The organism is Noviherbaspirillum saxi (assembly GCF_003591035.1).
Taxonomy (GTDB): domain Bacteria; phylum Pseudomonadota; class Gammaproteobacteria; order Burkholderiales; family Burkholderiaceae_D; genus Noviherbaspirillum; species Noviherbaspirillum saxi.
Window position 1 is genome coordinate 2,515,828 of sequence record NZ_QYUO01000001.1, and the last position, 56,651, is coordinate 2,572,478.

Here is a 56,651-nt window from a genome sequence, read left to right on the forward strand (position 1 = left end):
TCTTTCGAATAACGTCCACGACGCGCGCCGAGGAACAATACCGCTGGCAAGGCTGCCCACCCGCCGACTGCGTGCACCACCACCGAGCCGGCAAAATCATGGAACTCCGCCGAGAAGACTTCCTTCAGCCAGGGCTGGATACCTAATCGCTGGTTCCATGCAATACCCTCGAAAAGCGGATAGATCAGCCCGACAAGTAGCGCGGTAGCCACCAGTTGCGGATGAAATTTTGCGCGTTCCGCGATACCGCCCGAAATAATCGCGGGAATGGCAGCCGCGAAAGTCAACAGGAAAAAGAACTTCACCAGTTCGAATCCGTTTTTGGCGGACAGGGTTGTGGCGTCAGCAAAAAAATGCACGCCGTAGGCAATGCCATAGCCGACAAAAAAATACGCTATTGTTGAAACGGCAAAATCGACTAAGATTTTGACCAAGGCATTGATCTGGTTTTTCTTGCGAACCGTGCCCAGTTCAAGAAAGGCAAAACCCGCGTGCATCGCGAGAATCATGATGGCGCCAAGTAAAATGAAAAGGGCATCAGCGCCATGTTTAAACGCATCCATGTAAAAATCTCCCTGTTTATGTGCATTGTTTGAAAATGGTGCTTCCCATAAGCAATAAATATTCCATTTTGGTGCAATTTTGTAACACATTGATTTTTCTACGGAAATTTTTATTGACACGGGATTCATTGCTATTCCGCACTGTTAGCGTGCAAAAAATGACCTACTTTGGGGATTCGTGAATGATTCCATGGCTTGAGGCCGACACTCCCTTTCCGGACGTCAGCTATGCATTGACTGAAGAAGATGGCGCGGCCGGCTTGCTGGCAGCCGGCGCTGATCTGTCGTCCGACCGCCTGCTTGATGCATACCGGCACGGCATATTCCCGTGGTTTTCGGAAGGACAGCCTATCCTGTGGTGGAGCACCGATCCGCGGATGGTGTTGTTTACTGAACGCTTCTCGGTCTCGTACAGTCTGAAAAAATCGCTGAGGAAGGTGCACAGCAGCCAAACTACCGATGGGCGCTGGCAAATACGCTTTGACAGTGCATTCGAGGAAGTCATGCGTGCCTGCGCCGCTCCCAGACGCGATGGCGCCGGCACATGGATTTCCGATGACATCGTGCGCGGCTATTGCGAATTGCATCACCGCGGGCATGCGCATTCATCCGAGGTATGGCTGGATGGCCAACTCGTCGGCGGCGCGTATGGCGTTTGCATCGGCAAGATGTTTTATGGCGAATCAATGTTTGCCCGTGCCACCGATGCATCCAAGATTGCACTGGCCTATCTGGTGCACTTTCTGAAGGCGAACGGGGTAATCATGATCGATTGTCAACAGGAGACCTCGCATCTTGCTTCGCTTGGCGCCGGCCCGATTCCGCGCAGAGATTTCCTCGCGCATCTGGCAAGCGCCACGCGTCAAGCGCCTATCGTCGTCTGGGAGCCGCTTGCTCTATTTTGAAGACTGAGCAAAAAATTGTTATCCCGCCTCGGCATCCGGTGTAAATTAGAAAGGCGCTGAACACCATCCTTCTGTCACCATCGCAGTCGGACTTTACGTATATGACGCACTTAAAAGACCTGCCTTTCGCCACCTTGCAGTTTTATGCGACAGCTCCTTACCCGTGCAGTTATCTTGAAGGCCGACAGGCGCGGTCTCAGGTCGCGACACCATCCCATCTGATCAACGCCGACGTCTATGCCGAGCTGGTGAAGAATGGATTCCGGCGCAGCGGAATCTTTACCTACCGACCCTATTGCGATGGATGCCAGGCCTGCATACCCGTACGAGTAAAGGCGATCGAGTTTGTCACCACCCGCAGCCAGCGTCGTGCCTGGACCAAGCATGCCAACCTTGAGACCTGGGTGACGACACTGGCGTACGTGCCGGAGCACTATGACCTCTACCTGCGCTACCAGGCGGCACGGCACGCCGGCGGAGGAATGGATCAGGATAGCCGGGACCAGTATGCGCAGTTTCTTTTGCAGAGCAAGGTCAATACCCGGCTGGTGGAGTTTCGGGAAGCGGATGGAACGCTGCGCATGGTCAGCATCATCGACGTACTCAATGACGGCCTATCTTCGGTCTATACCTTTTACGATCCGGATGTGATTGGTGCTTCCTATGGCACCTACAACGTCATGTGGCAGATCGAGCAGGCGCGCCGGCTTGAGATTCCCTATGTCTATCTGGGCTATTGGATTCGCGACAGCCAGAAAATGGCGTACAAGGTCAACTTTCGCCCGCTCGAAGCGCTGCGAAACGGCAAATGGCAAGATTGGCATGCGGATGTCTGATCTGCAGGCGGCAAGGTTAAAATAGCGCCTTTTGCAAGGCCAGTCCGGCTGCGCGCCCTCTTTCTCTGCCATGTCCGACAAACTCCTCTATTCGCTCGCTCGTCCTTTCCTTTTCTCGCTCGATCCCGAAGCCGCACATAACCTGACCTTGCCATGGCTGAGGCGTGCAGCGGCGCTCGGGCTGACCCGTGTCATGCCGCGTCCGGAAAAGGATGCGCGTACCGTCATGGGGATCAGTTTTCCGAACCCGGTCGGACTGGCCGCGGGGCTGGACAAGGATGGTGCCTATATCGACGGGCTGGCCGCGCTCGGATTCGGCTCCATCGAGATCGGCACCGTGACGCCGCGCGCGCAGCCGGGCAATCCGCTGCCGCGCATGTTCCGCCTGCCGCAGGCGCATGCCATCATCAACCGCATGGGTTTCAACAACGGCGGGGTCGATGCCTTTGTCGCCAACGTGCAGGCATCGCGGTTCTATCAAAACCGGGAAGGCGTACTTGGACTCAATATCGGCAAGAATGCCGATACGCCCATCGAGCGCGCGGCCGATGATTATCTGTATTGCCTTCAAAAGGTTTACCCTTACGCCAGCTACGTAACAGTCAACATATCCTCTCCCAATACGAAGAACCTGCGCCAGTTGCAAGGGGCATCCGAACTCGACCTGCTGTTGTCGGGGCTCAAGGAAGCGCAACAGCGCCTTGCCGATCAGCACAAGCGCTATGTCCCGATTGCGTTGAAGATTGCACCAGATATCGATGGCGAACAGGTCCGCACGATTGCTTCGGCCCTGATACGGCACCGCATGGATGGCGTGATCGCTACCAACACCACCATTACCCGCGATGCGGTCCAGGGCCTGCGGCATGCCGAGGAAACCGGCGGATTGTCGGGCGCGCCTGTATTCCACCCATCCAACCAGGTCGTGCGGGCCTTGAAGGCGGAGCTCGGAGATGCCATACCGATCATCGGTGTCGGCGGCATTCTGTCCGGTCAGGATGCGCAGGCAAAGGTCGATGCGGGCGCAAGCCTGGTCCAGTTGTACACCGGCCTGATCTATCGTGGTCCCTCCCTGATCAGGGAGTGCGCGGCAGCGTTGCGCAAATCGCGTTAAAGTCTTTGTGCTTCGTCGCAGCAGCGAAGCCGCGCGCCTCGATAGAGCACCGACAGGAGACCTATGGAAAAAATCAAACTGGGCGGCAGCGACCTTGACGTATCGAAGGTCTGTCTCGGCACCATGACGTTCGGCGAGCAGAATTCCGAAGCCGAGGCACATAGCCAACTCGACTATGCGCAGGAACGAGGAATCAACTTTATCGACACGGCGGAAATGTATCCCGTCATGCCAAGAGCCGAAACGCAAGGGCGCACCGAAAGCTACATCGGCACTTGGCTGAAGAAATCGGGCAAGCGCAGCGAGGTGATTCTTGCAACCAAGGCAGCCGGCCCGTCGCGGGGAATCAGTTGGATACGCAATGGCGGCAGCGACTTCGATGCGGCGAACCTGAAGCTCGCCGTCGACCGCAGCTTGCAAAGACTGCAGACAGATTACATCGACCTTTATCAGCTGCACTGGCCGAGCCGTAATGCACCCATCTTCGGATCCATTTCTTTCGATCCGGAAAAAGAACGCCCGCATGTCGCCATTGAAGATACTCTGGCGGCACTAGGCGATCTGGTAAAGTCCGGCAAGATCCGTCAGATTGGCGTATCGAACGAAACACCATGGGGAGTGAGCGAATTCATCAAGCAGTCGGAGCAGCGCGGCCTACCCCGGATCGCCTCGATTCAAAATGCCTACAACCTGGTCAATCGCAGTTTCGAGACCGGTCTGGATGAAGTCTGCTATCGCGAGAATATTGGCTTGCTCGCATATAGTCCGCTGGCGTTTGGCCAGCTGACAGCAAAATACCTGGATGATCCCAAGGCACAGGGACGGCTGACAAAATTTCCGCCTAACTGGAGCCCGCGCTATCTGCGTCCAAGTGTGTTTGAAGCGAGCAGGCAATATGCCGAACTTGCCCGCACCCATGGCATGACCCCGGCGACGCTTGCCCTCGCCTGGTGTTATAGCCGTTGGTTGGTTGCCTCGACGATTGTCGGCGCAACTACGCTGGCGCAACTACAGGAAAACATCGACGCGCTTTCGGTACGGCTGCCGGATGAAATTATTAGCGCTATCAACGCAATTCATGCCCGGATAACCAATCCCGCGCAATAAAAAACCCGAACCACGCGAGTGATTCGGGTTTTTGAACAAAGCGGCTTGCAAGGTGCTTATTCGACTTCCAGCGTTTCTTCCGGAGCGGGCGGCGGCGATGCATCACCTTCGGTGAAATCAAGCTTGATCTGGTCGTTTTCATCCATATCGACCGTGACACGCCCACCAGTCACCAGCTTGCCGAACAACAGTTCGTCTGCCAACGCCTTGCGGATCATGTCCTGAATCAGGCGCGACATCGGGCGCGCACCCATGAGTGGATCGAAACCTTTCTTTGCGAGGAATTTGCGCAAGCTCTCGGTAAAGACAGCTTCCACCTTTTTCTCGTGCAACTGCTCTTCCAGTTGCATCAGGAACTTGTCGACCACGCGCAGGATGATTTCTTCGTCCAGCGCCTTGAAGCTGATGATGGCATCCAGGCGATTGCGGAATTCCGGCGTGAACATACGCTTGATATCCGCCATTTCATCGCCGGCTTCTTTCTTGTCGGTAAAGCCGATCGAGCGCTTCTGCAGGCTTTCGGCACCGGCGTTCGTGGTCATGATGATGATCACGTTCCGGAAGTCTGCCTTGCGTCCGTTATTGTCGGTCAGCGTGCCATGGTCCATCACCTGCAGCAGGATATTGAAGATATCCGGATGCGCCTTTTCAATCTCGTCAAGCAGAAGTACGGCATGCGGCTTCTTCGTGATTGCCTCGGTCAGCAGACCGCCCTGGTCGAAACCGACATAGCCTGGAGGCGCGCCGATCAGACGACTGACGGCATGGCGTTCCATGTACTCGGACATGTCGAAGCGGATCAGTTCGATACCCATGATAAAGGCGAGTTGCTTTGCCACTTCGGTCTTGCCGACGCCAGTCGGTCCCGAGAACAGGAAGGCGCCGATAGGCTTGTCGGTCTTGCCAAGACCTGCGCGTGCCATCTTGATCGCCGATCCGAGAGCTTCGATCGCCGGATCCTGGCCAAACACCACATTCCTCAGGTCGCGGTCGATAGTCTGCAGCTTGGTGCGGTCATCCTGGTTGACGGACTGCGGTGGAATGCGGGCAATCTTCGAGATGATGTCTTCGATTTCAGGCTTGCCGATGGTTTTCTTTTGCTTCGACTTTGGCAGGATGCGCTGTGCCGCACCGGCTTCATCGATCACGTCGATCGCCTTGTCAGGCAGGTGACGGTCATTGATGAAACGCGCAGCCAGTTCTGCTGCCGACGTCAGCGCGGACGCCGAATACTTGACGCCATGATGCTCCTCAAATCGCGACTTGAGGCCACGCAGAATCTGTACTGTCTGCTCGACGGTCGGCTCGTTGACATCGATTTTCTGGAAACGCCTCGACAAGGCGTGATCCTTCTCGAAAACGCCGCGGAACTCGGTGTAGGTGGTTGCGCCTATGCATTTGAGCTGACCGCTCGAGAGCGCAGGCTTGAGCAGGTTCGATGCGTCGAGTGTACCGCCTGAAGCAGAGCCCGCGCCGATGATCGTGTGGATCTCGTCGATAAACAGGATCCCGTTCGGATTCTCGCGCAGCTGCTTCAGCACGGCCTTGAGACGCTGCTCAAAGTCGCCCCGATACTTGGTACCGGCAAGCAGCGCGCCCATGTCGAGCGAATAGACGACTGCGCTTTGCAGCACTTCCGGCACGTCACCCTGCGTCACGCGCCATGCCAGGCCTTCGGCGATGGCCGTCTTGCCCACGCCAGCTTCGCCCACCAGCAGCGGGTTATTCTTGCGGCGGCGGCACAGGGTCTGGATCACGCGCTCGACTTCGGATTCGCGCCCGATCAGCGGATCGATCTTGCCTTCGGCAGCCAACTTGTTCAAGTTCTGGGTGAACTGATCAAGCGGGCTTTCCTTCTGCTGACCTTCGGCTTGAGCATCCTCGGTTCCCTCGGGCGCCTTTTGCGACTCCGCCTGCTGGTCCTTACGGACACCGTGCGAGATGAAGTTCACGACGTCGAGGCGGGTGACGCCCTGCTGGTGCAGATAGTACACAGCGTGGGAATCTTTTTCGCCGAAGATGGCGACCAGCACATTGGCGCCGGTCACTTCCTTCTTGCCGTTGGAAGCCGACTGGACATGCATGATCGCGCGCTGGATCACGCGCTGGAAACCGAGTGTAGGCTGAGTATCAACCTCGCTGGCCCCGGGAACGGTCGGCGTGTTGTCGCTGATGAAATTCGTCAGCGTCTTGCGCAGATCCTCTATATTGACTGCGCAAGCGCGCAGTACTTCCGCCGCCGACGGATTGTCGAGCAGCGCGAGCAGCAAGTGCTCTACCGTAATAAACTCGTGACGAGCCTGGCGCGCCTCGACAAAAGCCATATGCAAACTTACTTCAAGTTCCTGCGCAATCATGCTTCCTCCATCACGCATTGCAGGGGATGTCCTGCTTTTCGGGCGTGGGTTAAAACTAATTCTACTTTAGTGGACGCTATGTCTTTTGGATAGACGCCACACATACCTTTTCCGTCACGATGAACCTTGAGCATGATCTGCGTTGCGGTTTCACGGTCCTTGTTAAAGTACTCCTGAATAATCGCAACCACAAATTCCATCGGCGTATAGTCATCGTTCAATAGGAGGACTTGATACATCGGTGGAGGCTTAAGCTTCTGCTCTTGCCTAGCAAGTACTGTACCGTTGTCATGCTGAGTTGCCATGCGTTTATTCTAAAACGTTTGACCTGGCGCATAGCGCACAAGTAAGGGAATTCATTTTTCATCTTGATCTTACGCCCTTTCTGCGTAATTCGCAGATGATGCCCGATCACGCAATTTCAAGAATTCTATACTGCATCATGCTTGCAAAAAGTCAAAATCGCTTGTGCAACTGCCTTGACTTTTATATTTTTTGCAGGAACAATGGTATTTATTGACAAAGAGAGCATTATGGTATTGTCAATAGAAGTGAGCAGGTTATAAGAGGGGGCAGCGTGTCGCGAGGCTTCTTGCTTTTACGGCTCGTGTGATTAGTTATTATTTGAAAGACGCTTTTATGGCAACAGGTACCGTCAAGTGGTTCAACGATTCCAAAGGCTTCGGATTCATCACTCCGGATGACGGCGGTGAAGATTTGTTCGCCCACTTTTCCGCAATTCAGATGAACGGCTTCAAGACTCTCAAAGAAGGTCAAAAGGTTTCGTTCGAAGTGACGCAAGGCCCGAAAGGCAAGCAAGCTTCTAATATCCAGGCCCCCTAATCACGTCGATTAGCAAGACCACAGAAAGCCCCGCCAAGCGGGGTTTTTTTTTGCCTGCGCTTGGTAGGGCATGTGTCAACAAGGTGGAGGCGGTCATTACCACCAGCATTGCCTTTTTGTCAAAGAAACACATAAACATTCCCCTCACTCCCCTGTCGGTAATTCCTCGTAGCCGGCTAGAACCGAAATAGCTGTAAAGTAATGTGCCATGAAGCTTCGTCAGAAAATCTTATTGCTCGCGATCGCCCCGCTGATCGTCGCCTTGCTCGCTATAGCTGTCGCCGTACGTCATCAGGCCACCTTGCTCGCTCAACAACAACGGACATCTGTCGAGTCGGCTTATCTCGCCAGCAAGGAGGCGGAACTTAGCCACTATGTCGCGCTTGCTTCGCGCTCCATTGCCCATCTATACGATTCTGGACGAGACGACGAAGCGACGCGCAATGAAGCCATTCGCATCCTGGCAAAGCTGGACTATGGCGACGATGGATATTTTTTCCTCTACGAATTGAGCGGAAAAAGCCTGATGCATCCGCGCCAGCCTGATTTAGTTGGCAAAAACCTCTGGGAGCTGCGTGATGCTGGCGGTAATCCGACGATTCAGCGGCTCATCGCAAAAGCCAAGGATGGAGGCGGACTGGTACGCTACTTATGGGAAAAACCGTCGAGCCGCAAGGTCGCACCCAAACTGGGTTATGTAGTCATGCTCCCGCGATGGGGCTGGATGCTGGGCACCGGCATTTATCTGGACGATGTCGACAATGCCTTGGCAAAGATAGACACTCAGATCCTGGGAAATATTCGAAGCACCATGATGTGGATTGCGGGAATCGCCATTGCCAGCGCGTTGATCGTCGCACTGTGCGGACTCGCATTGAATATCAGTGAATACCGGGTGGCGGATGCCAAGCTGCGCGTTCTGGCGCAACGGGTGGTTCGTTCACAGGAAGAAGAGCGCGCCCGCTTATCACGAGACCTGCATGACGGCATCAGTCAGTGGCTCGTATCGATCAAGCTGCAGGTCGAATCAGGTATTGCGAAGCTTGCCGCCAATGCAACGCGGCCGGAAATCGCAAAAGTGTCGTTCGACCGAGCTGCCGGACAGCTCAATGATGTATTGGGTGAAGTCCGACGCATTTCCCATGACCTGCGGCCAGCCCTTCTCGACGACTTGGGACTTGCCGCGGCGCTTGACCATCTGACCCGCGAGTTCAATGAACATACATCGATTGCGACCGGTTTTCATTGCGACGGCACGACGGACGGCTTGCCGGATGTGAGCAATACCGTCATGTTCCGGATTGCCCAGGAAACGCTTACCAACATCAAGCGCCATGCCGATGCCACATCCGTCCAGGTGCAGTTGCTGGGATCGAAATCCGACGTCAAGCTTGTCATTGCCGACAATGGCATAGGATTCGATGTGGCCGGGATTTCACAGCATCCGAAGCGCGGCATTGGCTTGCGCAACATGCATGAGCGCGTAAGTGCCGTGGGCGGCAAGCTTGAACTGACATCCTCCAGCGAGGGAACCCAGGTTGTTGCAGTATTACCGCGAGTTTAAATTTTTATGCTGACCTTACCTTTTGTGCATATCCTTCTGGTGGATGACCACCCGCTTGTACGTGACGGACTGCGCGCGCGGCTCGAGACGATTCCTCATTTCAGCGTGGTTGCCGAAGCGGGCAATGCGGAAGAAGCGCTGGAAATTGCCGCACGCGAAGCCATCGACCTTGTGCTGATGGACATCAATTTGTCCGGAATGAATGGCATCGAGTTGACTGGCCGCTTCAACACTCTTTACCCGGAAATCGCGGTCCTGATGCTGAGCATGCACGATAAAGCCGAGTATGTGATGCAGGCCGTACAGGCCGGCGCGCGTGGCTACGTCCTCAAGGATGCCCCTGCGATGGACATCATTACCGCCATCGATACTGTGATGTCCGGAGGTATCTACTACAGTGCCGGCTTGGCAAAGCAGTTATCGCGTCCCATGCCGCCGGCCTTGCTGCTGACTGCGCGTGAACGTGAAGTATTGCAGTGCATTGCCACCGGAAAGTCGAACAAGCATATCGCGCGCGATATGAACCTCAGCGTGCGTACCGTCGAGACACATCGGCTCAACATAAAACGCAAACTCGGCATCGAAGGCCAAGCCGACTTGATCCGTTTTGCACTGGAACAGACTCAGATCAAGTAAGAAGCTTTTGCGAGTGGCCGACGACACAAGGACCCTGAAATAGAAAAAGGCCGGATTGAATCCGGCCTTTTTTATATGCAAGCGTTACCTGCGAACTTACATGTTGGTGATCATTACTTCGCCAAAGCCGGAGCACGAAACCTGAGTCGCGCCTTCCATCAAACGTGCGAAGTCGTATGTCACTTTCTTCGACGTGATCGACTTTTCCATCGAAGTGATGATCAGGTCGGCCGCTTCGGTCCAGCCCATGTGGCGCAGCATCATTTCTGCCGACAGAATCAGCGAACCAGGATTGACGTAATCCTTGCCGGCATACTTCGGTGCAGTGCCGTGGGTCGCTTCGAACATTGCAACCGAATCCGACATGTTGGCGCCCGGAGCGATACCGATACCGCCGACCTGTGCTGCCAGTGCGTCGGAAATGTAGTCGCCGTTCAGGTTCAGTGTAGCAATTACGCTGTATTCGTTCGGGCGCAACAGGATCTGCTGCAGGAATGCGTCGGCGATCGAATCCTTGACCGTGATTTCCTTCCCGGTCTTCGGATTCTTGAATTTGCACCATGGGCCGCCGTCGATCAGCTCGGCGCCGAACTCTTTTTGTGCCAGCGCATAGCCCCAGTCACGGAAGCCACCTTCGGTGTACTTCATGATGTTGCCTTTGTGAACCAGCGTCACGGATGGCTTGTCGTTGTCGATTGCGTACTGAATTGCCTTGCGTACCAGGCGCTCGGTGCCTTCGCGCGATACCGGCTTGACGCCGATGCCGGATGTATTCGGGAAACGGATCTTCTTAACGCCCATTTCCTTGATCAGGAAGTCGATCAGCTTCTTGGCGCCGTCAGAACCTTCTGCCCATTCAATGCCTGCATAGATGTCTTCCGAGTTTTCGCGGAAGATCACCATGTCGGTCTTCTCAGGCTCGCGTACCGGGGAAGGAACGCCCTTGAAGTAGCGTACCGGACGCAGGCAGACATACAGGTCGAGTTCCTGGCGCAGTGCAACGTTGAGCGAACGGATGCCGCCGCCGACCGGTGTCGTCAGAGGGCCCTTGATCGAAACGACGTAATCCTTGAGCACCTGCAGCGATTCTTCCGGCAACCAGACATCCGGACCGTATACCTTGGTGGATTTTTCACCGGCGTAGATTTCCATCCAGCTGATCTTGCGCTTGCCGCCGTATGCCTTGGCAACGGCTGCATCAACCACCTTGATCATGACCGGGCTGATATCCACTCCGGTACCGTCGCCCTCAAGATACGGGATGATCGGATTGTCAGGCACATTCAAGGAAAAGTCGGCATTGACGGTGATTTTTTTGCCGTCGGCAGGCACTTTGATATGTTGATACATCGTAGGCTCCGGGGGTTAGGAGGAAAGAAAGAGACCGTCTCTTACTTTAAATTTTTGTTTTAAAGCACAGGTTCTGTCTTATATAAGACATAAGACCACGTTTCGTATTATGCACTACTATTTTACTGGATGCCATTATTTTCGCTCCCGCGAAGCTTTGCCAAAGGCGATCGGCTTGCCATTTTGACCATCCATGGCCCGCTCCGCACGTGGCGAGTTCCAACAGGCAGTGACATTGCGCTTACCAGATTAGTGCTAAAAAGCGCGACATTCAAAGCGTAAAATACGGCCTCTCTCTTTCTCTTTTATCCCCCGGATTTCAGACTGCATGCCGCTTATCCTGTTTAACAAGCCGTTCCAGGTCATGTGCCAGTTCTCACCCCACGAGAGCAGGAAGACACTTGCCGATTACCTTGATATTCCCGGCATTTATCCGGCCGGTCGTCTTGATGCGGACAGCGAGGGCCTTCTGCTTCTTACCGACGATGGGAAATTGCAGCATCGAATCAGTCATCCGCTCAGCAAACAACCGAAGACCTACATTGTTCAGGTCGATGGGATTCCCGACGATCATGCGATTGCGCGGTTGAAGGGTCCGCTTGATCTTGGCGATTTCGTGACACAGCCATGCGAAGTCAGGCATATCGAAGCGCCCGCCTGGCTATGGGAACGCGATCCGCCGATCCGGCAGCGTGCGAGCTTGCCGACCAGTTGGCTGGCCTTGACGATTGCGGAAGGGAAAAACCGGCAGGTCCGGCGCATGACTGCTGCGGTAGGTTTGCCTACGCTGAGGCTGATCCGAATTGCCATCGGTCCGTTTGCGTTGAGCAGCCATCCGCTCTGGCCTGGCGAATGGCGCGAGGTATCGACGTCGGAACTTGCCTGATAACGTCCCGCCGACACAACAGCTGTGCTGAACGCCGTCTCTAGAATGGCAGCAATTTCATGTCAAACACGCGTTCCATCAGCCAGACGGCGGCAAGCGCCGCAATGACGATGGAACCGCCGCTCAATATCATCCCTCGATAGAAATTCGTCTTGCGCAACAAATACGCCAATGGCAGGAATCCGGCGACGATGACCAGTTGCCCAGCCTCGACGCCAATGTTAAACCCGATCAATGCCAATACCAGCGCATCATTTGGCAAACCCAGATCGGACAGCACGCTGGCAAAGCCGAATCCATGGACCAGGCCGAATGCAAACGCCATCGCCCAACGGCGTTCACGGAATATCGGGACTATGTTATTCAGCGCGGCAAGGACGACCGATGCGGCGATCACGGATTCCACCCAGCGCGACGGCAGCGTAATCACCTCCAGCGTAGCCAGCGACAAGGTAATCGAATGCGCGACCGTAAATGCCGTGACGATCTTGAGTACGTTATAAAAAGCAGGTTTCAGTCCGTCAACCCCATGCCACGCCTTCTGCCATCGGAACACCACGGCCGGCAGCAATAGCGCCAGCAGGAAAAGGATGTGATCGAAACCGATCCAGATATGCCAGACGCCCTCGCGGAAATAATCAACGAATTGCCCGAACCTGCTCACCGATCCCATCGTGAACTCCTGGGCCGACGTGGCTGGCGTAAAAACACCCGAGCGAGTTGTTCCTTCGTAGTCGAGTCGCAACAATCCCTTGTGCTGCGGATCAACGTCAAACAGCAAGGCATATCGGACGCTTAGCGTGTCGATGGTTTGCGCGCATTCGGCGCGAAATCGCAGCACGGCATATGCACCGTCGGTATGATCATCGATCAAATGCTCGGTTGCCTGCAACGGGCACGATTGCCCGGCGATCGACAGCGCGAGTCGTGAAAAGGCGTAGGCGCTTATGTCATTATGCTTTGCACGTACTTCACCCCAGGTAATGTTTGCATCGCCATCGGCATCCAGACCTATCGCGAAATCAAGATCGCGCAAAGCAATGTCCCACTGGCCATTGACGACCGTCCCCGCCACCTTGAAGCCGAGATAACTATCGCTGGGTTTATGGGCGTGTGCGCCGGAATTGATAAGAAGGCCAATACATAACAACAGCAGGCGCTGCATCATGGGCGAACTCCTCGCAGTTGCTGCCCGAGTTTGATGAGCCTCTGGTCTTCGATACCGCTTTCTTCCAGCCAATTCAGAACAGGTTTTGCAGCCGCGGCGTCTTTCAAAGCCAGTGCAGATTGTAAAAAGATTTCCGCATCACGGGGCTCGCGCTGCACTTTCCAGTTTTCGGTTGCCAGTGCCAAGGCTTTCTTCGGATTGTTTTCCACCCTCAAGGCGAAGCGTGCTTCTTCCTGCTGATGTACGGTTTCGCCGCGCATTTGCGCAGCCGCATAGCGTGCGGCAAGTGCGGACGTTAGTTCGTTTGCTGTTGGACGCTGCAGCATGCGCTCTGCAAAGACGAGACGAAGCAGAAGCACGTCGGAACGCGAGCTATTCTTTAACAAACCGAGGACTTCGACAGGACGATTCTGTTCCAGAAGCAGATCTGCATATGCGGCGAGCAGAAAGGTATCCGGAATACCGAGCGCGAGCGCGCGTTTGAAATGCGTTTCGGCGACGTCTCCCCGCCCCTGTCGTTCGGCAAGCTCGGCCAGACGAAGCTCCAGCCAGAGCCGTTTTTCCGGATCGATGGAAGGCGCCTTCGTGATGGCGGCGGCTAGCGCGGCATAGGCATCGGCCGCTTTCCCGGTCAAACCGTCAACCATGGCTTCGCAGCCCTGTGCGATCAACGGGTCGGCGCTTTGACGCAAGGCTTTGCAATCCACCATTCCCAACGGATAACGTGCCTGAACAATATGAATAATGGCGCGCAGCACGCGTGCCTGAGAATGTTGAGGCTCCCGTTGCAGCACAGCATCGAGGTCATTCACCGCACCCGCAAAGTCATGGAGAAATTGGCGCAGGCTTGCCCGTAGGACCTGCACTTCAGTTGGCGGTGCCGCCATGTCCCACCATGGACCAAGCGCTGCCTGTGCATACCCCAAATAGCGTGGATCGCCTTCTTGCGACACCATTTCATAGTAGCGGCTTGCAAGCTTGACCGCGACGGCCGGATCTTGCGGATTACGTTTCAACGCCGCGCGCAGGTCGGCGAGTTCGCGCGCAATGGGATCATTGGGTTTGAATGGCAACCGCTCAAGCACCTTACCGTCCGACTCTGGCACATATGGTGCGGCAATAACGTTAGCCAGGCAGATAACTGATAGTGCCAGAATGGCAATCGAACGTATACGCATCAATAGATCCACGAGAGTGTGCCAAAGCAAATGTGTTTCGACAGGCTCAGAAGGCAGAGGCCGATTAACTCAGGCACGAAAGATTGGGATCATAGCAACAACAAGACAGACACGGTTGAATATCAGTTACGCAGGGTTTGGTAACAAATCGGCGGATGCTGCCGAAAAGGCATTTCGTTATTTATTTAAGAAAATTTCTGTGGTCGCCGAATTCACGTGTCAACGGTTAATATTGACTATCGTTAATCTCATTGATTCGAACGCACTATCTCGAGTCGTCGAGTTATTAACATGACAATTTGAAGGGCTATAAAATGAAAAACTTGATCGCTGCTCTCGTCGCTGGTCTGTTTGCTGCATCCTCCTTCGCCGCCAGCCACGCAGCCGCACCGGCATCCGCCGCACCTGCTCCTGCTGCCGCACCAGCCGCGGCCGCGGATGCTCCCGCCAAGCCTGTCAAAAAGAAAGCAAAAAAAGCGAAAAAAGCAACGAAGAAAGACGCAGCAGCGCCAACAGCAGCAAAGTAATCGGCACCAAGTTTTCTTGAAAGGCAGGCTTGTCCTGCCTTTTTCGTTATTATCGGCTAAGCTTTCGGTTCCAATAATGCGATACATCTCCATGAGACCCAGGATCCTCGTCAAGGCTGCCACAGGCTTGCTGTTTTGCATGCTGTCAGTTGCAACCGCCGCTCAGCAAACAGCCCGCTTCCCAACAATTTCACTTACTGCCGGTATTCATGTAATCAAGGCCGAGGTGGCTGCGAAAGATGCGGAACGTCAGCAAGGTCTGATGTACCGTGAAAAGATGGGTGTCAATGAGGGAATGGTTTTCCTGTTTGAAGCGCCAGCAGGGGTTTGCATGTGGATGAAAAATACCTACATCCCGTTATCGGTTGCGTTTATCGATGACGATGGAAAGATCATCAATATCGAGGACATGCAGCCGCAAACGACCGAATCGCATTGCGCAAAGAAGCCTATTCGCTATGCGCTGGAAATGAACCAGGGTTGGTTCAAGCAAAAAAATATCAAGCCAGGAATGGTCATTGGCGGATTACCAAAGCCATAGCTCTTTTAGAGACGGAGCAGAATCCCTAGCACAGCAAGCCGATGCATTTTACCAATGCGACTCACCGGTTTGCTTCGCGACCCGTGACGCCTCTTGTCGCGTTGAGCATATCGCAAGGAAATTGCCTCACTACATTCTCAAATGTCCGTTTAGGACAAGAACAAAAACCCGCGCCCCCTTGCGGGATGGCGGGTTCATCATATCTTACCGGGCCAACCGCTGAGGTTGGCGAGCCAACTGCTTTAGGCCAGTGCCTTCAGCGCAGCTGCGAGGCGGCTCTTGTGACGAGAAGCTTTGTTCTTGTGAACGATCTTCTTGTCAGCAATACGATCAATAATCGAAACGGAAGCCTGGAACACTTGCGACGCGGCAGCTTTGTCGCCTGCTTCAATCGCCTTACGGACGGCCTTGATTGCGGTACGCAGGGTCGAGCGCTGGCTGGAGTTGTGAGCGTTTTGCTTGACTGCTTGACGAGCACGTTTGCGCGCTTGTGCGGTATTTGCCATGAATATTTCCTAATTCGAAATCGGACTGCGTTCGCGGATGCGAGACAGAATTCTGTAAAGCTGCGGATTATAACGTAACTTTTAGGGATTGATCAATCCTCTTGCGGCAATCAGGACGCTTGTCGCGGTCGGTGCTTCGCCGTGCTTCACCATGATCTCATGGCACGACCAATAGTTTCCAACAATAAGCGAGTGCCGCTGCCGGCAAGGAGCGAGCGGCTATAATTGCGCCCCATGAATCTGCATAAAACGCTTGCCACTGTGTCTGGCATGACCATGCTGTCGCGTGTCACGGGACTGGTTCGCGAACTTTTGTTCGCGCGCGCATTCGGCGCATCTGCGTACACCGATGCATTCAATGTTGCATTCCGCATCCCTAATCTGCTTCGCCGCCTATTTGCGGAAGGCGCTTTCTCCCAGGCCTTCGTGCCGATTCTTGCCGAGTATAAAAATCAGAAAGGGGAAGAAGCGACAAAGGAATTGGTTGACCATGTTGCCACCATATTGATGTGGGCGCTGTTGTTGACTTGCCTGATCGGCATCGTAGGTGCGCCTGTCGTTGTGTACCTCATCGCGACCGGCCTGAAGGCTGACAAGCCGGCGTTTGACGCATCGGTGCTGATGACGCGCATCATGTTTCCGTACATTGGGTTCATGGCGTTCGTCGCCTTGTCCGGAGGAATATTGAATACATGGCGGCAGTTCCGCGTTCCCGCAGTGACGCCGGTCTTGCTGAACCTGTCTTTTATTGCCGCTTCCTTGTTCGCCGCTCCGTATATGGAGCAACCTGTTTATGCTTTGGCATTCGCAGTGGTGCTTGGCGGGATCTTGCAGGTCGCTGTCCAGCTGCCGGCATTGCGCAAGATCGGAATGCTGCCGCGTATCGGCATTAATCTGAAGCTGGCATGGAAAGACCCCGGGGTGCGCCGCGTACTGCGCCAAATGGTGCCCGCAACGGTTGCCGTGTCAGTTGCGCAAATCAGTATCATCATCAACACGAATATCGCATCGCGGCAAGTCAGCGGCAGCGTCTCCTGGCTAACTTATGCTGATCGCCTGATGGAATTTCCGACCGCACTGCTTGGCGTCGCGCTCGGCACCGTATTGCTGCCCAGTCTCGCCAAGGCGCATGCAGAAGGCAATCCAACCGAATACTCCGCATTGCTGGACTGGGGTTTGCGCCTGACTTTCCTGCTCGCCCTGCCCTCGGCGGTCGGACTGATCACCTTGTCGGAACCGCTGACCTCCACCCTGTTCCACTATGGAAAATTTGATGCCGAATCCGTGAGGATGACAGGACAGGCGCTTATTGCTTACGGCGTTGGACTGATAGGCCTGATCCTGGTAAAGATCCTGGCGCCTGGCTTCTATGCGAAGCAGGACATACGCACCCCGGTCAAAATCGCCATAGGCGTACTGATCGCTACGCAAATCATGAATTTGATCTTTGTACCAAGATTTGCACATGCCGGGCTCGCCCTGTCAGTCGGCGTCGGCGCATGCCTGAATGCTGTCTTCCTGTATATCGGCCTCAAGCGACGCGGCATTTACGTGGCGCACAGCGGCTGGCTGTTGTTCCTGCTGCGCTTGTGCGGCGCCCTGTTCTTGCTTGCCGGCGTGGCATTGTGGACCGCCGGGCATTTTGACTGGGTGGGCCTGCAATCCCGCCCACTGCTGCGCGTGGCAGCACTGACTGCCGTAATGGGTGCCTGTGGCGTCACCTATTTTGGCGCACTCATTGCCATGGGCTTCCGCTTCCGGGACTTCAAACGCATATCGTCATGAATGTCCGGCATACAGGGCGTTTCCATCCTGTCCTTTTATTGCCGGCATCATGGTTTATGATAGTCCTTGTATGGTGATCCAATCCCTCGAATATTTCACATCGCTGGTCCAACAGGACGACTCCATTCCGCTGTTTGAAGCGGCGCTGGCTATTGCCCAGGACGTCGAGCCGCAACTGGATCTGTCCGCGACGCAAGCGGAAGTCGATATACTCGCCGCCAGACTGCAGCGGCGATTGGCAGCGGATGCGTCGAGCGTGCAGAAGCTTCGATTGCTGAACCATTTCTTCTATCGCGAGCTGGGGTTTGCCGGCAACGTCAACGATTATTACGATCCTGACAACAGCTATCTTCATCGGGTCATCAGAACGCGCCGCGGCATTCCGATTTCACTCGCGGTGCTCTATATGGAATTGGCGCAGCAGATTGGCTTGAACGTCAAAGGGATTTCTTTTCCCGGCCACTTTCTCATGAAGCTTTCCGTGCAGTCCGGCGACATCGTGCTCGACCCGTTCAATGGCGCCAGCCTGTCGCGCGAAGAACTGGAAGAAAGGCTGGAACCGTATTTCGAGCAGCAAAGTTATCCCGGCGCAATTCCGCTTTCCTACTATCTTCATGCCGCGCATCCACGCGAAATCCTGGTGCGCATGTTGCGTAACCTGAAATCGCTGTTCCTGGAACACATGCGGTGGCAGCGCCTGCTGGGCGTACAGCAGCGTCTGTTGATCCTGTTACCCGATGAAATCGCCGAGCGCCGCGACCGCGGGCTTGCTTATGCCAACCTGGAGTGTCCGCAAGCCGCGCTGGAGGATTTCGAAGCTTACCTCGCCGAACGTCCGCATGCGCCGGATGCGGACATGTTGCGCGAGAAGCTGCCCGAACTGAGACAGGCGAGCAAGCGCCTTAACTGACGTATATACGTAGTCGCATACGCACCTCAGCTTTGAGCCTTGGCTTCGATTGCCTCCCACTTTTCAAGGCTCTCAAGTAATTCTTCATCAATTTCAGCAAAGCGCTGGTTGAGTCTTTGCACCTCGTCAGGCTGCTGGCGATACAGTTCCGGATCGGCAAGCTTTTCGGAGATCGCTTTTTGTTCAGCTTCAAGCGTTGCGATAAGCGCGGGCAGCGTCTCCAACTCGCGCTGCTCCTTGTAGCTGAGTTTTTTAGTCTTGCCAGCGCTCACGGACGGTGCCTCTTTCGCAGCAGGTTTGGGATCGCTTTTCTGCTGCCCTTTCACCGGCACTGCAGGCGTTGCCCGTACCCTTTCCCAATCGGTATAGCCGCCGACATATTCGCGCCAGCGTCCCTCGCCTTCCGCAACAATCACTTGCGTGACAACGTTATCGAGGAAAGTGCGGTCGTGACTGACGAGAAAGACCGTGCCGCTGTAATCTTCCAGCAGCTCTTCAAGCAGTTCCAACGTATCGATGTCGAGATCATTGGTCGGTTCGTCCAGTACCAGCACGTTGGCCGGCTTGGCGAACAGGCGGGCCAGCAACAAACGGTTGCGCTCGCCTCCGGACAGGGATTTCACCGGCGAACGCGCGCGCTCGGGAGCAAAGAGAAAGTCTCCCAGGTAAGTCATGACATGCTTGCGCTGTCCATTGATTTCCACCCAGTCGCTGCCCGGCGAAATGGTATCGACAAGACTCGCTTCTTCATTGAGTTGAGCGCGCATCTGGTCGAAATAAGCGACCTGCAGCCGTGCTCCTTGCTTGACCGCGCCCGAATCCGGCTGTTCTTCGCCCAGGATCAGCTTGAGCAGAGTGGTTTTGCCCGCACCGTTCGGCCCAATCAAGCCCACCTTGTCGCCGCGCATGATGATCGCGTTGAAATCGCTCACGATGATCTTGTCGCCGTAACGCTTGCCGATGTCGACCAGTTCCGCAACGATCTTGCCGGACCGTTCGCCCGCCGACACATCGAGCCTGACCTGTCCCTGCTGATCGCGCCGGGCGTTGCGCGTGCGGCGCAACTCTTCCAGACGCTTGACCCGCCCCTCGTTGCGCGTGCGCCGGGCTTCGACGCCTTTGCGTATCCAGACTTCTTCCTGAGCAAGGAATTTGTCGAACTTGGCGTTTTCGATTGCTTCGATTTCCAGCTGCTCGGCCTTGCGGGTCTGGTAGGCACTGAAGTTGCCCGGAAAGGAAAGCAGCCGCCCACGATCCAATTCGATGATGCGGGTTGCGACATTGTCGAGGAAGGAGCGATCGTGGGTGATAAACAGGATGCTTCCCTTGTAATCGCGCAGCAAACCCTCCAGCCACATGATCGAGGTGAAATCCAGATGGTTGGTCGGTTCGTCGAGCAGCAACACATCGGGCGCACCGACAAGTGCGCACGCCAGCGCGACGCGCTTTTGCGTTCCTCCTGATAAGGTTCCGAGCAAGGCATCCCTGTTCAGGTTCAGCTTTCCCAGAATGGTTTCCACCCGATTGCCTATACTCCAGGAATCGGTGGCATCAAGCTTGACCTGGAGCTCGTGCATGCGCTCCATGATGGTATCGTCTTCGGTCCCTCCAAGGCGCCCGGCTAACTGGTTATATTCCTCCAACATGGCGGGGAGCTCACCAAGTCCGGATGCAACGGCATCAAACACCGACATGTCGTCAGCGAAATGCGGCTCCTGCTGGACATAAGCGACCTTGATGCTTTGCTGCATGACGATCAGGCCATCGTCAAGCTTGGAAATGCCGGCAATGATTTTCAGGAGAGAGGATTTGCCGGTGCCGTTGCGCCCGATAAGCCCAACGCGCTCGCCAGCCTCCAGCGAAAATTCGGCGTGGTCGAGCAAGGCCACATGGCCAAATGCCAATTGGGCATTAGAAAGAGAAATGACTGCCATAGAGGGAATGCGGTTGCAGCGGTGCGCGAGGACGCAGCCGCAAAATGAAAAGAAGCACGCATTGTACCCACTACCGGTCGCCGACAGTCATTTCATGGCCGGTCTCGGCTATAATCTCGGGCTGATGCAGTTCAATGTGTCAACATCCCGCGCGTCTCGCCGTAGTTCAATGGATAGAACGAGTGCCTCCTAAGCGCTAGATACAGGTTCGATTCCTGTCGGCGGGACCATGAATCCCGCAAAATACCCTTCTGAATCAACAAGTTACAATGAAAATAGACTTTCTTCTGTGGTACAAAATACCAGAGAAAGCATGCTATTTGCGTTGAGTGCTGCAGTGTCCATTAAGACTCGATACATTGAAAAACGGGGAAACGTCTATCAGTTCGTGATGCGCGTTCCAACAGACCTGGCTGAGCGATTTGGCAGAGATCGCATTCGTGAATCACTGAAGACCAATGACTCCAAAGAAGCGATAAGCAAGGCGAATGCTCGGCTTTGGAGGCTCTCAAAACCGCTTTGAATCTTCCTCATGGGGGAAAAGGATTGTTTGATCAGTATGCAAAATCACGGGGGAACGATTTAGCATCTGCTGCCGTAAATAAACGGCTAAAGAAATGGGGAATTACCAGCCACTCATTCAGGCATGCCATGAAGGATAGGCTTAGAGAAGCTGGTTGCCCAAAAGACATTCGTGACGCAATTCAAGGGCATGTGAGTGGGGATGTGGCAGACAACTACGGACAAGGCCATACATTGAAAACGATGCAAAAGTGGCTTTTGAGTGTCGCAGTTTAACGACCAAAATTCGTGGCTGAAAGGTCAACGAACTAGAAATGCAGCTCGTTGATCCTTCCAAGGTATTTACAAGACCTTAATCATCACTGGAATTTCAACACGCTGCCCGGAGTTGTAATTAGCAATGTATTTGGTGCAGCAAAAGTGATCCCAGTCGGGCTATCCAGACTTGGAGAACTTCCAAGCCGAACACCTTTCTTAGAACCAATCAGCGTGCTTACTGTACCGTCAGGAGTGATCTTTCTGATGCTGTGATTGCCGGTATCTGCAACGTACAGGTTGCCCACATCATCAATGGTAATTCCTTTTGCTGAACTACTAAACCTTGCGTCTGATCCTTTGCCGTCAACAAGGCTAGGCTCTTCCTGTAGCGCGGTTCCATTAGGTACTGTCGCCCGTCCGGCAAAAAGTGTCGCATAATTACCTGCTGTTACCTTCTCGATTCTCGTCGACGTAAATCCTCCATGTGACAAGAGTCCGTGACCCTCAAAAAGCAGAAATACGTTCCCTTTACCATCAGCAGCCATTCCACGTAGATAGCTGACCACCCCACGTCCATAACCAGGCCACTCCTCCGTCAACCCGCCTGCTGAGCTCACAGTACCATCAGGAGCAATTTTCTTAATCCTGCGCCAACCCACCTCTGCAATATATAGGTTGCCCGCTTTGTCGGTTGTAAATACAGTCGGATTCACAACTTTAAATGTAGAGTCCTCCCAAGTCATGCCCATCACGTCGACGAGTGTACTTACACTGCCTGAACGGGTTATGTTGCGGATTGTCGTGATTGGGAGGTTACTGCCATCATTTACTGCGGGAGTGCTGCCGTCATTTTGGTAGATAAGGTCACTTACATAGACATCACCACTCCGATTCGACGCGATTCCCTTAGGCGACCAAAATTTGGCCTCGGTGCCATAGCCATTATTTGTTCCTTGGACTCCGGCTATTCCAGCGATAGTACTTACGCTCCCTGTAGGAGTTATTTTCCGAACGGTGAATTGCTCAGGATCGGTCACATACGCGTTGCCATCCATGTCACTAGCAATAGCGGAACCCTTAGCGGGGAATTTTACATTTTGGCCAATCCCGTCGGCATAACCGTATACACCCTCCTTCCCGGCAAAAGTACTTACTGCACCCAACATACTCATACGTTGGATGGTGTTCCCACTAGTCGAGAAATAGTTGCCGCTCTTGTCTATCGCGATAGATGTGCCTACAAAGCGAGAAAGATCAGTAGGATTACCTGCATCGTCCTTAGGTTTTGTAGATGCGACGACCGTCGTCACTCCAGACGGCTCTACTTTTAGAAGACGTACACCGTCATTGCCTAGACTATCAACGACATACAGATCGCCGTTTTTATTGATTGCAAAGTTAAGGAAGCTATGAACTTCCTGACCAGGAATTTGAATTGCTAAGGGTGTAACGCTGCCATTTTGATCAACCCTAACAATCTCATTAGTCCCTTCTAGTAGCGCAAAAATGCGATTGTTGCTATCTAATGCAATACTGCTTGCTGACTTTGAAAGTGTAGCTAGCGTGGATACATGGCCATCTGGAGCTATTCTTGCGACTCGTCCCGCGCTGGTTGAGTAAACATTACCTGAAGTATCTGTTGCGATACCTCGCAATGGAGCCATGAATTTACAATTATTTGATCGACAAGGATCAACAGATTGCAGATATGGCTGAGCGAGCGTAGTAACCAACCCTTCGGAACTAATCTTTTCGACGGTGTACAAGGTATTCGCATTTGCTGGTACACGTTGCGATACAACATAGGTGTTTCCTAATGCGTCCACTGCAACGCTCAACGGACGGTCAACTTTTGCCAGAGTGCTCACCGACCCAGTTGGATCAATTTTCCTGACACTATTGTTGTTGGTATCCGCAACATAGATAACGCTGTTCGCATCAAACGCGAGCCATCGAGGGCCATTGAATCGAGCATCTGTACCAATCCCATCAAGCTCACCAGCGCCTCCTATGTTTCCTGCTACTAGACTTAGTTCTCCTTTGAAGGCAGGAGCAACAGGTGTACTTGGGACGGGCTCCTGCGCGGCTGCCTGCTCGGACGTTGAGCCACCACCACCACCACCACCACCACATGCGAGAAGAGACGCGCATAAAGCGCCCGTTGAAACAATTTTGAAAAAACGTTGATTGCTTGTTTTGCTAGATGTGTACATAACGTGATGCCGGATGAAGGCGATAGTAATCAATCAATTCAGCAAGGCATGACTGATTTGCAGAGTCACCATCATAGGAAAAACTAGAAGTAATTGCGTTGTAAGAGATCGTTATTTTCGCATGAAGGTGGCAAGGCAATATGTAAGCGAATGTGTTTTACTAAAGGATGTTGTTTATATGTGCAGATTGATTTCCGCGTAGCGCCTTTTTGGCCGAGGATGTTCCACTTGATTGGATATCAAGTCACATCAGCTGGCTGATGAGATTGCCGCTGACTGCTGATTAGGTTCGATCTTCCAACGTAGATATACGCCCGTCCTGATAGAAATCTTGCAGGTCACCAGGAGAGATATCGTTCTTGGACGCGTACCCTACAACCTGCATCGCATACGGGTTATAAATGAAGTCCATCCGCCGCGACATTCTTAGATTTCAAGCCACACCAATGCCCCATATGTGTCGCGCCGCTTGATCACCGCCCGCACGTACATGAGGATCACGTGGCCGCCCGGGCGCTGCGCCAGCCGATGGCTGACCTTCTCGCCGATGACCTCATAATCGTCAGGCGCCAAGCCTTCCATTTCCGTACTCGGCACCGCGATGACTTCGACCGGTACCTTCTTGTCGTCGAAGAACAGCGTCGATTCTTCAATGCCGTCAGCGGGACGCCTGGGCTTGTTCTCGCGATCAAAGGCCGCGACCCTGCTCTTGCTGTTCGGCGGGGCGGTATCGGGCACAGCTGCGAACGATTCGCCCAGGGTGCCTTGTACGCCTTCCGGCTCCGGCAAACGGCGCTCGCTCTTCTGGCCAAAAATCTGGCGCTGGAACCACGCGACCTGCCGGCGCAAGTTGGCGATTTCGCGCTCTTGTTTGCTGACCAGTTCAACCAACTGCGGCAGCGTCAACGCGCTCGCGTCAGTCGCGGCGATGGGCGAATGGGCGGGTGGCGAAGGCATGTCGAAAGCATAATAACCTGCAGGCGCGTCTTGTGTGCTCGGTGCGTTTAATGCAGGTCTTGTATAGCGCTTGCGCACACGCCTGGGCTCGATCCCATCGAGCAGCAGCTTGAGCGCGGTCCAGTCCATCTCGCGCGTGCTCACCGCATCCCAGTCGCCGAGCAAGCCCCCTGTTCCAGCCGTTTGGCCCATACGCACCAGCCGGTGCGATCGAAGTACAGCACCTTGATTTGCGTGGCGCGGCGATTGATGAAGGCGAACAGATTGCCGGTCGTCGGGTCTTGCTGCATGCGATGGGGATCCAGAGCCTACGTTGAAGACCATGCAAGGATGGCTGGAGAAGGTTGCTGTGAGGCTGGAGTAACTAGCCAGCGATGTCCATTGCTGCGGCATTCGTTCTACGGTAGCGATACGCCCTACCGGGTCACGGCACACTGTTGGTAGAAATGAAAGTGGCCCATGCGTCGATCGCCTGTTGGCAAAGGTCGCATACCTCATACCTTGTCCCATCAGTCAGAACGACTTTGATCCGAATCGGCAGATTGGGATCAAGCTCCAACGGAACACCAGAACCCGGAACGGTAATTGAAAGCGATGTGGCTGAAGTAGTGGACGCATAGACCGTGTCTGTAATTGGAGTGTAATTCGTAATCACATAGTGCTTGTTTGCATTACAAATGTCCCGGCAAGCGTCTAACGCAGCGTTGTTCTTGACGTATTTTTCGACATACTCCTTGGGGGAGGCCACTTTTACGAACTTAATCATCCAATCCTTTAAGCTGTAACTGGTACTCGCGAAGTCAAATAAACAGTCAGCGATTTTCTCTTGATCATTAACCGAAACGGCACTGCAAAGGCGTGCGCAGTCTCGCCGGAGCTTTTCCAAGAGATCACTGGGCTTCGAGAAGTAGAAGGTTAGATTCGCCATAGGCTTACTCACTTCAAATTGGACACCAGGGACACTGTACGGGGTGGGTGCGTAGAGCGTTTGCATGGGGTCAAAAGATGTAGGCCAGCGAACACCAGCGCGTTGGTCAGTTGGAACCGGAACGCTTTTCCGACCACCAGCGCCTGCAATCAATGGTCATCTGAATGTTACGACTCCGTCTAGAGTTGTACTTGAGGCCAATGGCTTTGCCGTGAATGATGATCAGGTCCGCATCAACGGTATGTGGATGAGCATCAAGCAAGCTGCGAAGTCTGGGTTTATCTAATCGGGTACAATCGGGACTTGAAGGTGTGACACAGCATATGACACAGCCTCCATTTCCCCGATTACCAAGTCCTTGTAAATCAACGATTTACGTACTATTAAGCAGGGACCGAACTCCTGTCGGCGAGACCACAGAAAAATCTCACAACATCTCATATCATCCGAAATCCCGCGTTTCCCCACGCATCGGAAAGCGCCCATCGCCGACATCACCGCTAAGGAAATGCTCGATGTGCTGAACAGAATCGAGGCCCGCAGGTGCTGAAGATCGCTTCCGCGTGAAGCAATGCTGCACGACTTACAAACGTTTACCGGCGAAAGCGTACTGGTCTTCCGGGCGAACAGGCTCGTACCAAGCCAATAAGCAAAAATACCATCTTGTTCGCGCTGTACCGCATGGGCTATCACGGCAGAACGACCGGCCACGGCGCGAATTTCAGAGCATCGCGTCGGCCGGATCACGCACCATCCGCAATCACTCCGCAACACTCGCACGAGCCACCCCATCCAGCAACTTGATGAAATTCCGCTTTGGCTTGAACTGTTCCCGCAAATCAGCCACATAGTCGCGAAATTGCTGAGACTGGTTCCGTATTTTCATCAATCTACCCACCTTGCGAATCAGTTTGATTGCCTCTTCGTATGCAGTATTGTTGGTCTGCTCGACAATGGGCACCACCACACGACGGTAAAGAGTTACCGCATTGTCAGGATGTGAAGATTCGAGCTTTCCGGCCAGCGTGATCAGCAGGCTCCGGTTGCAAATGCCTTCATTCGCCGCTGTCCAGGCAGTATCAAGATCCTTTTCCCACAACGCAATTTCCACGCGGAAGGAGTAGTTTGGCGCTGAGGGTGTCGGCTTCCTATGGGATGTGGCTTTTGTCTCGCATGCGATGGCCTCGGCAACCAACGCCAGTGCACGGCTGCGGTGTGCCGGCCAGACCCCGATCTTGCCGGCGACATCGTGCAATTTCTTGTAGTGGTCGAGAGTCTGTTGTTCCTCAAACTGGACCCAGGTTAGCTGCAGTGCCTCATCATTGCGTTTGCGCTTGAGGTAGGCGACGACCAGAAAGTCCCGTAACCTGTTGTCGGGTCGCTCGGGGAACGCTTTCAGACCGCGTTCTGCCCATTCCAGTGCCTTGTCGGGTTGTCTTGCCTTGGTCCAGATTTCGGCAATGTCGAGATAGTGGTAACCGGATGAAAGATCGCGCGACTTGATCGCAACCAGTTCATCAATGTCGCCGTTCGCTTCGGCCAATTGCTCCATGACGCGAGTAATGCGGAAGCGATGGGCGTCATAGCTGTCCTTGCGATCCCGTGGCTTGATCTTGCTCCATTCGGCTTGCGCCAGTTCCCGATAGCGGCGCAAGCCTTCCTTGCCCAAGGCATCGCGGTAAGTGACGGCATCGAAGCTGCACAGGCCGAATGGAAGTGTCGTTTCGAATCGAAAAAGACGCTCGGCAAGCTTGGCCGGATCAGGCCGCGCCATCGCGCAAGCCTTGCGGTGCAATTCGCCCAGACGGTAGACGATGTCGCCGATCTCCCCGTTCGAGTCGTCGACCTGTTCCATAGCATGCTCGGTCCGCTCGATTGCGTATTCGGCTAGTTCTACCAGCGTGGCGGCAGTGTCAGGCTTGAGCAGTTTCGCCAGCGAATCGGCGACCTGATCGATATTGCCGGCGAAGGTGCCGACTTCTCGCCAATCGATGAAGTCGCGGATGTGCGTCGCACCATCGATGGCGCGACGGAATGCCGCAGCCACATTGCCCGTGCCGCCGGTTTGCTCAGTCTTGAGCAAAAGCGACTGGTAGAGACGGTCGTCCCGCTGGGCCGCATCAAGCAACAGCTCAATCAACGTATCCGGGGACTGCGCACTCAGATACTGCCGGATGGCATGCCAGGGATCATGTCGTTTTTTCCTGCCTGATTTCACACTGGATTTGCTTTCGCCGGCATGTTCGGCCAGCCACGCCAGTCCGACTGCCACGCAATGCTTGCAGAAATTGCCGTCGGCCGCGTGCGGGCAGGTGCAATCGTAGGTAAGATCATTATCGTCATCCCACAACGCGACCCGGTAGGTCTGTGTGCTTACAACGCTGGCGGTGACCTTGCCGTCGGTGACGCGAAGTCGTTCGACGGCACCGGCAGTGAAATATTCCTCACCGCGCCCGAAGACAGTGGCGCCTGCAAAGGCTTCGAGGGAAACACGAGAGATCAGATCATCAAGCATCGTTCTGGCAATTCAATTCGACATACATGCGTCCGGTGCCACGCCATGCACGGCTGATGTTGATCGCGGGTCTGCACTATCGGTGCATCACTCGCATCCCTCCACGGCTTGGCATGGCTGACGCGCAGTAGCGCCGGCTCATCCAATCCAGGGACGGCACATCGTCCTGCCCAACGGACCATCAAACCGGCGCAAACCAAATCCTACACCGATCTTTGCCGCCAGTGACTTGTCGAGGGCGAACTCAGGAGCCAATTCTGTCGTATGCCGATATGCGTTCGGTTACATTGCTGTTTAACCTTTGTCGGTCGCGGTTTTCTTTTGATGCGACAAACCCAGAATACATAACGCGAGGAAGGTGCACAGTACGGCAGTCGCTTCGCGCCCCATGCCGGCCGACACACCAATCGCGGCCGTGACCCAGACGCTGGCGGCAGTCGTCAATCCTCGTATCTCTCGATCGCGCGACAGCTTGATGATGGCCCCTGCTCCCAGGAAGCCGATCCCCGAAATCAATCCCTGCAAGACACGGCTAAGATCAGAAATTTCCATCCCTGCCTGCAAGGGCACCAGCACAAACAACGATGCACCCAACGCCACCAGCATATGGGTGCGCAAGCCTGCCCCGGTTCCCCATTGCTCGCGTTCGTAGCCGAGAACGGCGCCGAGTGAGAGGGCAACGATGAGACGGGCTGATACGCGAGTGAATTCGGCCAGATCCGGCAGATCGGAGAACTCCGCCTGCAAGGTTGTCCATACGGTCATCCATGCTTCTTGCATGTCAGGCTCTGCTCCGCATCTGCCCTAGCGACGCATGCGATCGATCAGCAGCGTTGTTTGCAGGCCAGCTACTTCGTACATGGCGCGATCCCAGGTTTCATGCAGGAGATTCATCGAGTCGCGCATCATACGGAATGCAATGACGGCCGCATCAGTCGGACTTTGAGCGGAACTACGCGCAGTTTCGATTCGCTCCAGCAGTCTTTCCAGGGACGGGCGATGTTCAAGTGGAGCACTCTCCACCGCTTCGCGCAGCAAATGCCGGCGGAATGTTTCTAGCGCTTCCGGATCCTGCCTATGCAGGGTAACCAGCATATCAAAGTCGGGCATGGCGACGTTCATGACGGCTCCAATCAAATATCGAAAGTTGTCGATATGACAGGTATAACCGTTTGAACACGAATACCCTTGTCAGGCATCAAGCCAGAGTTCAGGTGGTACTGTCGTGTCGCAAACAAGCAAGGTTTTAACTGCTCGCCCTAGTTTTCGAGCCTTAGGAGCAAGTTAATACAAGCAACCGCTACCATTCCCGCACCGATCATCGCCAATAACGATACGACTGCAACAAGCATGATATTTCTCCATGGATTGCATGAATCAATTTAAGCATCATGAATGCCAAGAGAAATTGACAGTGCGCATTCTTTTATGACGGGTCTTTACATGGGTGGACGCGAATGAGCAATCTCAACGTCGTTGCCAAACAGGCAGGTATGCTGAACGCATTCCTTTATCAGCAGAGATCAAGATGTCCAGACTACATAATGATGAACACCTGACGCCGGATCCCGATCATGCAAAGCTTCCGGGTGAAGATCCGGTTTCGCACGCAAGCGATGAAGAGAATGCATCCGAAATATCCGACGTGACACTGCGTATGAATCTGCTCGGAAAACTGATTATTCCCAGAAATGCACCTTAGCGCCTTCCAGCAGTTTATTAATCATGAGTTACGCACATTAACTGTGATCAATTCTGTGGATAAGCCGGGAAACTCGTTGCTATGTCCATGATTTTTCAACGAATCATTGTGTTGACTAAAATCAAGGCATTGCATGGCCGGTGTACTTGCACCTATACCGGTATCGACGATCTGGCTTGAGATAGCAGGCGAAACTTTTAAGAATCTTCTTAAGCCATAACCATGGCAATGGGTAGAGCAAAAATTCTTGTTAATGGAGGAACGCCATGCCGACTTTTCGCAAATATGCTGCGACTATGCTATTTGCAACAGCAGGCATCTCTACTCATGCAGTGCATGCAGCCCAGGATGCAATGAGCAGGGCCGAAGCCAGACAGACTGTTGAAGACCGGACGCCACAGGCGCAATTCCAAACCTCGAAACGCGAAGCGAATGCCGCGTATCAGGAAGCGCTTGCCGAATGCAAAAAGATGCGTGGGACCGACCGTAATAAATGCATGAGCGAAGCAAAGACGAATCTGCAAAACGATCTTGCCGAAGCCCGCAAGGCATTGACGAGCGGACAGTAAACGGCCGCGATTTACCTGATCCCCTTACCTGCTGCAGCATTGCTGATGCTGCAGCAGGACTTGTTTTGACTGACGATTGTTTTATTCCGCGTCCGGCTGCATTGCCGGAGATGCATGCGCAAATGCGTCCAGGGCCAGGCAGGCTTCATTAATGCGCATGAGTGTCGGCATACCCAACAAATCGCAATTGAGCCTTTGTGCATTTGCAATCTGCGGCACCAGGCAGCAATCCGCAAGTGTCGGCGCATCTCCATAACAGAAGCGGCCGGCCCGCCTGTCGTTCGACACAGTCTGCTCAAGTGCGGCAAGACCTTGTTCGCACCAATGGCGATACCAGGCATTCTTGTCGTCTTCGCTGACTTTCAATTCACGAACCAGATAACGCAGCACACGCAGATTGTTCAGTGGATGAATATCGCAGGCAATCGATAACGCAATACCGCGGACATAAGCTTTGTCGATCGCGCTTTCCGGCAGCAGCGGCCGTTGCGGATGCACCTCGTCGAGATATTCGATGATGGCGAGCGATTGTGTAAGTGCGCTGGTATCGTCCGGCGAGTCTGCCACCAAGGCAGGCACCAGCCCGTCCGGATTGAGCTTGCGGTACTCTGACGTCAATTGCTCGCCGCCGTTGCGGAGCAGATGAATCGGCACCGTATCGTACGGCAAACCTTTAAGATTCAGTGCAATACGTACGCGATACGATGCCGAACTGCGAAAATAGCTATAGAGCTTCACGCGTAATCCCTGTGGTTGTGGCCGCAATGAGTAGTGCGGCGAACATCAAACGATTTTGACCTTGAGTTCGCCCACGCCATCGATAGCACCTTCGAGCAAATCACCCTGCTTGACGGCAGCGACGCCTTCCGGTGTACCGGTAAAAATCAGATCGCCTGGCTGGAGTGCAAAAAACTTCGACAGGTGTTCGATGGTCTCGCTGATATTCCAGATCAGTTTTTCGATACTGCTTTTTTGACGGGCTGCGCCATTGACGTCAAGGCGTATCGATGCCTGCCCGATGTTTCCAACCTGAGCTGCAGGTACGATGGGGCCAATCGGCGCGGACTTGTCGAAGCCCTTGCCGGTCGACCAGGGACGTCCCTGCTTTTTTGCTTCGCCTTGAAGATCACGGCGGGTCATGTCAAGGCCGACAGCATAGCCCCATACATGCTGCATGGCGTCGGACGCCGCAATGTTTGAACCGCCTTTGCCAATCGCCACAACCAGTTCAATTTCATGATGCAGATCGCTGGTCATGCCCGGATACGGCATTTCACCGACCGTTCCGAAAGCCACTGGCAGCACGGCATCGGCCGGCTTCATGAAAAAGAATGGCGCCTCTCTACCGGTACCACCCATTTCCTTTGCATGCTCGACATAGTTACGGCCGACACAGTAGATCCGGTGTACTGGAAACATGGCGTCCGTGCCGGCAACGGGAACAGTCGCAACAGGGGGTTGTGGTATGGCAAAGTGCATGTGAGTCTCCTCTGGAATGTCCAGATTATGCCATTGACGCATCAAGGCTGCGTGGCCGTACAGGACCGAGACGCTGGAAAGAAAAACCGCCTTGCTGCACATGCAGACAAGGCGGTTTTTGTATGGCGCAATACCGGCCGGGAATCAGCCTTCGCCGAGGTAGGCTGCCTTCACTTTCGGATCGTCCAGCATATCCTTTGCGTTACCGTTCATTGTGATCAGACCGGATTCCATCACGTAGCCGCGGTGAGCCGCCTGTAGCGCCAGCTTCGCATTCTGCTCAACAAGCAGGATCGTGACGCCTTGTGCCGACACGTTGCGAACGACTTCGAAAATCTTTTCCACCATGATCGGTGACAGCCCCATCGACGGCTCATCGAGCAGCAGCAGCTTGGGATGGCTCATCAACGCACGCGCCATGGCCAGCATCTGCTGCTCGCCGCCGGACAAGGTGCCGGCGAGTTGCGACGCGCGTTCCTTCAGGCGCGGGAACACGCCGAACCACTTGTCGATGTCGGCCTGAATGCCTGCCTTGTCATCGCGAATGTAGGCGCCCATCTGCAGGTTTTCCTGGATCGTCATGCGCGTAAAGACGCCGCGGCCTTCCGGCACCATAGCCAGGTTCTTCTTGACCAGAGAGAACGAATTCGTGCCATGTATTGGCTGGCCGGTGTAATGGATCTGACCTTCCACCCGGCAACCGGGCAGCGTATTGGTAATGGCTTTCAACGTCGTGGTCTTGCCGGCGCCATTGGCGCCGATCAGCGTGACCAGTTCGCCCTTGTTGACTTCGAGGTCGATGCCCTTGACCGCCTGAATGCCGCCGTAAGCGATTTTCAGGCCGCTGATTTTTAGAATATTTTCGTTCATATTAGTGCCCTCCTCCCAGATACGCCTCGATCACCGCCGAGTTGCTTTGCACCTCGGCCGGCACGCCTTCCGCAATCGGCTTGCCGTAATCGAGCACCGTCAGGCGGTCGCAGAGACCCATCACCAATTTCACGTCGTGTTCGATCAACAGAATGGTCTTGCCTTCCGCCTTGATCTTGACCAGCAGCTCACGCAGCGCAAGCTTTTCCGTTGCATTCATGCCGGCTGCCGGCTCGTCGAGTGCCAGCAATTGCGGATCGGTGGCGAGTGCGCGGGCAATTTCCAGACGCCGCTGATCGCCGTACGACAAATGGCGCGCGGTACGGTGCGCAAACTTGGCGATGCCGACGAAGTCCAGCAACTCCATCGCGCGGTTACGGATCGCCGCTTCTTCTTCGCGTGCGGCCTTGTGGTGGAACACCGCGCCGAACACGCCCTGGTGGGTGCGCACATGACGGCCGACCATGACGTTTTCGACTGCCGACATTTCGCCGAACAGGCGAATATTCTGAAACGTACGGGCAATCCCTGCCTTGGCGACCTCGTGCGGTGCGGACGGCGAATATGGCTTTCCGCCCAACTCGAACGTCCCGGTATCGGCCTGGTACAAACCAGTGATCACATTGAAGAATGTGGTCTTGCCGGCGCCGTTGGGGCCGATCAAACCGTAGATTTGGCCACGCAGAATCTTGATGCTGACTTCGGACAACGCCTGCAAGCCGCCAAACCGCTTGTTGACGCCTGCGATGTTGAGAATGATTTGTTCGCTCATGGATTTTCCTTATGCGGCCAGTGCAGCAGGCTCTTTTTCGTCTAGACGATTCTTGGCGTTTGCATCCATCCGGTCTTCATGCTTGGGCGCAGGCCACAAGCCTTCCGGGCGATACAGCATGATGACGACCATGGCCAGACCGTAAAGCAGCTGACGCAGCACTTCCGCATCGACTAGAACGGTGCCGAACAACTGACGCTGAACCGGTTCGACGACATGGCGCAGCACTTCGGGCAGCGCCGCGAGAATCACGCCACCGAGAACGACTCCGGGAATATGGCCGATACCGCCGAGCACCACCATGGCCAGCACCGCAATGGATTCGGTCAGAGAGAAAGATTCCGGTGAGACGAAGCCCTGGAACGACGCGAACATCGCACCGGCGACACCGCCGAAAGAAGCGCCCATGGCGAATGCCAGCAGCTTGATGTTGCGGGTATTGATGCCCATTGCCTTGGCAGCGATTTCATCTTCGCGGATCGCCACCCAGGCACGACCCAGACGCGAATGCTGCAGACGGATCGAGATAAAGATGATCGCCGCGCACAAGAACAGGAACAGGAAGTAATACGCGTTGACCGATGGCATGCCCCACTCGCCGAAAAACACTGTGGCGCGCGACCCCGGCTCACCGGCCAGCGATACGCCGAAGATACGGATCGGGTCGATCATGTTGATACCTTGCGGGCCGTTGGTGATATTGACCGGCGCGTTCAGGTTGTTCATGAAGATACGGATGATTTCACCGAAACCGAGAGTCACGATCGCGAGATAGTCACCGCGGAGTTTCAGCGTCGGCGCGCCCAGCAGTGCACCGAAAAACGCTGCCAGCGCCGCGCCGAGCGGCACGATCAGCCAGACCGACAAGTGAATCCCGTTCTTGGCGGTTTCTTCCCCGACTATCCATCGCAAGCTGTCGCCGACCAACGGGTACTGATTGACGAATGACTCGAGTACGGTGGCGAACTGGGGCGATGCCAGCAGTCCAGTCATGTAGGCGCCCAATGCATAGAACGCGATATAGCCCAGGTCGAGCAGGCCTGCCATCCCGACCACGATATTGAGGCCGAGCGCCAGCATGATATAGAGCAGCGCCAAGTCCATGATGCGGACCCAGGAATTGCCGTAGTTGGAGGCAATGAACGGAAAGGCGATCAGGATGATGCCGAGAATGACAAAGCTGGTATAGGCCTTGCGCGGATTGTGTTTAACGTCAAATAGTGCAGACATGAATCTCTCCTTTACGCTTAAGCACGATCCGCAACACGTTCGCCCATGATGCCGGACGGACGTAGTGTGAGCACGATAATAAGCACGATGAATGCAAAGATGTCCTGGTAATGGCTGCCGAGGAAACCGCCGGTCAAGTCGCCGATGTAACCGGCGCCCAGACTTTCGATCAAGCCAAGCAGAATGCCGCCGACCATCGCGCCATAAATGTTTCCGATACCGCCGAGCACCGCAGCGGAGAAGGCCTTGAGACCCGGCACGAAGCCCATCGCAAATTGAGCGGATGAATAGTTGGCGCCCCACATGACGCCAGCCACGGCGGCAAGCGCCGCGCCAATGGCAAAGGTCATGACGATCACCTTGTTGGAATCCACGCCCATCAGTCCGGCCACGCGCGGATTTTCAGCCGTAGCCCGCATTGCCCGGCCCATACGGGTCCGTTCGACCAGGAGCACTAGCCCGACCATCGCAGCCGTTGCCAGAATCAGGAGCATGACCTGGGTCTGGGAAATCAGCGCGCCGGCAATATTGAACGATTCCGCAGGCATGACTTGCGGGAAAGGAATCGGGCTGCGGCCCCAGATCATCATTGCAAATGTCTGCAGCAGGATAGAAACGCCGATCGCCGTGATCAGCGGAGCGAGACGAGGCGCATTGCGCAGACGGCGATAGGCGACCCGTTCAATGATGATATTGACAATTATGCACACGGGAATGGCGCCCGCGATTGCAATGCTCAACTTGACGACACCGGGCAGATCCGGCGCGACAGTTTGCAAAATCTTCAGGATTGTCACGCCCACCATCGCCCCTATCATCAACACATCGCCATGGGCAAAGTTGATCAGGTTAAGGACGCCGTACACCATCGTGTAACCCAGCGCGACCAGCGCATACATGCTTCCCAGCACTAGTCCATTGATGATTTGTTGGATAAAGGTATCCATAGTTTGCCTACTCTCTATTAAGGATCTTCAAATCGTTTTACAAATTCGCTGCGTAGATGATGTGCGGTGCAGCAAGACTTGTTCAGATAATAAAAACGGCACCCGGATGAAATCGTCAGGGGTGCCGCGGGCGTTATCTATTTTTATCGGAAGAAGCATGCCGCAACCTTGCGAGTGGCTTGGGCGTTATTGATGCGCATGATCGTGTCTCCTGTTTCCGTCTTTGGTAAAAACTTTTTATAGTTGTGCAGCCTTGTGAGCTCGCCTATTGGGGCGGCATTATACCCAACATGTTCCCGTAAGAAACATCAGCACTTTAGAGGAATGTTTTCAATTTGCGACACTCATCGCCGCGACTACATTCGATGCCAAATTGCAAATGTTCAAACTTCCAGCGGGAGCAGACGCAAAAATTCGCAAGCGTTTGAGTTTGCCGCTTCACATATAACGCGAATGTTTACGTTATATCCAAAACGACAAAAATGTCCTTGAAAATTTACAGACCAGTTGAAGGTCTGGAGCTTTTTTCAAGCACTGCACAAACTGAAAGGGGCGAATATTCGCATTACGACTACTACCTTAGCCGGCAGCAATCATAACGAGGAAAGGAAAAAACAATCGATGGAAAAAAAGAAGGTGGTCTGAATATAATTCCGGCGGGGTAGCGGCCATATACCGGCCGCACAAATAATCAACGCCGCATTCGAGTAGCTTCACCCTGACTGTGCCGTCGATGCCGGACGCTTTGCCCGCGGCACGGCGTTGTCGCGGGGCCGCCGAGGCCTCCTTGCCATGGCTCGCCATGTCGCGTCGCCGCGCCTTGTTCCACAGGCAAATCGCCTCGGCCTCGCCTAGCAAGTCAGGGCGAAACTACTCTAGACACGGCTTGCCGTCAGCCCTTTCGGCATGGGGAAAGTAACGTGCTCTTCCACCCCATCGAGAGTGCGAACGCTCTTTGCGCCCAGCTCTTTCAAGCGATTGATGACGGCCTCTACCAAGATTTCGGGAGCCGATGCTCCGGCCGTGACGCCAATGCGGTGCTTGCCTTCAAGCCAGCTCGGGTCGATTTGCTCGGCTTTGTCGACCATGTAGGCGTCAGCGCCTTTCTTCTCCGCGACCTCGCGCAGGCGATTCGAATTCGAACTGTTGGGACTGCCGACCACGATCACCACTTCCACCTGGGGTGCCATGAACTTGACCGCTTCCTGGCGATTGGTCGTGGCATAGCAGATGTCGCCCTTTTTGGGTTCGGCGATACCGGGGAATTTTCGCTTGAGTGCAGCAATCACATCGGCGGTATCGTCGACCGACAAGGTGGTTTGCGACACGTAGGCCAGCATTCCGGGATCGCGCACCTTCAATGCTTCGACATCGCAAACCGTCTCTACCAAGTGCATGCCTTCTTCGGACTGGCCCATGGTGCCTTCCACTTCGGGATGACCGTCATGTCCGATCATGATGATTTCGCGACCTTCGCGCCGCATCTTGGCGACTTCCACATGAACCTTGGTCACCAAAGGACAGGTTGCATCGAACACCCGGAGACCGCGGGCCTCAGCCTCGGCCTGCACCGCCTTGGATACCCCATGCGCTGAAAAGATCACGGTGTTGCCGGTTGGCACTTCCTCAAGGCTTTCAACAAAAATGGCTCCCTTGCTGCGCAGGTCCGCCACCACATAGGCGTTATGCACAATCTCATGGCGAACGTAAATGGGCGCGCCGAACTGCTCCAGTGCCCGCTCGACTATGTCGATTGCACGGTCGACGCCGGCGCAGAAGCCGCGCGGCTGGGCCAGCAAGATTTCCTTATCCATTTTTCTATCCTAAATGCTTTTTACTGCCATATCCGATCAAGCCGGATGTCAAAGTATGCCGATGATCTTTACTTCGAACTTTACCGATTGTCCGGCCAGCGGATGATTGAAGTCGAACAGCGCGGTGTCGTCATCGATGGCGCGCAACACGCCGGCAAACCGCCCCCCGCTGGGCGCGGCAAACTCGACCAGGTCGCCGATCACATATTCTTCGCCAAAATTCGAATTTTCAGTTAGCGTAGCCCGCGACACATGCTGGACCAGTTCAGGATTACGCGGACCGAATGCCTTTTCGGGGGATAGTTCAAAGGTTTGATGCGTGCCTTCTTGCAGGCCGATCAGACAAGCTTCCAGAAATGGAGCAAGCTGACCGTTTCCAAGCTGTAGTGTCGCCGGATTTTCTTCAAATGTGCTGACGATACTGGTCCCGTCCATTGCCGCAAGGCGGTAATGCAAGGTCAGGTAAGCGGATTCGGTAACGATGGGCTGGAGGGAGTTCTGCATAACGAGGCTGGATCGGATGGTAACCCGTTATTGTAAGCGACGATGCGACTTGCGCAGCGCAATGCACATTCCAGAGAAAGTTGATTTGATTGCAATTTTTATAACATTCACACATATAATTGCGGCACCCGCCTCAATAACCAGTATGGAGTGTCATGGCAATCAACCATTGGCCGGAAGACCAGCGTCCGCGCGAACGCCTGGTGCGGCATGGCGCGCAACAGCTTTCGGATGCCGAATTGCTTGCGGTATTTTTACGCGTCGGCGTCAGCGGCAAAAGCGCCGTCGATCTCGGACGCGACATGCTGAGCCACTTTGGTTCATTAAACGGCCTTTTCAGCGCAAGCCTGAGCGATTTTTCCTGCGTACACGGCCTCGGCCCGGCAAAGTTCGCGCAGTTGCAGGCTGTACTTGAACTGGCGCGCCGCTCGATCAGCGAAGATCTGAAAGCTGGCGATGTATTGAGTTCGCCGCAAGCGGTTCGTCAGTATCTGCAACTGATGCTGGCGAAAAAAGCCTACGAATCTTTCGCCGTTCTCTTCCTCGATGTAAAAAACCGCCTGATCAGGGCCGAGGAGCTCTTTCGCGGCAGTTTGATGCATACCAGCGTCTATCCACGCGAGGTTGTAAAAGCCGCGCTATCGCATAATGCGGCGGGCGTTATCGTCGCGCATAACCACCCGTCCGGCAGCCCCGAACCAAGCGCGGCTGATCGCATGCTGACCAAGTCGCTGCAGCAGGCGCTGGGCCTTGTCGATGTACGGGTGCTCGATCATTTTGTCGTTGCCGGCAGCCGTGTTTACTCGTTTGCGGAACATGGGGAAATCTAAATATTGACACTTCCCGCAAATTGTTAAATTTAACGAATAACAAAAGACACAATTGTTTTTCGCAAGTCATTGAAAATCCACATTTTTTTGGCTATACTCTCGTTTTTTCCAATTCTGGAATCTTTTAAGGAGTGAACCATGGCACGTGTTTGCCAAGTGACCGGGAAGGGGCCGATGGTCGGCAACAACGTTTCCCATGCGAACAACAAGACCAAGCGTCGCTTTTTGCCAAACCTGCAAAACCGCCGTATTTTTGTTGAATCGGAAAACCGTTGGGTTTCGCTGCGTCTCTCCAACGCCGGCCTGCGCGTGATCGACAAGATCGGCATCGATGCCGTCCTCGCTGACATGCGTGCCCGCGGCGAAAAAGTCTAAGCGGAAAACTTTAGGAAATCATCATGGCAAAATCTAACCGCGACAAAATCAAGCTGGAATCGACCGCAGGTACCGGTCATTTCTATACCACCACCAAGAACAAGCGCACCATGCCGGAAAAAATGGCGATCATGAAGTTCGATCCCAAGGCGCGCAAGCATGTGGAATACAAAGAGACCAAGATCAAATAATTTTGCTCTCCGCGCATTAGCGTAATAAAAAAGCCGTTCTCTGAACGGCTTTTTTGTTTTCAGACGTCAATCCTGCGCGGTGCCTTAGCTACTTGATAGCGCAAAAAAACGGCCCGGTATTCCGGGCCGTTTTAATTTCTTCGCGCAGGGATCAGTAATCAGGCGTAGCTACGCAGCCTCAGCGAGAACTCCTGCAATGCGCGAATACCCGATGCTTCCGCTCTCGCGCACCAATCCTGCAATTGCTGCAGCAACTGTTCGCGACTAGAGTTGGAACGCTCCCAGATCGCACCTAGTTCGACACGCATTTCATGCATGGTCTGCAAAGCCTTGCTGTGCGCGAAAAGCTCAGTCAGCTGTTGCTGTTGCGGCGCAGCCAGCTTACCGGGTTCACGCTGCAGCAGCTTGCCGGATGATTTCAGAAACTTGTGTTCAAGCTTGCCTTTGCCCGCCAGATGCTCCATTTCGTCACGCCATGCGCGCTTGATCGATTTTGCATACTTCGCCATCACGTCGTAGCGGTTAGCGATAACCGACTGCAAGGTGTCGAGGTCGGCCACGCGCTTTTCACGGTTGAACTTTGGCTCAGGTGCGACTTTTTTCACCTTTGCAAGGCCCAGGGTTTCCAGGATGCGGATATACATCCAGCCGATGTCGAATTCGTACCACTTGGAAGACAATTTGGCCGAAGTACCGAAAGTATGGTGATTGTTGTGCAATTCTTCGCCGCCAATAATGATACCGATCGGGAAGATATTGGTCGCCGCATCAGTGCAATCGTAATTGCGATAGCCCCAGTAGTGACCGATGCCATTGATGATGCCGGCCGCCGTTACCGGAATCCACAGCATTTGCACCGCCCAGACGCTCAAGCCGACAACACCGAACAGCATCAGGTCGATAATCAGCATCAGGCCCACGCCTTGCCAGCTGTACTTGCTGTAGAGATTGCGCTCGACCCAGTCGTCCGGAGTACCATGACCATACTTTTCCACGGTCTCTTTGTTCTTGGATTCAGCGCGGTAAAGCTCGGCGCCTTCAAACAAGACTTTCTTGATGCCACGCGTTACCGGGCTATGCGGATCGTCTTCTGTCTCGCATTTTGCGTGATGCTTGCGATGAATCGCCGCCCATTCCTTGGTGACCATACCGGTGGTCAGCCAAAGCCAGAAGCGGAAAAAGTGACTGGGGATCGCATGCAGGTCGAGGGCGCGGTGCGCTTGGCAGCGATGCAGATAAATGGTGACGGCGGCGATCGTGATATGGGTCGCGATCAGGGTAAATGCGACGATTTCCCAGCCGGATGCACCGGTAAGGCCGTTGGACAGAAAGTTCAGTGCTACGTCAAGCATAGTGGTTTCTATGATGGATACTCCAGTTGAATACATCGGGGTTCTTGCTTATCAAGTAAATAACGAGCTTTTCACTTGAAAAACAACGTCCTATCTGCATTTTGGTGCAGATTGTACGCTGTTATGGCGCCTCGGTGACGGGCATTTTGGAGGAAATGCTGCGCTCCAAGCCTGGAGGCAGATCCAGGATCCTGACTTCGCGCTGCGGATATGACACTTCAATTTGATGTTTTTGCAAACTTTTCCAGATTGCCCGGTTCAACTCAGACAAAACATTTGACCTTCCGTTCTCGGGATCCGCGATCCATATCCCAAGTTCGAGCTCGAATCCGTCGGGATCGAAGCGTATGAGCAACGCCTGGGGTGCCGGGTCTTTCAGAATGCGTGAAATCGGCGCCGCCGCTTCTTCAAACAGCCTAAGAGCCAGATCGATATCTGTTTGATAGGAAACGGTGAGCCGTGTCGCCAGACGCAACGAACGGTCGGTCAATGAATAGTTCTGCACAGGGTTGGAAATCAGCATTTCATTCGGCACCACCGTCTCTATGCCATCGAAACCTCGCACAATCGTATAGCGTGTATTGATCTGGGTTATCTGCCCCGAATATTTGTCGACGTTGACAATATCGCCAATCGCAAGGCTGCGCTCGATCAGGATGACGAACCCCGACACGTAACTGCTAACGATCTTTTGCAAGCCGAGACCAAGCCCGACGCCAAGCGCACCGCCAAATACCGATAGCACTGTGAGGTCGATACCGACAAGTGACAGGCTAATCAGTACCGCAAGCAGGATCAACACGGCGCGCCCCATTCGCGCCATGACGGCGCGGACCGAGGAGTGCATACCGTCAATGCGCATCAAACGCTCTTCGAGCGCCGCACCGGCCCATAGGGCAAACATCAAGGTGACGACGACAGACGCCGCTGCTTGAGCAACGACCAGGAGCGACGCCTTGTGGCGGCCGACAGGAATGGCGGTCTTTTCAAGGTATTCGATCAAATCCGGCCAGAGACCCGTGACATAAAGCGCGACGCCGCACCACACCACCGTAGCGAATACTTTTTCGAATAGCAGTACCAGAGCACCGGCCTCACCGCCGCGCGCAAATACGCGGCGCAATATATAAAAAGCCAGCCGGATCAAGGCGAACGAACCTACCAATGGTAACGCCAGGCGTAGCAGGTTGACAGGCATCCACTGCTGTAGAACCAGTTTGGACAAGGCGATCAAGCCGAGCGCCAGCAATGGCGCCAGTACACGCGAAAAGCTTTCCACTCCCAGGCGCATCACGCGCAGTTGTACGTCATGCGACGTCAGCCGTCCGCGCAGCATGCGCGCCAAGGCCCAGCCCAGCCCCAGGCTAATGAGCAAAGCGCTGATCTGCCACAGCAGGTTGGAATCATGCAAATCGGCCCACAAGTCGGACAGGAGGATGGAAAGCAGGTTTTGTTTCATTTCTTGTAAGGTGTCGCGTCGTTTTTGTGGCGCTCCCAGTTTTGCGCGTAGCGTGCCGCCAATGCAGGATTATTCCGTGCGATCAGCAGGTTTTCCGCATTCTTATGCTGGGCCGTCCAGGTGAAATTGAAACTGCCGGTCATGACCACGGCGCGCGGACTTGCGGCATCGATGACCATGACCTTGTTGTGCGCGTTCTGGTATTTCGTCTCAAGCCAGACGGGAATGCCGCCAGCCGCCAGTTTCGGCGCTACCGAGGACTCCACTCTTTCCAGTTGATCGGCATCGACCATGACGCGTACGTCGATACCGCGGCGGTGTGCTGCCAGGAGCGTAGTGGCGATTTTCTTGCTGGTCAACAGGTAGGCCTGGACCAGCACCTGCTGCCGGGCGCCATCGATAACCTCAATGATGGCCCCCTCGATATTGTCGCCGGGCGAAAAAAGGGGCTGCAGCGAACCCTGCGCTGCAAGCGGCACGGGCCGTTCGGTTTGCGAAGATGCCGCTGCGACAAACAGCGGAAAAAAGCACAGCGCGATCGATGCCGCACATGACTTCAGGCTCATTTCTTCCGCTCGAAGACTGCGGCAAAAAAGCCGTCGGTATGGTGAAGGTGCGGCGAAAGTTTCAGATAATCCTGCATTTCGAGAGCTATCTTTTGCTCAAGCAGAACGTCTTTCATCGGCACCAGAGTAAATCCCTCGTGCGTCGCCAGGAACTGCTGTGCCACTGCCTCGTTTTCTTCGTCGAGCAGACTGCAGGTCGCATACACGAGCCGGCCGCCGGGTTTGAGCAGGCGCGCCGCACTGGCAAGAATCGAGACCTGCTTGGCATTGAGTTCGACGATGGACTCCGGTGTCTGACGCCATTTCATGTCCGGATTGCGGCGCAGCGTACCGAGGCCGCTGCAGGGTGCGTCGACTAGTACACGATCGATCTTCGATGCCAGGCGTTTGACCTTGGCGTCGTTTTCATGGGCGATCAGCACAGGATGGACATTGGACAGGCCGCTGCGCGCAAGACGCGGTTTAAGTTTGCTCAGCCTCTTTTCGGAGACGTCGAATGCATAGAGGCGACCGGTGTTGCGCATTGCCGCGCCAATACCAAGCGTTTTGCCACCGGCGCCGGCACAGAAGTCCACCACCATCTCGCCGCGCTTTGCGCCAAGGATGTGCGTGAGTAGCTGACTGCCTTCATCCTGTACCTCAATTGCGCCTTCCTTGAACAAAGGCAGGTTCTGCAGCGCCGGCTTTTTCCTCACGCGAATGCCGAGCGGTGCATAGGGCGTAGGCTCGCAAACGATGGGCGCCTTGGCCAGTTCGGCGATCACGTCTTCGCGTTTCCATTTCAATGCATTGACGCGCAAGTCCAGCGGGGCCGGACGGTTGAGCGCATCGGCAAGTTCCAGCGTCGCCGCCTCACCGTCCCGCGCGACCAGCTTGTCAAACAGCCATTGCGGCAGGTTCGCGCGCAGGGTGACCGGCAGGCTGGCGCGGTCGATCTGGGCAATGCGCTGCAGCCATTCCGTCTCTTCCGCCGACAGGCTGCCAAGATTATCAACGCCTGCCGCGTCCGCCAGTCCCAGCAAGGCCAGGCGGCGCATCGCCGGCCCATAGCCGGACTCGGCAAAGCTGGCGTATGCAAGCTTGTTGCGCAATACCGCATACACACCTTCCGCAATCGCATTTCGCTCGCGCGATCCCAGCTTGGGATGCTCGCGAAAATATCGGGAAATAATGACGTCAGCCGGGCCGGTAAAGCGCAATACCTCGCGCAGGACTTCTTCGGCAGCGCCAACCACCGCAGGATGCAATCTCATGGATACTCTTTCTTTTCAGGCGGGCTGGGCCGCATCCGCAATGTGGACCAGTCCGCTGTCGATGGATAAACGTCCTTCAACGTACCAGCGTACCGCCCGCGGATAAATGACATGTTCCTCGACCAGCACGCGTTCGGCCAGCGAGTGTTCGCTGTCGCCCGGCAGGACCGGCACCGCCGCCTGCGCGACGATCGGTCCATGGTCCAGCTCGGCCGTGACAAAGTGAACGGTCGCGCCATGCACCTTGACGCCGGCCGCAAGGGCTTGACTATGCGTGGCCAGACCGGGAAAACTCGGCAGCAGGGATGGATGAATATTGAGCATGCGGCCGTCGTAATGTTCTACCAATGCCGGCGTCAGTATCCGCATGAATCCTGCGAGTACGACCAGATCGGGAGAAAACCGGTCGATTGCCACGCGCAGTGCGGCATCGAAGGCTTCGCGCGACGGAAATTCCTTGCTGACGATGACTTCGGTCGGAATGCCATGGCTGGCAGCGAACGCCAGGCCTTCGGCATCCGCACGGTTGCTGATCACAGCCGCAATCCGGCACGGCCAGCCTTCGGCTTGGGCGGCGCGGACTATCGCTTGCATATTGCTGCCGCGTCCGGAAATCAGGATGACGATATTTTTCATGGCGCGCATTTTACCGTACCGGCCTGCCTCCTCCCGTCCGGTCCAAATAAAAAAGCCGGCGCATGGCCGGCTTGCTGAGGCATTTCGCGCCAGGACCAATGAAGCTATTGAAAGGAATAGAACACGCGGAAAGCGACCTTCTTTTCTGCCCAAAAGTCCGCCGCATCGCGGAATACATCCAGCAGAGTTTCCCGTGCTTCCCTATCGAACTTGGGCGTGTTGGGTAATTGCTCAATAACAATAAGAAAACCAGGCTGAGGCCCGGCCTTATACACCAGGTCGGTCAGGCAATCGCTCAATGCATCGAAGTTCTTGCCAAAGTGCTTGGGAAAGTGAAAAGCGCTGGCGATGCAGGCGAGTACTTGCTGCTTTGTTGTTGCCTCAGCGCAATACGCGTATAAAAAGTGTTGTCCAAGACGCGCCGCTTCGTCCTGCAATTCCGATACCCGGAAAGCGCGGATGGACTGTACCAGATTGGGCGGTACGGTTTTGAACAAGCTCATGTCTTCCTCGGATGGGGGAATGAGGTTCATGGGTTCTCTATCCGTTAACTCGGTTCGCATGTTCTTACTCTTTGATGCGTCTGAAAGTCGCGTAATGATCATCGGTATAGTAGTACTCGCCCGAGGACACCGGATCTCCACCGCTCACGATGCGCCGGGCTCCGCGATTGCGTGCGCCTGGGGTTTTGACCGTGTACTCGTGATAATACCCACGCTTCTGTTTTGGCAGGTTTCCTTCAAAATTCCTGAACACCCGTCCGTCCTTCGCATATGGGAATGGCCCTCCGCGCTTGATCAGTTCAAGTGTCTGTCGCGCTTCCCGCGGCAACTCGGCCACCGGTACAACGCCGGATTGAGCCATTTCTTTGGCAAAAACATTTAGCGAAAGAAACAGGATTGCCATGCATAGCAACCACTTGCTCAAAAACTGCCGGCCCATTGCGCTGCCCAAATGTTGAAAGAGTTGAATTGAAAACGAATCCACGGATACCGTAGGGTAACTGCTTGTCAAATGCGAATCAACCCTGTTTGCCTCAAATATGGTAAGCGTTTCTCCTAGATGTCATATTGACAAGTTCAAAAACTCCCAGTGTGCCGCCTAAGATCTCCAAGATCTGTTACCAAACAAATCCCTCACAATTTGTTGCAGTTTTTACTTGCTTCAGAACAATTGTGGCTGGTCATGAACAATGCAAATCAAGTTTAATAATGTGAAGCAAACATCAAGGAAAATATGATGCTGAAGCAACCGATCTGTTCCACTCTGCGTGTCCTTGCGGGCGCATTTCTCCTTTCGGCCGCGCCCTTCGCGCTGGCCGGAGGCCACCCGGACGTCAACTGGTCGATCAATATCGGTTCAGGCTACTCGGCCCCTCGAATCTATACGCCGGCTCCGGCCGTGGTTTATGTCCAACCGCAACCCGTCTATGTGCAGCCTGCGACGGTTGTATCCTACGGATACCCGTATTACGGCGACGGTCATCGCCACAAGCATAAACATAAGCATAAACACCACTGGAAACACCACCACGAAGATTGATTATCCGACAGGCGCTTATGCGGAGTGCGCGAGCGCCGCACGATTTGCCGGTAACCCTGCCGCGTGCTCCGGCATGTCGAAGAAGGCCAGAACATCGTCGCGCCGGGCCAAGGCATCCCTTCGGCCCAGTCTGATCAATTCCCCGGTATAGCTGGATTCGAACAACAGGTAGGATGCCAGCGCCGCGCCGCGTGCTTCGGTCGCCCCTATTCCGCCAAGCAGCATCCTGACTGGTCGCGGCAGGCTGCCTACCCGCCGGCTGGCGATCTCGTCCAGCCGTTCCGATGGCGCAATCGTCAGCATCTGTATCGGGCGCAAAGGCGTCTTCGCTCGCTGTTCTTCGGTCAGCATGGACAAGGTCAGATTTACCCGCGTCATGCGTTCAATATCGACCGCCAAACTATCCAAAAAGATGCTGGAAAGCGCATGGCCGGCAATTTGCGCCAGACTGGGATATTGCGCAGGCCCGGCATTCTCGGGCAGCCGTTCATTCAGACGCCCCGCGCCGATCACCAAGACCTTGTCCGCGCCCAGATGGATGGCCGGCGAAATCGGTGCCAGTTGGCGCATCGACCCGTCGCCGAAGTATTCCCTCCGGCCTTCGCAATAAATCGGCGTCGCCGGAAAGATCAAGGGAATAGCCGACGATGCCAGCAAATGCTCCACTGCGATCTGGCTACGCAAGGCCATGCGCTGCGACCGGACCCATGGCTCGATCTTGGCCTCGCTCTGGAAAAAAGTGATATGGCGGCCAGCCGAATAAGAAGAAGCGGTGACCGCCAATGCATGAAGCTTCCCATCCATCAGCGCCGCGTCAAGGCGTGGAAAGTTAAGCATCCTGTTAAGCAGCGTGATCAGCGGCGTGTTGTCCAGCAGCGAATTGGGAGGATTGGCTTTCCATTTGCGTAACAGCCAGCCGAAAGACATCAGCGAAAGCCATTTCGCTCCCGAGCGCAGCACGCCGAGCGAATCGGCACGGTACACCTGCTCCGCCGTGAAGTGCTCCCACACCCGCAACACCTTTTGCAAGCCTTCTTCGAAATTGTCGGCGTGGCAGGCAAGTGCAGTCGCATTGATGGCGCCGGCTGAAGTACCGCAAATGATATCGTAGGGATTGCGTTCGGGCTCCCAGCCCGCGTCGCGCAGGATAGAAGAGACGCCGTCGAGCACGCCTACCTGATAAGCTGCCCGGGCGCCCCCTCCTGTCAGGACAAGTCCTGTTTTTTTGCCGTCTCTCATAGCCAGAGAGTATCAGGCAAGGCCGCATTTGGGGAGTACGGCATCGGCGATGCGCAGTGAAAACAACGCTGCTGCATCATGCTGCGCCGCCGCCATTTGCAATCTTGATAAAGCGTCAGTCTCCCTTGACGATACCTTCGCGGCGCGGATCGGCGCCGCCGAACCACATTTCTTCGCCATGGATATTCATGCGCATGATGCCCTGCAAACCGGAGGTCTGCTCCATGACACGGACATTATGTCCCTTGGCCTTGAGCTGCTCGATCAGGGCCTCGCTCACCCTGCCCTGCTCCAGTTCGGTCGGTCCATTGCGGCTGCCGAAGTTCGGAAGGCTGATCGCCTGCTGAACATTCAGACCCCAGTCCAGCGTGCCGATCAGGACTTTGCCGACATAATTGATGATTGCCGAGCCGCCGGGCGAGCCGGTCGACATCACCAGCTTCTTGCTTCCCTTTTCGAATACAAAGGTAGGCGCCATCGAACTGCGCGGACGCTTGCCGGGCTGTACCCGGTTGGCGATCGGGCCATTGGCATCGGAGGCATCGAAGGAAAAATCGGTCAGCTGGTTATTCAACAGGAAGCCACGCACCATTTGCCGCGCGCCGAATGCATCTTCGATCGTCGTGGTCATCGAAATCGCACTGCCCTTCGCATCGACAATCGAGATATGCGACGTCGACGGCAATTCGGGTGAGTTGTCGACACCAAGCGCCAGAGCTGTCGCAGGCGGCACGCCGAACGCGGCGGTTCCCATCGACTTGTCGGTGATCAGGGCCGCTCTTCCGGCGAGATAGCGCTTGTCCACCAAGGCCTTGACACTGTTCCCCGGGAGCGGCACGAAATCGGTGTCGGCCACATACCGTCCGCGGTCCGCATAGGCGAGCCGCCCCGCTTCGGAAAACAGATGAATCGCATCGGCACTGAGCGCGCCATTGACCGGCGCAAACCTGCCGATGTCTTTCGCTTCGAGCATGCCCAACATCTGGGCGATCGCAATACCGCCGGACGATGGCGGCGGCATCCCGCACACGGTCCACGACCGGTAGTCGGTACAGATCGGTTCGCGCAACTTTGCCTGGTAGCCGCCGATATCGGCGGAGGTCAGCATGCCGGGATTGGTCGGATGGCTTTTGACCTTGGCCTCGATATCGCGGGCGATCTGGCCCTTGTAAAAGGCATCGGCGCCGCCGCTTGCGATATCGTGCAGCACCCGGGCGAGCTCGGGATTTTTCAGCACATGCCCGACCGGCCAGGGATTGCCGTCCCTGTCATAAAAATAGGCGGCGGCGACAGGATCTTTTTTCAGGAATTGCTCTGCCTTGAGCATGGTATTCAAGCGCGGGCTGACCGCAAATCCCTGCTCCGCCAATGCGATTGCCGGCGCAAACAGCGACGCCCAGGGTAGCTTGCCATACTGCTTGTGCGCCATTTCAAGCATGCGCAGTACGCCGGGTGCGCCGACCGAACGGCCGCCGACCACGCCTTCATGGAAGCTCATTGCCTTGCTCGTCGCAGCCTGGAACAATTGCTCGGTCGCCGCCGCAGGCGCCGTCTCGCGCCCGTCGAACGCTTTGATCGTACTGCCGTCGAAATGCATCAGGAAAGCGCCGCCGCCGATACCGGACGATTGCGGCTCGACCAGGCCAAGAACCATTTGTACCGCGATGGCCGCGTCGATCGCAGAGCCGCCGGCGCGCAATACCTGGTACCCGGCATCAGTGGCCAAGGGATTTGCCGCAGCAACCATGTATTTTTTTGCGGCCCAGCCCGGCTTGTCGGTATACCCGGAAGCAATCTCGGGCGCCTGCATTCCCGCCGGCTGTTTTGCAGCGGGCGCCGGTTGTGTTGCGGGTTGATTGCTTGCGCATGCGGCAAGAAAGACAGGCAGCGCGGCGAGCAGGAATATTCTTGTTCTGATCATGGCCAACTCCACGGAAAAACAAACGATTGGTTCAGCCGGAGGAGTGGCTACGGCGCACCTTCGCCAAGTCGTCCGGACGGTTTGCCAGTCTAATTTGCCTGCGGACGGCTGTCATGCGCAAATGCTGGATAAATGCAGACGTCTTGAGATCGCTCACCGTGCGAAGGAAACCTGCAGGGGCACAACATGGGAACGCACAGGGCTCCCATGTTGTGCAGCCTTACTTCGGCTGCATGCGGATAGCGCCATCGAGGCGGATCGTCTCGCCGTTTAGCATCGGATTTTCGATGATGGTGCGGGCGAGATGCGCATACTCAGACGGTTTGCCGAGGCGAGACGGGAACGGCACCATGCGGCCAAGCGCATCCTGGACTTCCTGCGGCATGCCAAGCAGCATCGGCGTTTCAAAGATACCGGGAGCAATCGTCATGACACGAATGCCATTGCGCGACAGGTCGCGCGCCATCGGCAGCGTCAGGCCGACCACGCCGGCTTTCGACGCGCCATAGGCTGCCTGGCCGATCTGGCCGTCATAGGCAGCTACCGATGCGGTGTTGACGATGACACCACGTTCGCCATACTCGTTGCCTTCGGTCTTGGACATGGCATCGGCCGCGAGGCGCGACATGTTGAATGTACCGACAAGATTGATGCTGACGACACGCTGGAAGACGTCGAGCGGATGCGGGCCGTCTTTCCCCACGGTCTTGATGGCAGGCGCCACGCCGGCGCAATTGATCAGGCCGCGCAAGGTCCCCATTCCGACAGCGGCATCGACCACCGCCTTGCCGTCTGCTTCGGAAGTCACATCGCACTTGACGAAGCGGCCGCCAAGTTCGGTCGCCAGCTTTTCGCCGACGTCGACTTGCACGTCCGCCAATACTACCTTGCCACCGTTATCGACGATCATGCGGGCGGTTGCTGCACCCAGGCCGGATGCGCCGCCGGTAATGATGAATACGCTGTTTTGGATCTGCATTTGTTCCTCTTTTCTGAACGGAAATATGGTCGTGGTGCGCTATGACGTTTACGTTAACGTAAGACGTGCGATTGTAGCGAACTTTTTGCCGGAAAAGCAAAGGCGGCCGCAGCCGCCTTTCTTCAAGCGCGTTGAAATCCGGATATCTATTGCTTGGGCGCCGACGCATCAGGGGCCATCGGCGTGCTGACGGGCGCCGTCATTGGCGCCGGCGCATGTACGCCGGTGGCCTGGGGCGCTGTCGCCGGCAGCAAGGGAACCAGCAGCAGTGCAACGATGTTGATAATCTTGATCAACGGATTGACCGCCGGACCGGCCGTGTCCTTGTAAGGGTCGCCGACCGTATCGCCGGTAACGGCAGCCTTGTGTGCATCGGAGCCTTTGCCGCCGTGATGGCCGTCTTCGATATATTTTTTGGCGTTGTCCCAGGCGCCGCCGCCGGTCGTCATGGAAATCGCCACGAACAGGCCGGTGATGATGGTTCCCATCAGCAGGCCGCCAAGCGCCGCCGGCCCCAACAGCATGCCGACCAGGATCGGCACGACCACGGGCAGCAAGGAGGGAATGATCATTTCCTTGATCGCCGATGCGGTCAGCATATCGACCGCCTTGTCGTATTCCGGCTTGCCCGAGCCATCCATGATGCCCTTGATATCGCGGAACTGCCGGCGCACTTCGATCACCACTGCGCCCGCCGCGCGGCCGACCGCTTCCATCGCCATTGCGCCGAACAGGTAGGGAATCAGGCCGCCGATGAACAGGCCAACGATGACCATGGGATTGGACAGGTCGAACGAGGTGCTCTTGCCAACCGAATCGAGCGCATGCGTATAGTCGGCGAACAGCACCAGCGCGGCAAGACCGGCCGAGCCGATCGCATAGCCTTTGGTGACAGCCTTGGTGGTATTGCCGACGGCATCGAGCGGATCGGTGATTGCACGCACCGAAGCGGGCAGCTCCGACATTTCGGCTATGCCGCCGGCGTTGTCGGTAATCGGGCCGTAGGCGTCAAGCGCCACAATGATGCCGGCCATGGACAGCATGGCAGTCGCAGCAATGGCTACGCCGTAGAGCCCGGCCAGCCAGTAAGTCACCAGTATCGCCGCGCAGACCGCCAATACCGGATAGGCGGTAGCCTTCATCGACACGCCCAGACCGGCGATGATGTTGGTGCCATGGCCGGTAGTGGAGGCTTCGGCGATGTGCCGTACCGGCTTGAAATCGGTGCCGGTGTAATACTCGGTGATATAGACCATCAATCCGGTCAGGACGATGCCGACCACGGCCGATCCCATCAGCGGTATACGCATCGCTTCCGGCATCACGCGCCAAGTTACGACGGCAAAACCGATCAACGACAGGCCGGCCGCCCACCACAAGCCGGTGTACAGTGCGGACATGATTTTCCTGCCAGGCTTGGCCTTGACCATCCAGCAGCCGACGATGGAGGCAGGAATGGATACCGCCGCCAGCAACAGTGGATACAGTACCGCTTCCATTTCCGCTCCCTTGACCACCAAGGCGCCGAGCAGCATCGTCGCAATCAGCGTGACGACATAGGTTTCGAACAGGTCGGCGGCCATGCCTGCACAGTCGCCGACATTGTCCCCGACGTTATCGGCAATGACTGCGGGGTTGCGCGGATCGTCTTCGGGAATGCCGGCTTCGACCTTACCCACCAGATCGGCACCGACATCGGCCCCCTTGGTGAAGATTCCGCCGCCAAGACGCGCGAAGATGGAGATCAGCGAAGCACCGAAACCGAGGCCGATCAAGGGTTTGAGGACGTCATGCATCGTTGTCGCGTTGCCCTGCCCCGCATTGGCGAGATACCAGTAAAACAGTACGACGCCGAGCAGGCCGAGTCCGGCCACCAGCATGCCGGTAATCGCCCCGCCGCGAAACGCGACATCGAGCGCCTCGTTCATACCCTTGGTGGCGGCTTGCGCGGTGCGCACATTGGCGCGCACCGACACGTTCATGCCGATGAAGCCGCAGGCGCCCGACAATACCGCGCCGATGAGGAAGCCGGCAGCGGTCTTGAGTCCGAGTCCGGGAAGTATGGCGATCAGGATGAAAAGCGCGACGCCGACTATCGCAATCGTACGGTACTGTCGCCCGAGGTAAGCGGCGGCGCCCTGTTGAATCGCAAGCGCGATTTCCTGCATGCGGGCATTGCCGGCTTCCTGCTTCAGAATCCAGCTTCGGGACATCAGTCCGTAGATGACGGCAAGTACACCGCACGCTACGGCAAACCACAATCCTGCTGCCATATCGACTCCTCCATTGTTGTTCACGACAAAGTTAAAACAACGACCACGTTCCGGAGGATCCCGGCACTACCTTCACGCTATTCAATAGCGGTGTAGCGACTGCCGCGGTCCTGCGGATTCATGCACTGCAAAACTTTTACGCAACCTGCTGAAGCTCATCGTATCGGTAGCGACGGTCGCTGCTACCTGACAATCCTGTTCTGGTTCCTGCTATAGCTGTCCTGAGGGGACATGCATCCGAAGGGACATGCATGCTGTTTGTCGATTGGGCTCAATCGTCCCGATTAGGTTCAGCATGCGGAAAACAAAAAAGCGGACATGTGTCCGCTTTTTGTGATTACTCAGCCAAGGCTGCAAAGGATTTATCCCGGATCGTTTCCACCGGTCCGACACCTTCAATTTTTCGATATTTCGGGGCGCCGGGTTGTCCGGACTGTGCCCACTTGTTGTAATAGCCGACCAGCACTTCTGTTTGCTCGTGATAGACGGCAAGGCGCTTGCGCACGGTTTCTTCCTTGTCGTCGTCGCGCTGGATCAGTTCTTCGCCGGTCAAATCGTCCTTGCCGGCTTGTTTCGGCGGATTGAAAGCGACGTGATAGGTGCGACCGGACGGCTGGTGCACACGGCGGCCGCTCATGCGTTCGATGATGGCGGTATCGGGTACGTCGATTTCAAGCACGTAGTCGATGGCAACGCCTGCATCCTTCATTGCATCCGCCTGCGGGATCGTACGCGGAAAACCGTCGAACAGGTAACCATTCGCGCAGTCATCCTGCTTGAGCCGGTCCTTGACCAGGCCGATGATGATGTCGTCCGATACCAGACCACCCGCATCCATGACTTTCTTGGCTTCGATACCAAGCGGGGTACCGGCCTTCACAGCGGCGCGCAGCATGTCTCCGGTCGAGATCTGCGGGATGTTGAATTTTTCCTTAATGAAATTCGCTTGCGTGCCCTTACCGGCACCTGGCGCTCCTAAAAGGATGAGACGCATGACATTTTCCTAGACTGGTTTTAAATTCTTTATGGTGCGGGATACGAGTCCCAGCAAAAGCATGTTTGTATCACGCCAACTTTTCATGAAACTTACCACAGAATCATGTTTCACCGGCAGACCGCACTCGATTTCTTCTATTTTCCTTGACCAAACCAAGCCCGCACGCGGGCCAGGTCTTCGGGCGTATCGACGCCCGCCGCAGGTGGTCCAGAGGTCACATGGACGGCAATCGGAAACCCGTGCCACAGCACACGCAACTGCTCCAGCGCCTCGACCTGCTCCAGCGGCGATATCGCGAGCCGCGGATAGCCCTGGAGGAATGCATTGCGAAAGGCATACAAACCGATATGGCGCAACGGCTGGTACCCGGAAGGCATGGTTTCGCGCGATTGCGCGAATCCGTCACGGTGCCAGGGAATGGTCGCCCGTGAGAAATACAAAGCCCTGCCGTTCTTGTCGAGTACGACCTTTACCACGTTGGGATTGAAGGCGTCTGCAGCATCCTGTATCGGATGCGCGGCGGTCGCCATTGGCACATCGGCGCTGATCAGCGCTCCGGTCGCGGCGATCAATTCAGGAGAAATCAGCGGTTCGTCGCCCTGCACATTGACGATGACAGCGTCGTCAGGCAACCCCATCGCGGCCGCCACTTCGGCAATCCGATCGGTGCCCGAGGGATGGTCGGCTCGCGTCATGTACACCTCGACACCATGCGCGGTGCAGGCCGCCATGATATCGACATGGTCGGTCGCAACGGCTACCCGTGCCGCCCCGGACTGCATGGCCCGCTCGGCCACGCGCACCACCATGGGCTTGCCGCCGATATCGGCGAGCGGCTTGTTGGGCAGGCGGGTGGACGCCAGACGCGCCGGGATAATGACGGTAAATGGCATGACAGTGTTTTACTAATAGGCAGAGTGATCGGCGCCGCAGCGTAGCGGCAGAAGTCGACGTCTCAAGACGGTCGACTGCCGTAAGTGAGGCTTCAGGAGTCGGCCGGCGTGCGGGGGGCGTTCAGGTCGCGCGCTTCGTCGGCCCACATGATCGGAATACCGTCGCGGATCGCGTAGGCCAGCTTGTCCGGATTGCAGATCAGTTCCTGCGCGGCCTTGTCGTACTCAAGAGGCCCCTTGCAGAGCGGGCAAACCAGGATATCAAGCAGTCGGGCGTCCACGACATTTCTCCACTATTCGTTTTGCGAGCGCGCTGTCGATGCGCGCTGTCACAGGCACGACCCACAGCCGCGGGTCGGTTTTCATCGTATCAATCTGCGTACATTTTACTGCATCCTTCTCGGTGATCAGGATGATATCGGCGGGCAGGCGCGCAAACGGGTTGTCGGCGTAATCATAATGATCCGGCAAAGGCAGCGGTTCTATCGTCAGCCCAGCCTTTTTCAGCATGCCGAAAAAGCGGGCCGGATTACCGATTCCGGCCGCGGCGACAATGCGCGGCGCCCTGATATTGCCGAGCGGGATGGCATGCCCACGGTCGGACAGTCGCTCCGCGACCTCGCCGGACAGTTGCATGCGATATGCCGGCGGCAGAACAAGCGGCGGCAGATGAGCGGCATTGACCACGGTGAAATCGCGCGGACGCGCCGCCGGTTCGCGCAGCGGGCCGGCCGGCAGCATCCAGCCATTGCCATCGCCACGCTCGTCGCACATAACGATTTCCACGTCGCGCTCTAGCGCGTAATGCTGCAAACCGTCGTCCGACACGATCACATCGACCGCCGGATGCGCGGCAAGCAGCGCCTGGGCGACCGCGACCCGGTCACGTCCGATCATGACCGGACATCCGGCGCGTGCGGCAATCAGGGCCGGTTCGTCGCCTACCTGTGCCGGCCTGGCGTCAGGTCCGACCTCGACCGGAAGTGCATTTTTGCCGCCGTATCCGCGCGAAATGACGCCGGGAGAAAAGCCTGCCGCACGTAGTTGTTCAATCAGCCAGATCGTGAATGGCGTTTTCCCGGTGCCGCCGACGAATACATTGCCAACGATAATTACCGGCACCGGCAGGCGGGTGCTGCGCAACCAGCCCGCACGATAGAGTGCGCGACGGAGCGACACCAGTAGCCGAAACAGCAGCGAAACCGGAAACAGCAGGCAGGCAAGAGGCCCGCGCCGACGCCAGGCGCGAGCGAGGACGGATTCCGCCGGCGACGTCATTTCTTGCCGCTGGCTTGGGCGGCAAACGTGACCCTGTCAAAACCGGCAAGGCGCGCCGCCTCAAGGACATTGATGACCGACTGGTGCGCGGCGGTCGCATCGGCATTGATGATGATGACCGGATCCTTCTTCGACTGGCCGCCTGCGCCCGCGGCGTTTTTGAGTTCTTCGGCCAGCCCGGCGGCGTCTCGCGCGGCGACCTTGGCATTATCGACGGCGTAATGGCCTTGCGCATCCACACCCACGTTGATTTCTTGCGGTTGTTCCATTGCCTTTTCAGCATCTGCAGTGGGCAATGTGATTTGCAGCGCGGTGAATTTGCTGTAAGTCGTCGTCACCATGAGGAAGATCAGGATGACGAGCAGCACGTCGATGAAGGGAATCAGGTTAATCTCGGGATCTTCCCTGCCCTTGCCTTTGCGGAAATTCATGGCGCGGCCTTATTTGCGGTTGCCGTGGACAATGTCGACAAATTTGACGGCCTGCTGTTCCATATCGACGATGAAGCTGTCGACCAATGCGCGGAAGTGGCGATAGAAAACCAGGGTCGGCATTGCAATCGCCAGCCCGAAACCGGTGTTGTACAAGGCAACCGAGATGCCGTGCGCCAGTTGCGCCGGATTGGCGCCGCCGGCGTTCTGGGAACCGAAAATCTCGATCATGCCAACGACGGTGCCAAACAGGCCCATCAATGGTGCCAGCGTCGCGATGGTGCCGAGCGTGGTAAGAAAGCGCTCGAGCTGATGCGCGGTGCCGCGGCCAGCTTCCTCTATGGTTTCCTTCATCACGTCGCGCGGCGCATCGACATTGCGCAGACCTGCGGCCAGCACACGGCCCAGCGGCGAATTCTGCTCCAGGTTGGTGATGACTTCCGGCC

At 55.7% G+C, this 56,651-nt stretch carries 59 protein-coding genes, 1 tRNA gene and 1 pseudogene (2 of these 61 only partly in view); 21 read left to right on the plus strand and 40 right to left on the minus strand.

Annotated features, from left to right (window positions below):
• Nucleotides 1-563 carry the start of an ammonium transporter gene (locus tag D3871_RS11855; RefSeq protein WP_119769072.1) on the minus strand. 640 nt of this gene lie to the left of the window's left edge, so 563 of the gene's 1,203 nt are visible here — the first part of the coding sequence; it begins with the start codon at nt 561-563; its stop codon lies beyond the left edge, outside the window.
• A gap of 182 nt (nt 564-745) precedes the next feature.
• Between D3871_RS11855 and aat the strand changes: the two genes are divergently transcribed.
• The 4 genes from aat to D3871_RS11875 all read left to right on the plus strand — a co-directional run bounded on the left by aat (nt 746) and on the right by D3871_RS11875 (nt 4,525).
• The gene (aat, locus tag D3871_RS11860) at nt 746-1,468 is read left to right on the plus strand and encodes a leucyl/phenylalanyl-tRNA--protein transferase (RefSeq protein ID WP_119769073.1); all 723 of its coding nucleotides are present in this window, start codon (nt 746-748) and stop codon (nt 1,466-1,468) included.
• 101 nt (nt 1,469-1,569) lie between these two features.
• Nucleotides 1,570-2,304: an arginyltransferase gene (locus tag D3871_RS11865; RefSeq protein WP_119769074.1), complete on the plus strand. Its 735-nt coding sequence runs from the start codon at nt 1,570-1,572 to the stop codon at nt 2,302-2,304.
• A gap of 70 nt (nt 2,305-2,374) precedes the next feature.
• Nucleotides 2,375-3,418, plus strand: coding sequence for a quinone-dependent dihydroorotate dehydrogenase (locus D3871_RS11870; RefSeq protein ID WP_119769075.1), 1,044 nt, complete (start codon nt 2,375-2,377; stop codon nt 3,416-3,418).
• A 63-nt stretch (nt 3,419-3,481) separates the two neighbouring features.
• On the plus strand, nt 3,482-4,525 hold the full coding sequence (locus D3871_RS11875) for an aldo/keto reductase (RefSeq protein ID WP_119769076.1): 1,044 nt from the start codon (nt 3,482-3,484) through the stop codon (nt 4,523-4,525).
• Between the two features lie 56 nt (nt 4,526-4,581).
• On the opposite strand, the gene clpA is transcribed toward D3871_RS11875, so the two are convergent.
• The gene (clpA, locus tag D3871_RS11880; RefSeq protein WP_119769077.1) at nt 4,582-6,882 is read right to left on the minus strand and encodes an ATP-dependent Clp protease ATP-binding subunit ClpA; all 2,301 of its coding nucleotides are present in this window, start codon (nt 6,880-6,882) and stop codon (nt 4,582-4,584) included.
• Nucleotides 6,879-7,187, minus strand: a complete 309-nt coding sequence (clpS, locus tag D3871_RS11885; RefSeq protein WP_088710310.1) for an ATP-dependent Clp protease adapter ClpS — start codon at nt 7,185-7,187, stop codon at nt 6,879-6,881. Before clpS ends, clpA begins: the two co-directional genes overlap by 4 nt.
• Nucleotides 7,188-7,521: 334 nt before the next feature.
• Between clpS and cspE the strand changes: the two genes are divergently transcribed.
• The 3 genes from cspE (at nt 7,522) to D3871_RS11900 (ending at nt 9,925) form a co-directional block, all read left to right on the plus strand.
• Nucleotides 7,522-7,725 carry a transcription antiterminator/RNA stability regulator CspE gene (cspE, locus tag D3871_RS11890; protein WP_057292838.1) on the plus strand — a complete coding sequence of 68 codons (204 nt, stop codon included), beginning with the start codon at nt 7,522-7,524 and terminating at the stop codon, nt 7,723-7,725.
• 208 nt (nt 7,726-7,933) lie between these two features.
• Nucleotides 7,934-9,289: a cache domain-containing protein gene (locus D3871_RS11895; RefSeq protein ID WP_119769078.1), complete on the plus strand. Its 1,356-nt coding sequence runs from the start codon at nt 7,934-7,936 to the stop codon at nt 9,287-9,289.
• Between the two features lie 6 nt (nt 9,290-9,295).
• Nucleotides 9,296-9,925: a response regulator transcription factor gene (locus D3871_RS11900; protein ID WP_119769079.1), complete on the plus strand. Its 630-nt coding sequence runs from the start codon at nt 9,296-9,298 to the stop codon at nt 9,923-9,925.
• Nucleotides 9,926-10,021: 96 nt separating this feature from the next.
• On the opposite strand, the gene icd is transcribed toward D3871_RS11900, so the two are convergent.
• Nucleotides 10,022-11,275, minus strand: a complete 1,254-nt coding sequence (icd, locus tag D3871_RS11905) for an NADP-dependent isocitrate dehydrogenase (protein ID WP_119769080.1) — start codon at nt 11,273-11,275, stop codon at nt 10,022-10,024.
• A gap of 328 nt (nt 11,276-11,603) precedes the next feature.
• On the opposite strand from icd, the gene D3871_RS11910 reads away from it, so the two are divergent.
• Nucleotides 11,604-12,161, plus strand: a complete 558-nt coding sequence (locus D3871_RS11910; RefSeq protein WP_119769081.1) for a pseudouridine synthase — start codon at nt 11,604-11,606, stop codon at nt 12,159-12,161.
• Nucleotides 12,162-12,201: 40 nt separating this feature from the next.
• On the opposite strand, the gene D3871_RS11915 is transcribed toward D3871_RS11910, so the two are convergent.
• Entirely contained in the window at nt 12,202-13,329 is a 1,128-nt protein-coding gene (locus D3871_RS11915; protein WP_119769082.1) for a HupE/UreJ family protein, read from the minus strand.
• Nucleotides 13,326-14,507, minus strand: coding sequence for a tetratricopeptide repeat protein (locus D3871_RS11920; protein WP_147376798.1), 1,182 nt, complete (start codon nt 14,505-14,507; stop codon nt 13,326-13,328). The genes D3871_RS11915 and D3871_RS11920 overlap by 4 nt, the downstream gene beginning before the upstream one ends.
• Before the next feature lie 299 nt (nt 14,508-14,806).
• Here D3871_RS11920 and D3871_RS11925 point away from each other — a divergent pair, with 299 nt between their 5' ends.
• Both D3871_RS11925 and D3871_RS11930 read left to right on the plus strand, forming a co-directional pair.
• Complete coding sequence (locus tag D3871_RS11925; RefSeq protein ID WP_199724759.1) at nt 14,807-15,034, plus strand: hypothetical protein; 228 nt, start codon at nt 14,807-14,809, stop codon at nt 15,032-15,034.
• Nucleotides 15,035-15,110: 76 nt separating this feature from the next.
• Nucleotides 15,111-15,575: a DUF192 domain-containing protein gene (locus D3871_RS11930; protein ID WP_119769085.1), complete on the plus strand. Its 465-nt coding sequence runs from the start codon at nt 15,111-15,113 to the stop codon at nt 15,573-15,575.
• A 242-nt stretch (nt 15,576-15,817) separates the two neighbouring features.
• On the opposite strand, the gene rpsT is transcribed toward D3871_RS11930, so the two are convergent.
• A complete protein-coding gene (rpsT, locus tag D3871_RS11935) occupies nt 15,818-16,081 on the minus strand; it encodes a 30S ribosomal protein S20 (protein WP_119769086.1) in 264 nt (87 codons plus the stop codon).
• Between the two features lie 234 nt (nt 16,082-16,315).
• Between rpsT and murJ the strand changes: the two genes are divergently transcribed.
• Both murJ and D3871_RS11945 read left to right on the plus strand, forming a co-directional pair.
• Complete coding sequence (gene murJ, locus D3871_RS11940) at nt 16,316-17,866, plus strand: murein biosynthesis integral membrane protein MurJ (protein WP_119769087.1); 1,551 nt, start codon at nt 16,316-16,318, stop codon at nt 17,864-17,866.
• A 70-nt stretch (nt 17,867-17,936) separates the two neighbouring features.
• Entirely contained in the window at nt 17,937-18,776 is an 840-nt protein-coding gene (locus D3871_RS11945) for a SirB1 family protein (protein WP_119769088.1), read from the plus strand.
• Between the two features lie 26 nt (nt 18,777-18,802).
• On the opposite strand, the gene D3871_RS11950 is transcribed toward D3871_RS11945, so the two are convergent.
• Nucleotides 18,803-20,710, minus strand: a complete 1,908-nt coding sequence (locus tag D3871_RS11950; protein ID WP_119769089.1) for an ATP-binding cassette domain-containing protein — start codon at nt 20,708-20,710, stop codon at nt 18,803-18,805.
• A gap of 155 nt (nt 20,711-20,865) precedes the next feature.
• Between D3871_RS11950 and D3871_RS11955 the strand changes: the two genes are divergently transcribed.
• The 3 genes from D3871_RS11955 (at nt 20,866) to D3871_RS29800 (ending at nt 21,508) form a co-directional block, all read left to right on the plus strand.
• Nucleotides 20,866-20,940 (plus strand) — tRNA-Arg (locus D3871_RS11955).
• Nucleotides 20,940-21,233, plus strand: a complete 294-nt coding sequence (locus D3871_RS29795; protein WP_147376799.1) for a DUF6538 domain-containing protein — start codon at nt 20,940-20,942, stop codon at nt 21,231-21,233. The genes D3871_RS11955 and D3871_RS29795 overlap by 1 nt, the downstream gene beginning before the upstream one ends.
• Entirely contained in the window at nt 21,209-21,508 is a 300-nt protein-coding gene (locus tag D3871_RS29800) for a site-specific integrase (RefSeq protein WP_147376800.1), read from the plus strand. Before D3871_RS29795 ends, D3871_RS29800 begins: the two co-directional genes overlap by 25 nt.
• A gap of 83 nt (nt 21,509-21,591) precedes the next feature.
• Here D3871_RS29800 and D3871_RS29805 read toward each other — a convergent pair whose 3' ends face one another.
• The 7 genes and pseudogenes from D3871_RS29805 to D3871_RS11990 form a co-directional block, all read right to left on the minus strand.
• Complete coding sequence (locus D3871_RS29805) at nt 21,592-23,736, minus strand: NHL repeat-containing protein (RefSeq protein WP_147376801.1); 2,145 nt, start codon at nt 23,734-23,736, stop codon at nt 21,592-21,594.
• Between the two features lie 423 nt (nt 23,737-24,159).
• A pseudogene (locus D3871_RS31670) lies at nt 24,160-24,342 on the minus strand (IS66 family transposase); the annotation flags it as partial.
• Nucleotides 24,343-24,800: 458 nt separating this feature from the next.
• Entirely contained in the window at nt 24,801-24,950 is a 150-nt protein-coding gene (gene tnpB / locus D3871_RS11970; RefSeq protein ID WP_119769092.1) for an IS66 family insertion sequence element accessory protein TnpB, read from the minus strand.
• Between the two features lie 134 nt (nt 24,951-25,084).
• Nucleotides 25,085-25,588: a hypothetical protein gene (locus tag D3871_RS11975; RefSeq protein ID WP_119769093.1), complete on the minus strand. Its 504-nt coding sequence runs from the start codon at nt 25,586-25,588 to the stop codon at nt 25,085-25,087.
• A 760-nt stretch (nt 25,589-26,348) separates the two neighbouring features.
• On the minus strand, nt 26,349-28,103 hold the full coding sequence (locus tag D3871_RS11980) for an SWIM zinc finger family protein (protein WP_119769094.1): 1,755 nt from the start codon (nt 28,101-28,103) through the stop codon (nt 26,349-26,351).
• 294 nt (nt 28,104-28,397) lie between these two features.
• Nucleotides 28,398-28,883, minus strand: coding sequence for an MgtC/SapB family protein (locus tag D3871_RS11985; RefSeq protein ID WP_119769095.1), 486 nt, complete (start codon nt 28,881-28,883; stop codon nt 28,398-28,400).
• Nucleotides 28,884-28,907: 24 nt separating this feature from the next.
• Nucleotides 28,908-29,225 (minus strand): DUF3135 domain-containing protein, encoded by a 318-nt coding sequence (locus D3871_RS11990; RefSeq protein ID WP_119769096.1) that lies wholly within the window; start codon nt 29,223-29,225, stop codon nt 28,908-28,910.
• 406 nt (nt 29,226-29,631) lie between these two features.
• Here D3871_RS11990 and D3871_RS30210 point away from each other — a divergent pair, with 406 nt between their 5' ends.
• Both D3871_RS30210 and D3871_RS11995 read left to right on the plus strand, forming a co-directional pair.
• Nucleotides 29,632-29,805: a hypothetical protein gene (locus tag D3871_RS30210; RefSeq protein ID WP_158597922.1), complete on the plus strand. Its 174-nt coding sequence runs from the start codon at nt 29,632-29,634 to the stop codon at nt 29,803-29,805.
• Nucleotides 29,806-30,071: 266 nt separating this feature from the next.
• Nucleotides 30,072-30,374, plus strand: coding sequence for a hypothetical protein (locus D3871_RS11995; protein ID WP_119769097.1), 303 nt, complete (start codon nt 30,072-30,074; stop codon nt 30,372-30,374).
• Between the two features lie 81 nt (nt 30,375-30,455).
• On the opposite strand, the gene maiA is transcribed toward D3871_RS11995, so the two are convergent.
• The 8 genes from maiA to D3871_RS12040 all read right to left on the minus strand — a co-directional run bounded on the left by maiA (nt 30,456) and on the right by D3871_RS12040 (nt 37,990).
• Nucleotides 30,456-31,112, minus strand: coding sequence for a maleylacetoacetate isomerase (gene maiA, locus D3871_RS12000; protein ID WP_119769098.1), 657 nt, complete (start codon nt 31,110-31,112; stop codon nt 30,456-30,458).
• Between the two features lie 45 nt (nt 31,113-31,157).
• Complete coding sequence (locus D3871_RS12005) at nt 31,158-31,853, minus strand: fumarylacetoacetate hydrolase family protein (RefSeq protein WP_119769099.1); 696 nt, start codon at nt 31,851-31,853, stop codon at nt 31,158-31,160.
• A gap of 144 nt (nt 31,854-31,997) precedes the next feature.
• On the minus strand, nt 31,998-32,723 hold the full coding sequence (locus tag D3871_RS12010) for an ABC transporter ATP-binding protein (protein WP_119769100.1): 726 nt from the start codon (nt 32,721-32,723) through the stop codon (nt 31,998-32,000).
• A 1-nt stretch (nt 32,724) separates the two neighbouring features.
• Nucleotides 32,725-33,495, minus strand: a complete 771-nt coding sequence (locus D3871_RS12015; RefSeq protein WP_119769101.1) for an ABC transporter ATP-binding protein — start codon at nt 33,493-33,495, stop codon at nt 32,725-32,727.
• Between the two features lie 9 nt (nt 33,496-33,504).
• Complete coding sequence (locus D3871_RS12020) at nt 33,505-34,725, minus strand: ABC transporter permease subunit (RefSeq protein WP_119769102.1); 1,221 nt, start codon at nt 34,723-34,725, stop codon at nt 33,505-33,507.
• A gap of 17 nt (nt 34,726-34,742) precedes the next feature.
• Nucleotides 34,743-35,672 carry a branched-chain amino acid ABC transporter permease gene (locus D3871_RS12025; RefSeq protein WP_119769103.1) on the minus strand — a complete coding sequence of 310 codons (930 nt, stop codon included), beginning with the start codon at nt 35,670-35,672 and terminating at the stop codon, nt 34,743-34,745.
• Between the two features lie 875 nt (nt 35,673-36,547).
• Nucleotides 36,548-37,486: a 4-hydroxy-3-methylbut-2-enyl diphosphate reductase gene (ispH, locus tag D3871_RS12035; protein WP_119769105.1), complete on the minus strand. Its 939-nt coding sequence runs from the start codon at nt 37,484-37,486 to the stop codon at nt 36,548-36,550.
• Nucleotides 37,487-37,534: 48 nt separating this feature from the next.
• Entirely contained in the window at nt 37,535-37,990 is a 456-nt protein-coding gene (locus D3871_RS12040; RefSeq protein ID WP_119769106.1) for an FKBP-type peptidyl-prolyl cis-trans isomerase, read from the minus strand.
• Nucleotides 37,991-38,145: 155 nt separating this feature from the next.
• Between D3871_RS12040 and radC the strand changes: the two genes are divergently transcribed.
• From radC to rpmG, 3 genes are all read left to right on the plus strand, one after another.
• Nucleotides 38,146-38,820 carry a RadC family protein gene (gene radC / locus D3871_RS12045; protein ID WP_119769107.1) on the plus strand — a complete coding sequence of 225 codons (675 nt, stop codon included), beginning with the start codon at nt 38,146-38,148 and terminating at the stop codon, nt 38,818-38,820.
• A 138-nt stretch (nt 38,821-38,958) separates the two neighbouring features.
• The gene (rpmB, locus tag D3871_RS12050) at nt 38,959-39,195 is read left to right on the plus strand and encodes a 50S ribosomal protein L28 (protein ID WP_041296590.1); all 237 of its coding nucleotides are present in this window, start codon (nt 38,959-38,961) and stop codon (nt 39,193-39,195) included.
• Between the two features lie 23 nt (nt 39,196-39,218).
• Nucleotides 39,219-39,386 (plus strand): 50S ribosomal protein L33, encoded by a 168-nt coding sequence (gene rpmG / locus D3871_RS12055; RefSeq protein ID WP_057292919.1) that lies wholly within the window; start codon nt 39,219-39,221, stop codon nt 39,384-39,386.
• 158 nt (nt 39,387-39,544) lie between these two features.
• Here the strand turns inward: rpmG and D3871_RS12060 are convergent, their stop codons facing one another.
• From D3871_RS12060 to D3871_RS12090, 7 genes are all read right to left on the minus strand, one after another.
• A complete protein-coding gene (locus tag D3871_RS12060; RefSeq protein WP_119769108.1) occupies nt 39,545-40,738 on the minus strand; it encodes a DesA family fatty acid desaturase in 1,194 nt (397 codons plus the stop codon).
• A 121-nt stretch (nt 40,739-40,859) separates the two neighbouring features.
• On the minus strand, nt 40,860-42,197 hold the full coding sequence (locus D3871_RS12065; protein ID WP_199724760.1) for a mechanosensitive ion channel family protein: 1,338 nt from the start codon (nt 42,195-42,197) through the stop codon (nt 40,860-40,862).
• A complete protein-coding gene (locus D3871_RS12070) occupies nt 42,194-42,763 on the minus strand; it encodes a phospholipase D family nuclease (RefSeq protein WP_119769109.1) in 570 nt (189 codons plus the stop codon). Before D3871_RS12070 ends, D3871_RS12065 begins: the two co-directional genes overlap by 4 nt.
• Nucleotides 42,760-44,016 (minus strand): RsmB/NOP family class I SAM-dependent RNA methyltransferase, encoded by a 1,257-nt coding sequence (locus D3871_RS12075; RefSeq protein ID WP_119769110.1) that lies wholly within the window; start codon nt 44,014-44,016, stop codon nt 42,760-42,762. Before D3871_RS12075 ends, D3871_RS12070 begins: the two co-directional genes overlap by 4 nt.
• A gap of 15 nt (nt 44,017-44,031) precedes the next feature.
• The gene (gene purN / locus D3871_RS12080; protein ID WP_119770042.1) at nt 44,032-44,652 is read right to left on the minus strand and encodes a phosphoribosylglycinamide formyltransferase; all 621 of its coding nucleotides are present in this window, start codon (nt 44,650-44,652) and stop codon (nt 44,032-44,034) included.
• 104 nt (nt 44,653-44,756) lie between these two features.
• Nucleotides 44,757-45,215, minus strand: a complete 459-nt coding sequence (locus tag D3871_RS12085) for a barstar family protein (RefSeq protein WP_420799641.1) — start codon at nt 45,213-45,215, stop codon at nt 44,757-44,759.
• A gap of 4 nt (nt 45,216-45,219) precedes the next feature.
• On the minus strand, nt 45,220-45,558 hold the full coding sequence (locus D3871_RS12090) for a guanyl-specific ribonuclease (RefSeq protein ID WP_338016839.1): 339 nt from the start codon (nt 45,556-45,558) through the stop codon (nt 45,220-45,222).
• A 330-nt stretch (nt 45,559-45,888) separates the two neighbouring features.
• Here D3871_RS12090 and D3871_RS12095 point away from each other — a divergent pair, with 330 nt between their 5' ends.
• Nucleotides 45,889-46,194, plus strand: coding sequence for a hypothetical protein (locus D3871_RS12095; protein ID WP_233575590.1), 306 nt, complete (start codon nt 45,889-45,891; stop codon nt 46,192-46,194).
• 15 nt (nt 46,195-46,209) lie between these two features.
• On the opposite strand, the gene D3871_RS12100 is transcribed toward D3871_RS12095, so the two are convergent.
• The 10 genes from D3871_RS12100 to D3871_RS12145 all read right to left on the minus strand — a co-directional run.
• Nucleotides 46,210-47,433: a patatin-like phospholipase family protein gene (locus D3871_RS12100; RefSeq protein WP_119769114.1), complete on the minus strand. Its 1,224-nt coding sequence runs from the start codon at nt 47,431-47,433 to the stop codon at nt 46,210-46,212.
• Between the two features lie 115 nt (nt 47,434-47,548).
• Complete coding sequence (gene ggt / locus D3871_RS12105) at nt 47,549-49,354, minus strand: gamma-glutamyltransferase (RefSeq protein ID WP_119769115.1); 1,806 nt, start codon at nt 49,352-49,354, stop codon at nt 47,549-47,551.
• Between the two features lie 220 nt (nt 49,355-49,574).
• Complete coding sequence (locus D3871_RS12110) at nt 49,575-50,333, minus strand: 3-hydroxyacyl-CoA dehydrogenase (protein WP_119769116.1); 759 nt, start codon at nt 50,331-50,333, stop codon at nt 49,575-49,577.
• 146 nt (nt 50,334-50,479) lie between these two features.
• Nucleotides 50,480-52,606, minus strand: coding sequence for a sodium-translocating pyrophosphatase (locus tag D3871_RS12115; protein ID WP_119769117.1), 2,127 nt, complete (start codon nt 52,604-52,606; stop codon nt 50,480-50,482).
• 337 nt (nt 52,607-52,943) lie between these two features.
• Complete coding sequence (gene adk, locus D3871_RS12120) at nt 52,944-53,600, minus strand: adenylate kinase (protein WP_119769118.1); 657 nt, start codon at nt 53,598-53,600, stop codon at nt 52,944-52,946.
• A gap of 137 nt (nt 53,601-53,737) precedes the next feature.
• Nucleotides 53,738-54,496: a 3-deoxy-manno-octulosonate cytidylyltransferase gene (gene kdsB / locus D3871_RS12125; protein ID WP_119769119.1), complete on the minus strand. Its 759-nt coding sequence runs from the start codon at nt 54,494-54,496 to the stop codon at nt 53,738-53,740.
• 92 nt (nt 54,497-54,588) lie between these two features.
• Complete coding sequence (locus D3871_RS12130; RefSeq protein WP_119769120.1) at nt 54,589-54,777, minus strand: Trm112 family protein; 189 nt, start codon at nt 54,775-54,777, stop codon at nt 54,589-54,591.
• Nucleotides 54,758-55,774: a tetraacyldisaccharide 4'-kinase gene (gene lpxK, locus D3871_RS12135; RefSeq protein WP_119769121.1), complete on the minus strand. Its 1,017-nt coding sequence runs from the start codon at nt 55,772-55,774 to the stop codon at nt 54,758-54,760. Before lpxK ends, D3871_RS12130 begins: the two co-directional genes overlap by 20 nt.
• On the minus strand, nt 55,771-56,205 hold the full coding sequence (locus D3871_RS12140) for an ExbD/TolR family protein (RefSeq protein WP_119769122.1): 435 nt from the start codon (nt 56,203-56,205) through the stop codon (nt 55,771-55,773). The genes lpxK and D3871_RS12140 overlap by 4 nt, the downstream gene beginning before the upstream one ends.
• A gap of 9 nt (nt 56,206-56,214) precedes the next feature.
• Nucleotides 56,215-56,651: the 3' portion of a MotA/TolQ/ExbB proton channel family protein gene (locus D3871_RS12145; protein ID WP_119769123.1), read on the minus strand. The gene runs 169 nt beyond the window's last position; the window shows 437 of its 606 coding nt (coding positions 170-606); its start codon lies off the right edge, out of view; it ends in the stop codon at nt 56,215-56,217.

Coding starts and splice junctions, on each gene's coding strand:
- kdsB (WP_119769119.1), bottom strand. CDS start 54,496: ATGCCATTTACCGTCATTATCCCGGCGCGTCTGGCGTCCACCCGCCTG.
- purN (WP_119770042.1), bottom strand. CDS start 44,652: ATGAAAAATATCGTCATCCTGATTTCCGGACGCGGCAGCAATATGCAA.
- D3871_RS12115 (WP_119769117.1), bottom strand. CDS start 52,606: ATGGCAGCAGGATTGTGGTTTGCCGTAGCGTGCGGTGTACTTGCCGTC.
- radC (WP_119769107.1), top strand. CDS start 38,146: ATGGCAATCAACCATTGGCCGGAAGACCAGCGTCCGCGCGAACGCCTG.
- D3871_RS12085 (WP_420799641.1), bottom strand. CDS start 45,215: ATGCGAACCGAGTTAACGGATAGAGAACCCATGAACCTCATTCCCCCA.
- D3871_RS12065 (WP_199724760.1), bottom strand. CDS start 42,197: ATGAAACAAAACCTGCTTTCCATCCTCCTGTCCGACTTGTGGGCCGAT.
- D3871_RS12020 (WP_119769102.1), bottom strand. CDS start 34,725: ATGTCTGCACTATTTGACGTTAAACACAATCCGCGCAAGGCCTATACC.
- D3871_RS12100 (WP_119769114.1), bottom strand. CDS start 47,433: ATGAGAGACGGCAAAAAAACAGGACTTGTCCTGACAGGAGGGGGCGCC.
- D3871_RS12090 (WP_338016839.1), bottom strand. CDS start 45,558: ATGGCAATCCTGTTTCTTTCGCTAAATGTTTTTGCCAAAGAAATGGCT.
- cspE (WP_057292838.1), top strand. CDS start 7,522: ATGGCAACAGGTACCGTCAAGTGGTTCAACGATTCCAAAGGCTTCGGA.
- rpsT (WP_119769086.1), bottom strand. CDS start 16,081: ATGGCAAATACCGCACAAGCGCGCAAACGTGCTCGTCAAGCAGTCAAG.
- D3871_RS11875 (WP_119769076.1), top strand. CDS start 3,482: ATGGAAAAAATCAAACTGGGCGGCAGCGACCTTGACGTATCGAAGGTC.
- rpmG (WP_057292919.1), top strand. CDS start 39,219: ATGGCAAAATCTAACCGCGACAAAATCAAGCTGGAATCGACCGCAGGT.
- D3871_RS11950 (WP_119769089.1), bottom strand. CDS start 20,710: ATGGCAGTCATTTCTCTTTCTAATGCCCAATTGGCATTTGGCCATGTG.
- D3871_RS11975 (WP_119769093.1), bottom strand. CDS start 25,588: ATGGCGAATCTAACCTTCTACTTCTCGAAGCCCAGTGATCTCTTGGAA.
- ggt (WP_119769115.1), bottom strand. CDS start 49,354: ATGATCAGAACAAGAATATTCCTGCTCGCCGCGCTGCCTGTCTTTCTT.
- aat (WP_119769073.1), top strand. CDS start 746: ATGATTCCATGGCTTGAGGCCGACACTCCCTTTCCGGACGTCAGCTAT.
- D3871_RS11995 (WP_119769097.1), top strand. CDS start 30,072: ATGCCGACTTTTCGCAAATATGCTGCGACTATGCTATTTGCAACAGCA.
- D3871_RS12075 (WP_119769110.1), bottom strand. CDS start 44,016: ATGAGATTGCATCCTGCGGTGGTTGGCGCTGCCGAAGAAGTCCTGCGC.
- D3871_RS29795 (WP_147376799.1), top strand. CDS start 20,940: ATGAATCCCGCAAAATACCCTTCTGAATCAACAAGTTACAATGAAAAT.
- D3871_RS11870 (WP_119769075.1), top strand. CDS start 2,375: ATGTCCGACAAACTCCTCTATTCGCTCGCTCGTCCTTTCCTTTTCTCG.
- ispH (WP_119769105.1), bottom strand. CDS start 37,486: ATGGATAAGGAAATCTTGCTGGCCCAGCCGCGCGGCTTCTGCGCCGGC.
- clpS (WP_088710310.1), bottom strand. CDS start 7,187: ATGGCAACTCAGCATGACAACGGTACAGTACTTGCTAGGCAAGAGCAG.
- D3871_RS12005 (WP_119769099.1), bottom strand. CDS start 31,853: ATGCACTTTGCCATACCACAACCCCCTGTTGCGACTGTTCCCGTTGCC.
- D3871_RS11865 (WP_119769074.1), top strand. CDS start 1,570: ATGACGCACTTAAAAGACCTGCCTTTCGCCACCTTGCAGTTTTATGCG.
- D3871_RS12025 (WP_119769103.1), bottom strand. CDS start 35,672: ATGGATACCTTTATCCAACAAATCATCAATGGACTAGTGCTGGGAAGC.
- D3871_RS12140 (WP_119769122.1), bottom strand. CDS start 56,205: ATGAATTTCCGCAAAGGCAAGGGCAGGGAAGATCCCGAGATTAACCTG.
- D3871_RS12110 (WP_119769116.1), bottom strand. CDS start 50,333: ATGCAGATCCAAAACAGCGTATTCATCATTACCGGCGGCGCATCCGGC.
- D3871_RS12095 (WP_233575590.1), top strand. CDS start 45,889: ATGATGCTGAAGCAACCGATCTGTTCCACTCTGCGTGTCCTTGCGGGC.
- icd (WP_119769080.1), bottom strand. CDS start 11,275: ATGTATCAACATATCAAAGTGCCTGCCGACGGCAAAAAAATCACCGTC.
- D3871_RS12060 (WP_119769108.1), bottom strand. CDS start 40,738: ATGCTTGACGTAGCACTGAACTTTCTGTCCAACGGCCTTACCGGTGCA.
- D3871_RS11980 (WP_119769094.1), bottom strand. CDS start 28,103: ATGCTTGATGATCTGATCTCTCGTGTTTCCCTCGAAGCCTTTGCAGGC.
- D3871_RS11930 (WP_119769085.1), top strand. CDS start 15,111: ATGCGATACATCTCCATGAGACCCAGGATCCTCGTCAAGGCTGCCACA.
- clpA (WP_119769077.1), bottom strand. CDS start 6,882: ATGATTGCGCAGGAACTTGAAGTAAGTTTGCATATGGCTTTTGTCGAG.
- D3871_RS12070 (WP_119769109.1), bottom strand. CDS start 42,763: ATGAGCCTGAAGTCATGTGCGGCATCGATCGCGCTGTGCTTTTTTCCG.
- D3871_RS11895 (WP_119769078.1), top strand. CDS start 7,934: ATGAAGCTTCGTCAGAAAATCTTATTGCTCGCGATCGCCCCGCTGATC.
- D3871_RS12040 (WP_119769106.1), bottom strand. CDS start 37,990: ATGCAGAACTCCCTCCAGCCCATCGTTACCGAATCCGCTTACCTGACC.
- D3871_RS12010 (WP_119769100.1), bottom strand. CDS start 32,723: ATGAACGAAAATATTCTAAAAATCAGCGGCCTGAAAATCGCTTACGGC.
- D3871_RS11910 (WP_119769081.1), top strand. CDS start 11,604: ATGCCGCTTATCCTGTTTAACAAGCCGTTCCAGGTCATGTGCCAGTTC.
- D3871_RS30210 (WP_158597922.1), top strand. CDS start 29,632: ATGTCCAGACTACATAATGATGAACACCTGACGCCGGATCCCGATCAT.
- lpxK (WP_119769121.1), bottom strand. CDS start 55,774: ATGACGTCGCCGGCGGAATCCGTCCTCGCTCGCGCCTGGCGTCGGCGC.
- D3871_RS11990 (WP_119769096.1), bottom strand. CDS start 29,225: ATGAACGTCGCCATGCCCGACTTTGATATGCTGGTTACCCTGCATAGG.
- D3871_RS11985 (WP_119769095.1), bottom strand. CDS start 28,883: ATGCAAGAAGCATGGATGACCGTATGGACAACCTTGCAGGCGGAGTTC.
- D3871_RS11900 (WP_119769079.1), top strand. CDS start 9,296: ATGCTGACCTTACCTTTTGTGCATATCCTTCTGGTGGATGACCACCCG.
- murJ (WP_119769087.1), top strand. CDS start 16,316: ATGAATCTGCATAAAACGCTTGCCACTGTGTCTGGCATGACCATGCTG.
- D3871_RS11920 (WP_147376798.1), bottom strand. CDS start 14,507: ATGCGTATACGTTCGATTGCCATTCTGGCACTATCAGTTATCTGCCTG.
- D3871_RS12015 (WP_119769101.1), bottom strand. CDS start 33,495: ATGAGCGAACAAATCATTCTCAACATCGCAGGCGTCAACAAGCGGTTT.
- adk (WP_119769118.1), bottom strand. CDS start 53,600: ATGCGTCTCATCCTTTTAGGAGCGCCAGGTGCCGGTAAGGGCACGCAA.
- D3871_RS11915 (WP_119769082.1), bottom strand. CDS start 13,329: ATGATGCAGCGCCTGCTGTTGTTATGTATTGGCCTTCTTATCAATTCC.
- tnpB (WP_119769092.1), bottom strand. CDS start 24,950: ATGCAGCAAGACCCGACGACCGGCAATCTGTTCGCCTTCATCAATCGC.
- rpmB (WP_041296590.1), top strand. CDS start 38,959: ATGGCACGTGTTTGCCAAGTGACCGGGAAGGGGCCGATGGTCGGCAAC.
- D3871_RS11945 (WP_119769088.1), top strand. CDS start 17,937: ATGGTGATCCAATCCCTCGAATATTTCACATCGCTGGTCCAACAGGAC.